The sequence below is a fragment of the Paraburkholderia sp. SEWSISQ10-3 4 genome (genome assembly GCF_030464785.1).
Classification (GTDB): domain Bacteria; phylum Pseudomonadota; class Gammaproteobacteria; order Burkholderiales; family Burkholderiaceae; genus Paraburkholderia; species Paraburkholderia aspalathi.
In genome coordinates, this window is sequence record NZ_JALPRI010000003.1 from 460859 (window position 1) to 517149 (window position 56291).

A 56291-nucleotide genomic window follows, 5' to 3' on the forward strand; every position below is an offset into this window, starting at 1 on the left:
CGCGACCTCGATCGACCCGCGGGACATCCCGCCTCTGATTATCATTTTTAGGAAGGTATAGCCATGCAAGTCAACTGGAAAGGTGTGTTCCCCGCTGTCACGACGAAGCTGAAGGACGACGGTTCTCTCGATCACGAAGCGATCAAGGCCGGTCTGAACCGCCTCATCGACAGCGGTGTCGGTGGCGTCGTCATGATGGGTATGGTCGGTGAGAGCGCCCAGCTCACGCCGGAAGAGAAGCGCACGGTAATCAAGCTTGCCGTTGAAACCGTGAACGGACGCGTGCCGGTCATTGCGGGCCTCGCCGAAGCCACGACGGCAAACGCAGTCCAGTACGCGAAGGACGCTGAAGCACTCGGCGTTCAGGGCCTGATGGTTTTTCCTGGTCTCACGTACAAGTCCGACGCCCGGGAAACGATTGCCTTCTACAGGACCATCGCTCAGGCGTCCACGCTCGCGATCCTGCTCTATAACAACCCGCGCGGATATGGCGTGGACCTGACGCCGGATGTGGTGGCGCAACTGCTGGAAGAGCCGACTATTGAAGCCATCAAGGAAGAGTCGTATGACACAACGCGCGTCACCGATCTGATCAGCCGTTTCGGCGACCGCCTTGCAGTCGTGTGCGGTGTCGACGATCTGGTGCTCGAGTCGGTTGCACTGGGTGTGACTTGCTGGGTCTCCGGCATGGCCAACGCAGTTCCGAAGGAATCGGTTGAATTGTTGAATCTGGCCGTTACTGGCGACTACGAACGAGCCCGCAAGCTGTACCGTGCACTGATCGACGTGTTCCATCTGGATACGCATGTGAAGCTCGTTCAGTACATCAAGCTGGCCGAAAACATCACGGCCGGATATTCGGAAACTGTGAAAGCTCCGCGACTGAAACTCGAAGGCGAAGAGCGCCAGAAGGTCGTCGCAATCGTAGAGAAGACGCTCGCCAATGTGCGTGCCCTGTCGAAGTAATGCGGATGGGTCTGACCTTTTTGCATGAAATTCTGGATGGAGCAGGGTTATGAAATCGACGTTCTTTTGCATCGACGGACATACGTGTGGCAATCCGGTCCGGGTCGTCGCAGGAGGCGCGCCGCGGCTGGAAGGCGCGAACATGATCGAGCGACGCGCACATTTTGAGCGCGAGTTTGACTGGATCCGGACATCGCTCATGTTCGAACCTCGCGGCCATGAAGTGATGTCGGGCAGCATTCTCTATCCGCCGACCCGTTCCGACTGTGACGTTGCCATCCTGTTTATTGAGGTTAGCGGCTGTCTGCCGATGTGTGGCCACGGCACCATTGGGACGGTAACAACAGCCATCGAGCACGGTCTGGTGCGCCCGCGTGAAGCTGGTGTGCTGCGTCTGGACACGCCCGCTGGTCTCGTGGTTGCGCGCTACAAGATGGACGGAGACAACGTCGACTCCGTGCAGCTCATCAATGTCCCGTCATTCCTTCACTCGACGGACCTGACGGTTGACGTTGAAGGGCTCGGCGAAATCCGCTTCGATGTCGCATACGGCGGAAACTTCTATGCGATAGTCGAGCCGCAGAAAAACTTCGGTGGTCTCCACACACTCAAGCCTTCGGATATCCAGCGTCTGAGTCCGATCCTGCGCCAGAAAGCGAACGAGAAGTATCAGTTCATTCACCCCGAGAAGGCAGAAATCCGTGGTCTGAGCCACGTGATGTGGACAGGCGAACCGACGGTCGAAGGTGCAAGCGCGCGCAATGCCGTGTTCTACGGTGACAAGGCCATCGACCGGTCGCCTTGCGGCACAGGGACGTCGGCCCGAATGGCACATCTGGTCGGCAAGGGCAAACTTAAGATCGGTGAACGTTTTGTTCACGAAAGCATTATTGGAACGCTCTTCAATGGTGTGCCTGAAGAAGCGACCAGGGTGGGTGAATTCGACGCGATTATTCCGAGCATTGAAGGGTGGGCGCGGGTGACGGGACACAACACGATCTTTGTCGATGACCGCGATCCGCTTGCCAAAGGCTTTTTGCTGAAGTGATCTGCCGCGGCCCGTGGGTCGCTCAAAAATCAGCTGGGGAATTGAAATGTTGATCCTGAAAAACGCACGCGTTCTGGACGTGAATCACGAAAACGACACGGCCCGCTATTCGATTGTCGTGGACGGAGAGATCATCAAGGACGTCACCCGCGAACCGGTGTCGATAGATGGCGCGCAGGTTATTGACGTTGGGGGCAAGACGGTCATGCCCGGCATGATCGATTGCCATGCGCACGTTATTGCATCGGTTGCGCACCTTGGGAACAACGGGCGTTTGCCGAACACCTTTGCCGTCTTGCGGGCAGTACCGATCCTGAGCGGTATGCTCAACCGGGGCTTCACAACCGTGCGCGACGCCGGCGGCGCCGACTACGCGCTCTCGCGTGCAATCGAGGAGGGCGTGATCGCCGGACCGCGCTTATTCGTGGCCGGTAAAGCGCTGTCGCAGACGGGCGGTCATGGCGACTTCCGCGAGCGCTTCGACAACTCCGATCCCGACCCCTGTGGTTGTCACCGCAATCTCGGGGCAATCGGGCGAATCGTCGATGGTGTGGACGACGTACGCAAGGCTGTCCGCGAAGAGATGCGCGCCGGCGCACACCACATCAAGATCATGGCGTCAGGCGGCGTTGCGTCGCCAACGGATCCGATTGGGAACCTGCAGTTTTCCGTCGACGAGGTCAAGGCGATCGTAGAAGAAGCAGCGTCGCACCAGACTTACGTCATGGCGCATGCTTACACAGGCAAAGCGATCGCTCGCGTCGTGAAGCTCGGGGTACGTACGATTGAGCACGGCAACCTGATCGATGACGAGGCGGCGGCTGTCATGGCCGAGTTTGGAGCGTTTGCGGTGCCGACGCTCGTTACCTACGACGCGATGAACAAGGTCGGTGCGAAGGCCGGCGTGGCAGAAAGTGCTCTTGCTAAAAACGAGAACGTTCGGATTCAAGGCCTGAAAGCACTTGAGCTACTCAAACGTAACGGGGTAAAAATGGGTCTCGGTACCGATCTGCTGGGCGACATGCACGAGTATCAAAGCGATGAACTGATGATCCGTTCAGAAATTCTTGGTGCTTTCGAGACAATCTGTCAGGCCACGGTGGTGGGTGCCGAAATCGTTGGACAGCAGGGCCGTCTGGGAGTCGTCGCCCCGGGAGCCTTCGCTGACCTGCTCGTTGTTGACGGTGATCCGCTAAGAGATATCAGTGTTCTTACCGGGCAGGGTGAGCGCATCGCCGGTGTGATGAAAAACGGCGCGTGGGTAAGGAAAGCGTTGCAGTGACGCAGCGCCGGCCATTGGATTTTGTATCCGAAAGCCGATGCCGTGGTAGCATGCTCACAGTATCCTGAATCCTTTACTGAAACTGATCATGCCCCCGGTAGCCGCCAAACGTCGTACCAAAGAAGCGTCCACGATGAGCGAAGTTATCGCGGACGAAAGCACGCGCAAGATTGTCCGCCCAACTACAGTCGAACTCGTCACAACGGCGGTTCGGCAGCGAATCCTGAGCGGCGACCTGGCTCCGGGTGAGCCATTGCGGCAGGAAGCGCTCGCCGAGGAACTCGGCGTCAGCCGCGTTCCTATCCGTGAGGCCATCACCCGTTTGACGGCAGAGGGATTGCTGACCAATGTCCCCCACAAAGGCGCCTACGTCTCCGAACTGTCGATAGACGAAGTGAAGGAGACGTTCGACATCAGGCTACGTCTTGAGCCGTGGATCTTTTCCGAAGCTATTCCGCGCATTAGCGAGGCCGAGATGGGCAAGGCGGAACGGCTTGTCAAGGAAATGGACAAGGCGGACTCGGGCGTATGGGGGCAGTTGAACTGGCGTTTGCACGAAACGCTTTATCTGCCTGCGCAGCGGGATATCACGCTGCAGATGTTGCGGGTCTTGCATGACCGCTGCGACCGTTATTTCCGTTTTCAGGCCGTGCAGGTGCCGATCCGCGAACAGTCGCACGACGAGCACATGGCCTTGGTCCAGGCATGCAGGAAGCGCGACGCGAAGCTTGGGGCCAAACTGCTGGAGCAGCACGTCAAGACGGCCGCGCAGCAGATCATGTCGGTTGTTGACGCGGTGGTAACGCGCTGATTGCGCTAGCCATCGTCTGTCATTCTTCATCCCGTCTACCCTTTGGCAAGCTGAGAGCGCACATAAATTACAGAACGCGCTCTCTTCTTTCGTGCGAGTTATGGTTAGCTATCCATATTGAAAATGACTCGCAGTTCAGGCTTGCGTTTTGACGTCCATGCGTCGTAAACGCGGTGTATCGTCCAGGGTAAACCTCTAGAATCCTCGGCTTTGTTTCGTGCTTTAATTCTGCACATTGGATCCAGGATACTAAATAACTTCTCTTAAATACTGCAGGTGTCGCAGCATTTTTTGAGTGTCTTCTTTGGATCCAATATACACATTATGCGCGAGGCGTCACGGACCCTCGGCTTTAGAGAAGGAATGGATCATGGCTATCAATTGGCAAGGCGTCTTCCCCGCAGTTACCACCAAACTGAAATCCGACTTCACGCTCGACATCGAGGCTATCCGCGCTGGGCTTGAACGCCTGATCGCGAATGGTGTCAGCGGCGTGGTGATGATGGGCATGGTGGGCGAGAACGCACAACTCACACCGGAAGAAAAACTGACGGTCCTGCGTACGGCGAAAGAGGTGATCAAGGGCCGCGTGCCCATCATTTCGGGCCTGGCTGAAACGAACACCGGGAGCGCCGTGGCGTATGCCAAGGAAGCCGAAAAGATCGGCATCGATGGCTTGATGGTCTTCCCGGGCTTGACCTACAAGTCGGATGTTCGTGAAACGGTGGCTTTTTACAAGACCGTTGCGCAGGCATCCAGCCTTGATACCCTGCTGTACAACAATCCGCGTGGCTATGGGGTGGACCTGACGCCTGACGTCGTCGAGCAACTGCTCGAGGAACCCACCATTGTGGCAATCAAGGAAGAGTCGTACGAAACTACGCGCGTGACCGATCTGATCAGCCGGTTCGACGGTCGCCTTGCTGTGGTCTGCGGTGTTGACGATCTGATTCTTGAAAGTGCCGCACTGGGCGTAACGGCATGGGTCTCAGGGATGGCGAACGCGCTGCCCAAGGAATCGGTCAACCTTCTGAATCTCGCAGTCAAGGGTGATTTCGTGTCAGCACGCAAACTGTATGCCGCCCTGACTCCTCTGTTCCACCTCGACACCGTAGTGAAACTGGTCCAGCACATCAAGCTCGCTGAGCACATCATCACGGGTTCGGCGGAAACCGTGAAACCACCGCGCCTCGATCTGGTAGGCGAAGAGCGCGAGACCACCATCGCCATCACGCGCAAGACGCTGGAAGACCTCAAGGCACTCGGTTATTAAGGAAGGCCTCGGTCCTTTTTTGAGGATATCGACATGACCATTACTGGCGACATGCTTATCGGCTTTTCGGCGGTGCGTGGCACCGAAGGCAGCCAGCGCGCGTTCAATCCCGCAAGCAACTCGGAGATTTCGGAGCCATCCTTCGGTATGGGTGGTGCCGCGGAAGTGGAGCGCGCAGCCTCTCTGGCGGCTCAGGCCTTCGACGTTTTCCGGAACGTCACGCTAGCGAAACGTGCCGCATTTCTGGACGCAATTGCCGACAATATCCTCGGCATCGGAGATGAGCTGATCGAACGGGCACATGCGGAGACCGGCCTCCCGATTACGCGTTTGCAGGGTGAGCGCGGCCGGACTGTCGGTCAGCTACGCCTTTTTGCGAAGGTCGTCCGCGATGGGCATTTTCTCGGTTCGACGATCGATCACGCACAGCCTGAGCGGCAACCGCTCCCTCGTGCGGACTTGCGCCTCGCGAAAGTGCCGGTTGGTCCCGTCGCGGTGTTTGGCGCGAGTAACTTTCCACTTGCGTTCTCAGTTGCGGGAGGCGACACCGCTTCGGCACTCGCAGCGGGCGCACCGGTAATCGTGAAAGCACACGGCGCGCATCTTGGAACGTCAGAACTGGTAGGGCGCGCAATCCAGAAAGCAGTCAGGGAGCATGGATTGCCGGAGGGCGTGTTTTCGCTGCTTTTTGGCGCTGGCCGCAAACTCGGGGAAGCGTTGGTCGCGCATCCGGTCATCAAGGCAGTTGGGTTCACGGGTTCCCGTCAGGGCGGCCTCGCGCTTGTGCGAATCGCGAACGCTAGAGCCGAACCTATTCCTGTCTACGCCGAAATGAGCAGTATCAACCCGGTGTTTCTGTTCCCCGGTGCACTCGCGAGCCGCGCCGAGGCGATCGGGAAGGCCTTCGCGGATTCGTTGACGCTGGGTGCTGGGCAGTTCTGCACGAATCCAGGCCTGGTCCTGGCGATTGACGGTCCGGACCTTGATCGATTCATCAAGGCTGCAGGTGAATCGTTGGCGGCAAAACCGGCACAGACGATGTTGACACCCGGAATCTTCGATGCCTTCCGCAGTGGAGCGCAGAAGGTCGATGGGGTTCAGGGCGTGACGAAGGTGGCACAGGGCGTGTCGGCGGGCGAACTTCCGAATGCCGCGCAGGCTGCCCTGTATGTGACCGATGCTCAACGCCTGCTGGCTACGCCCGAGCTCGAAGCAGAGATGTTTGGCCCGGCGTCTGTGGTGATTCGTGCACGCGACTTTGATGAACTGCTTTCGGTCGCGGAACACGTGGAAGGGCAGCTTACCGTCACTCTGCAGATCGACGCTGTGGACTATGCAGACGCGCAGCGCCTGTTGCCGATTCTTGAGCGCAAGGCCGGCCGTATCCTCGCCAACGGTTTCCCGACGGGGGTGGAAGTCTGCAATGCGATGGTTCATGGCGGCCCCTTTCCGTCCACATCGAATCCGATGTTCACGTCGGTGGGCGCGACGGCGATCGACCGGTTCCTGCGACCTGTGTGCTATCAGGATCTGCCGGATGCATTGCTGCCGGCTGCGGTAAGGGAGGGCAATCCATTGGCCGTCTGGCGTCTGGTTGACGGAGAACTGACAGGTGGAGCACGTGACAACGGAGACTCCGTGGTAGGTCCAAGCGACAGTGGTAGCAAGCCGCAGTTCCTGATCGTCTATCCGCGCAACGAGGAGAGCTACTGGCAACCGGTGCCGGCAAATGGCTATGCAGCCGTTCACGTTGCGCCCCACCTTGTATCGATGCAACGCCCGTTTTCGGCTGGCACGCAGACCGTGCCGCCGGGTGGCTTTGTTCGTCTGCACGCGCACGCCGAGTCTGAAGAGGTGCTTCACTTCATCCGAGGCAAGGGCAAGGCGGTTGTGGAAGGGCGCGATTACCTGATCGAGCCAGGTATGACAATTTTCCTAGGTCCACAGCAATCGCATACGTTGATAAACGACGGAGCCGAAGATTTGCACTGGGTGTGGTTCTTCCTGCCATCAGGTCTCGAGACCTTTTTCAAGGCCATCGGACGGCAGCGTAGTCCCGGCGACGACGCTCCTGATGCGTTCGAGAGACCTGAGAACGTCAGCACGATTGAAGCGAGCACAGGATTTTCGCCGGTGACCCAGAAGCGCCTGGGGTAGGGTGCTCGCGACGACAGTTTTCTCTTGCTTCTCGGGTACAACTAGTTTCGTTTATACGACCGAGCCGCATGCCGGAATCACTATGGCTTGCGGTTCCCATCACGTTCACTGTCGGTGACGTAAATTCTCGCGGGGCGCGACGTATCGCCGGCGTCAATCTCCAGTGTTGCGGTGACAGACGCAATTTGCGCAAACACGTCTTCGCCAACACTCACGACGGGTACGTTCAGGGCATAGAGTTCGTTGGCGGCAATAACGCCGATGGCAAGAATCAGGTCGCGTTCTGCCAGTACGATGCCGCTGGGGCCAGTGCGGTTGCGCAATGCTTCAGCCAGCACGCTGCTGCTGGAGCTGGACCCGCGCGCCCGCGGCATCACAAGTATCCGATCTTTCAGGCTTTGTCCGTAGCCCGCATGTGTCTTGTCGATGATCATCCCGTTTTCAGCGTCGTAGCCGCCCCAGAAGCTCAGCGGGGGCAGCGCGATTGCGAGGCCGCTTGCTCGCCCCGGCACGAGGACCTGGCCGTCAAGCTCGAGAGTGGGCGGGATCATGGTTGTAGCTTTAGCAGGCCAGTTCATCAATGCAAACTCTCCCTTCGAAGGCGGAGCGAACACATTCGGCCATGCTCCCGAACGCGACTGTGACGCCGATGTTCGCAGGGGCATAGTGAGCCCACTTCCCTGAGTTGGTCATTACCAGTCCGTTGATCTGTTTCATCACGGGAGTGATGTAGGTACATGTGTCCACCACAATCTGAACGCCACGCGAGGCCAGTCGTTGGGCGAGTCCTTCCTCTTCGATCTGCCAGAGAACATAACGACTCGTATTGACATAGAAGCCGCATCGGAGCGGCCCTGTGTGTGATTCGAACAGTTTGGCGAGCCGGTGGAACTCGTCGACCGAAAAATGTGGTGTTCCCAGGCTGATCGCGGCGAGTGGCCCACTGGAGCGAGCATCGTTCCACTTACGATGGATCGCAGCAAGGTCAGCCTCGCTGACAATAATCGTCTGCTCCGGCTCGCCGCCCTGTAGCGCGGCGTCAAGCGTCGGAGCTTCTGGGGTAATTCCTACTGCGTGAAAGAGCGCCACTGAGCCGCTGGATGCAGCCGCGGCGCCAAGAGATTTCAATTCGTCTTCTGTCGTGTCCGCAGGTAATCCGGTGATCGCGGCTACCGTCGCTCCAGCTTTAAGGCCGAGAAGAAAGCCGAGAGCGGCGAAATAGGCGTCGCGCCGCGGTGAATCACTGAGGTTGGGCGTTGCGAACACAACATGGGCGGCCCGGTTTTCGGTGACATGCAGTCCGGCATACGGGACGCGGCCAGTAATTGCTGCCGCGAGATCGAGAAAATCGCCGTAGCGGCTCGTCCGGGCGCCCAAAACTGAGTTGGCGAAAACGATCGCATTCGATTCAGCCCAGGCGATCTGATCGCCCAGGTGTGGGCGGTGCTTGAGCTGGTACGGTGCGCACGTGAAGGTCGCCTCGCATCCGAGTTCCAGATGTGCCTCCATAAGGCGCTTTGCTGCGTTCGCAGTTGCCGGTTTGCCGCGATACAACTCCGGGTGTATGAGGTCGAGCGATCCGACATTGAGCGTGGTCGGAACGGCGACCCGCGTTCCGGATGCGACAAAGCGCTCGACGAAATCGAGACTCACGGATCCGTGGTACAGACACCCGTCGATATGAGCGGAGGAAATGTCGACAAGTCTTTGAGCGTTCATCACATGCGCCGTGGCGACGACGATACGCATCGCAAGCGCTGCACCATCACCCAATTCGCCGCTCAGCATCGCTTTGTCACGAACTGATAGTTCAAGCACTGTCGCCTCTTTGTTGTGGTTACTCGCAACAGGAATCAGGATACCCCACGTTCGCATTGACGAGCGCGTATGGCCACATAGGTGTTCACCGAATTTGGTGCCGCGCATCGAACTTCCGGGTTCGGCGAGGAGCGTACACTCCTTGGCGGTTCCATGCGACAACTCGAACGGCCGAGATGCTCAAAAAAGCGGATTGCGGTGGACGAAGATGTCAGCCCTGCTGCAACGAGCGAGTGGCCAGCTTTCTCAAGAGTTGATGCAGCGTATCCCGCTCGGTTTTCCCAAGAGAATCGAGTATTGCGTCATCTACCTGTTGGGCGATTGCTGTCGCTTGCTGCAGCATTGCCGCGCCTTTTTCTGTAAGTTCGATCGCGTATCGACGCCGGTCCGTTTCATCCGCGATCCGATTGATTGCGCCGAGTGCTTCCAGATCGTCGATCATTGTGACGATCGCGCTCGGCACGAGGTTCAAAGCCTGCCCGAGCGCCAGTTGCGATGTCATCGGCATGCTGCGGATTGCGGCGAGCAGGCCGCAATGCTTCGGACGAATCCCTATCGAACGCAACCGTTGGGCGAACTGCTCGGTCACTGCCTGTCCGAGCTTGCTTAACATGTATCCCGAAGTATCGGTCAGATGGCTTGACGGTTTCATCTGTGCATATTACATTGCCCATATAATTCACAGAGAGAACGATTCTTTATGAGCACAAAATTCGCGTTCTATGTTTGCGCAACCATTACCAGTATCAACGCGCTGGTCAGCGCAGCGTTCTCGCTGGCAATGGTCATCGGGCAACCGGCGGTTCACATTGCAGCAATGTACGGCGTCGCCCGTAGCGTACCTCTTGCTATTGCAGCGCTGATTGCGTTTGCCATGCGCTCTCGCTCAGGTGTCACCGTTCTGGCGCTGCTGTTGGGATCCATACAAGCCTGTGATGCTCTAGTCGGATGGTTTTCACATGACGTCATGAAAACGATCGGGCCGGTGACGCTCGCGGCGTTGACCATCTTGTCAGTGATATTTCTCGTTCGCACGATCCGGCAGAATTCCACCGTGCCGCGGTGAGACCCGCGAATCTGCCTGGACCTGGAAAGGGATAGGGTGATTGGATTTCGCGGACTCCGTTCGGAGTGCCATCAATTTCATAACGCTGGATCGGTGTTTTGGCTCATGAAAGAGCTACCATATTCACCACCGCGCTTTCAGTCGAGTACTTGCGAAACATGACAATGCATCCCGATCCCCGCCTCGCCATTCTTGCCGACCTTGAAGCTGTCGAGGAAATCGTTCGACAGGCCTACTCGCCTTATATCTCTCGTATCGGTTATGCCAAAACGCACCGGGCGGAGGAGAAAGGTTTAAAGCGGGTATTCATGGTTAAGCAACTGGCCTGACCATTGATGATGTCGGTCCCACGTGAGTACTTCTCACGCCGGTGAGCGGGTGGCCCAGCCCGCCAATCAAGGGTTTCTCCGCATCTGCCAAAGCCAACTAAAGTATTGACAGGGATGGCAATTATGCTAGCCTTGCATTAATTGATTGACTATCAATTAATGCGGGACGTAGGGGATCTCACACGCTCCGCGGATCACGAAGCCGGATTCGCCAAGGTCACGTCAATTATAAATAGTATGACTAACAAAATTGGAGATGCAGATGAAGAGCTGTTGCCTGGCATTGCCGCTTGCGCTTACCTGTCTGGCTGCGCACGGACAAAGCAGCGTGACCCTCTATGGGATCATCGATCTAGGTTTGACCTATACAAATAGCGCACAGACCGGGAAGGTGGCCGGGCGCCCTGTCGGTGCAAGTCAGTTCGCCTTAACGGATGCGCACGCCACAGGTCTTAGCGGCAGCCGGTGGGGCTTGCGCGGAACGGAGGATCTGGGCGGCGGGCTAAAAGCGATTTTCGTGCTTGAAAACGGTTTCTTCGCCAACAACGGAACGCTGGCGCAAGGCGGCGCCGAGTTCGGCAGGCAGAGCTGGGTTGGGTTGTCGTCGCCGTATGGCACCGTGACCATCGGACGACAATACGATCCCTACATCGAATTCCTGCAACCGCTTGCAGCCTCCGGGACTTTCGCAGGCTACATGGGCTCCCACCCGGACGATCTCGACAATCTCACCAACACGAACCGCACCAATAACTCGATCAAATTCACGACGGTGAAATACGGCGGCTTCAGTGCGGGCGGCCTTTACAGCCTTGGTGGTGTGGCAGGGAATGCAACGCAGAACCAGATCTGGTCACTCGGTGCCGGCTATTCAAATGGCCCTGTTTCGATCGCAGCGGGTTACTTCAACGCACGCGACCCGAACGTGTCCCTTTACGGCAATACACCGAACAAGGGCGTTGCGACGGTAAACAATATTGGCTCGTTTGGCTCCGCGACGAGCGCAGAGTCTATGCCCGTCTACGCCGGTTACGCGTCGGCCAAGACGACCCAATTCGCCGGTGCGGCGCTTGCGTATACCGTGGCGAGCACGACAATCGGCATCGTCGTTACCAATACACGCTTCGAGAATCTGGGCTCGACTATCGGGCCGAATCCTCTTAAATACACCGGCAACGCAAGCTTCACGAACGCGGAGCTTAGCGTACGCACTTACGTCACGCCGGCTTTGCTCCTCGGCACCGCATTCGATTACACCAAACGCAATTCGGTCAACGGCGACGGCGGCGCCAAATATCTGCAACTCGATTTCGGCGCTATCTACAGTCTCTCGAAGCGCACTGATCTTTATGCTCTGACGGTCCTGCAACGCGCGACGGGAGTGGACTCGCTGGGACAGGCATCGGTTGCGAGTATCAGTGGATTCACGCCGTCAGCCACCAACAGCCAGATCGGCGCGCGGCTTGGCATCCGGCACAAGTTCTAGGCGCTTGCGGATAAGGCGGCTTGCCGCCTTATCTTGCCTTTTTCTTGCTGGCTGGACGCACGGATGCGGTCTTCAGGGTATTCGTATTCGCCCATTGCTCGAAACCGTCGAGCAACAGCCGCAAGCCCTCCTGGAAAGCCTTGTCGGAGTCGAGCGATGCAAACGCGGGACCCACCGCAGTGGCCGCCGGGTAGCGCTCTCGCGAAACGCTGGCGAACTTGTCGAGAATGAAACCCTTGTGTTCGGCTGGTGCCTGTCGGCCGGCCACGGCGACGCTGCTCGCGAGCAGGAACTGGGCTAGCAGGTGATAGGCGAGTGCCGCTGAATCGGTCGTGAATCCGCCCTGCAGGAATGCTGAAACGATGTGATCGAACAGCACCATGCCGTAGTCGGTCTCGCCGGCGGGCACCTCCTGAAACAGGCGAAAGCGGTTATGCGACACCACGTACAGGCTGATACCAGGCCATTCTGTCGCGAGCGAAAACGTGACGTTGGAGATACCCACGACGTCAGCTCGCCAGTCCCCCGTCAGTGGGGCGAGCCTTTCCACGCGCTCCCGATAGTACTTGTTCAGCACCCCGGAGATGAGATCGTCGCGGCTGCCCAGGTAGTAGTGGATCAGGCCCGGGGCGACGCCGAATTCCTTGGCGAGCTGGACCATCGATATCTGGTCGAGTGACATGCGCTTCGCCATTTCGGCGGCGCGGTCGATCAACACGTTGCGCGAGAGCATCGGCTCGGCGCCGATCGGAGATTCGACGCGTGGAGGGCGCCCTCGCCGACGCGGCGTTGCTTCCGTTTGCAAGACTGGTTTTGCTTTTCTTTCCATGCTGTTGTGCGAGCGTTCACGCGGGAGATTCAGTGTCGTGCAAGCTTACACGCAATATTTAATTGACACTATATCAAATAAAGCCTAACCTAATTGATAGGGGTGTCATTTAAAGGAGATGGGCGTGGAACAGGCAGTTCTTCCTCAGGTCACCGCGGGCCTACGCGGTGCAAACTGGGATCCGGCGCTGATGCGCCGGCCCTACACAGTGGTCCCGTATTCGCTTCAAACCGCCGACGGTCAGGCGACACTCGGCTTTCTCTTCACGAGAACGGGCAAGGAGACGTGCGTGGTCTCGATCATGCATCCGCGGGAAATGTCGGTAACGCACTACCTTGTGCCGACGATTCTCGACGCGGGTTGCGCATGCTGGGTGCAAGGCCCGCGCTCGATCGGAAACGACCTGCGCCTCGAACATGAGATCGCGCTGTTCGATGTCGCGGCCGGGATGTCGCATCTTCGCCAGTCGGGGTATGAGTCAGTCGTCATGCTGGGCAATTCCGGCGGTGCGGCGCTCTATGCCTTTTATCATCAGCAGGCGATGCTTCCCCCAGAGCAACGGATCGCAAAAACGCCGGGGGGCCGGCCGACCGGCCTGGACAAGCTCCCCATGCAAAGTGCCGATGGATTCGTATTCGTTTCGCCCCATCCGGGCCAGGGCGCGCTTCTGATGAGCGGTATCGATCCCAGCGTTATCGACGAAAGCGATCCGATGGCGATTGATGAGTCACTGGACCCGTTCTCGGAAGCCAATGGATATGATCCGCGAACCCGCCAGGCGCAATATTCCCCGCAGTTCGTGAGTCGCTATCGGGCGGCGCAGCGTCAGCGCGTAGAGCGTATCGACGGCATCGCCCGCGCACTGATCGAGCGGAAGCAGCAGGCACGCACGCGCGTGAAAACCGGTTCCGCAACCATGACCGATAGGCGCCTTGCTGCCTATGCTCCGATTTTCCAGGTCTGGCGAACGGATGCGGATCTTCGGTCGTGGGACATCAGCATGGATCCGTCCGATCGCGTGACCGGTTCGCTTTGGGGTAGCGATCCCTTTACTTCGAATTGGGGAAGCGTGGCTTTCGCTCGCACGGTGACGCCGGAATCATGGCTTTCGACATGGTCCGGTATCTCGTCGAATGCGTCGCTCGAGAAATGCGCGCCCTCCATCAACCGCCCGATTTTGCTGATTGAATATACGGGCGATCAATGCACCTTTCCCGCGGACATCGACGCGATTTACGCATTGCTCGGCAACGACGACAAGCAGCGCGTCCGGGTGAAAGGAAATCATCACGGCATGGCGCTGGCGCCCGACGAGGAATCGGGGCGTGTGGTCGCCGGACGCGTTATCACGGCCTGGTTGAAGAAGCGTTTCGACCCAACACAAAACAACGCATAGGCCGCGGAGGAAACATGGAGGAAGTCATGCAAAGGAAAATGTATCGGCCACGCACCGCGCTTGAAGGCGTACGTTACCAGGACCCGGCGACGCTCGAGCGCTACGTAACCCAAGGTGTGTTGCCCGAGCAAAGTCTCGCCGCGGCGCTGCGCGAAGCATTTGAAAAGCACGCTGACCGGATGGCGCTGCTCAGCCCGGAGGGAAACATCAGCTATCGTGAGCTGGATGATCTGACCGACCGGTTCGGTGCTTCGCTGCTGAAGATGAGCGCGCGGCCACTCGATCGCGTCGTCATGCAATGCGGCAACTGCAACGAGTTGCTGATCGCATTTTTCGGCTGCCTGAAAGCGGATCTGATCCCGATATGCGCGCTACAGGCATTCCGCCGTCATGAGATCTCGTATCTGGCCAATTTGGCCGCTGCGCGGATTCATCTGGTCCAGGGCGATGATCCGAAATTCGACGACGTCGCGTTCGCCGAGGAAATGCAGTCGGTAGCGCCCGGTCTTTCCATCGTCGTTCAGGCACGAGGCGAACAGCGCGGCATCGCGCAGACGCTCTGGTCCATGATAGCCGGTATGCCACGCGATGAAGCTCGTACGTATCTGTGGGGCGTCGACCACGACCCCTATCAGGCGGCTGTTTTCCAGTTGTCCGGCGGCACCACGGGCGTGCCAAAAATCATTCCCCGCTTTCAGAACGAATATCTGCTGAACATGCGACTGGTGGGTGCGTGGAATCGGTACACCCAGGACGATGTCCTTTTCATGCCAACACCGCTGATGCACAACATGAATATGGTGTGCTTCTTCGGCCCCATCCTGCTCACGGGAGGCGCCGTGGTCGTTTGTCCCGACATCGCGGAGCCTACGTTGAGGCAAGCGATCCGTGACTATGATCCGACCTGGTATGGTCTCGCCGGCCCGATTTACTCGCGCATTGCCGAAGAACTCGTGGCCGCGAGGCCGGACGTGAAACTCAAACGCAAACTGACTGCGCCGAAGAATGCCTCGGGTCTGTCGACGGCTTTGGGCTCGCCGTGCTATCACATCTTCGGCATGACCGAGGGGGTGATCATGTTCGCTCGTGAGGGCGATCCGCGCTACGTACTCGATGAGTCCGTCGGCCGGCCGGTTTGCGAATGGGACGAAGTGAAGATCGTCGAGCCTGGCACTGAAGACGAAGTCCCGGATGGCGAAGTCGGCGAGGCGTTGTTTCGCGGCCCGTACACGATTCGCGGCTACTACCGGTCCGAAGAGCAGGACGTCCATCGATTTACCGCCGACGGGTTCTATCGCTCGGGTGACCTGATGAAGGCCGAGGTCATAGAAGGCCAGCGCTACTTCTTCTTCCGCGGCCGCACCAAGGACGTGGTCGATCGCGGCGGCGAGAAGATCAACGCCGAGGAACTCGAGAACCTCATCAACCGTCACCCTGCAGTGCTGGCCTCAGCCGTGGTCGGCATGCCTGACCCGGTGTACGGCGAGCGCGTCTGTGCGTTCGTCGTGCCGCGCCTGACGGGTGCCACGATCGGGTTGTCCGCTCTCACAGCCTTCCTGGAACAGGAAGGCGTCGCAAAGTTCAAGTGGCCCGAGCGCATCGAGAACGTTTCTGAGTTTCCGGTCACCGCATCCGGAAAGCTCAGCAAGGTGCTGCTTCGTAACGGACTGATCGAGCGGCTTCAGGCCGAACAGTCCGCCAGCAACGTTTCCAACGGATAAATGTCATGACCCAAAGCTCCTTGAGTAGTCTTGCGCAACCGGTGCTGCGCGGCGTCCATCACACTGCTCGCCCGACCTGGAAGCTCGAAGAGACCGTGCATTTCTATCGCGACCTGCTCGGCCTTCCGTTGTTGCATGCCATCTCGGCACGAGGCTGGGGGCCGGTGGATCACGCCGACTTCCTGCACTTCTTTTTCGATAGCGGTAACGGCAGCACGATTGCGTTCTTCTACTACATCGGCACCGAGCAACCTGCACATCTCGAACCGTCCGAGCACTATCAGAGCCGTGCGACGCACACGGCATGGCAGGTCAAGGATGATGCGGAATTGAAGGCTTGGCGCGACCGGGTCGAGGCCGTCGGCATACCGCTGCGGTATCAGGTGCGTCATGAAGTGATCGAGTCGATCTACTTCAACGATCCCAACGGTTATCCGATCGAAATCACGTACCAAACCCGGCCGTTCGACGCGGCCGACGCCAATGACGCAACCCGTACGATCGAAGCCGCGATCGATCAGGAACGTGCGGCTGCAGCAGGCGAAGCGTTCCCTTCGATCGATGCAGTATGGCAACGGAAGGGCGGTGCGCTCGACGCATCGGCCGCGGCGACAGATGTCGCGTCGATTTTTGTGCTCGACGTGCCTGAGTTTCGCCCGCTTGTCGATGTCGCGTCCAAAGACGCGAGATACCGGACGTCGGCAGTCGACGGCAATTACATCCGCATCGATGGCAATCCCGCCTTGCAATTCTCGCGCAAGGAACTCGGTTTCAAGCCGGCCGTCTGGTACGGCGCATTGACCGGGGGCTTACGCGGGCACATCGAGCGTTTCGATGCTGACCTACTGGTCATCGAACCGTCGGAGCGGCCATGAAAATCGATATCGTGGGCGGAGGCCCGGCGGGCCTGTTCCTTGCCATTCTTGTCGCCCGCAAAGTGCCCGGCGCGCAGTTGCGCATCTACGAACAGAACCCGCGTGAGGCGACCTTCGGCTTCGGTGTGGTACTGGCCGACGCAGGGCTGGCAAAGCTCAACGACGCGGCCCCGGATGTCTGCGCCGACCTGGTCGCCGAGATGACGTTCAGCGCGCGCCAGACAATCGTATCGAGCGAGACGCCGATCACCGTGCAACGTCCGGGGCAGGGCGGCGGCGCCATCCCCCGCATCGCCTTGCTGTCGGTCTTGCAGCGATACGTGGAGGACCTCGGAATCGAGATCGAGTACTGCTCGCGAGTCGATGATATCGACGCACTGGACGGCGATCTGATCGTCGGTGCCGATGGTGTGAACTCACGCGTGCGAAGCGTCGCTGAGGAAAGTTTCGGGACTTCCCGCTATTCGCTCGCGAATCACTTTGCGTGGTACGGCGTGTGGCGTGCGTTCGAGTGTCCGGCGCTGATATTCCGCAAACATGCCGGCGGATACTTCGTCGCGCACTACTACCCGTATTCGGATTCGATGAGCACGTTCGTCGCCGAGTGCGATCACCGCACATGGATCGATCTCGGCATGCAGGCGATGACCGACGATGCCCGCAAAGCGCTGTTCGAGGAAGTATTTGCAAACGAACTATCAGGCGATCCGCTTATCTCGAACAATTCCAACTGGCGCCAGTTTCCGGTGATACGCAACGCGAACTGGCACGCGGGCAACCGGGTGCTGATCGGCGACGCACTCGCGAGCGCGCATTTCTCGATAGGCTCGGGCACGCGCATCGCGATGGAAGACGCCATCGCGCTCGCCGAGGGCATTGCGCTCCATCCCGACAATGTTGCGTCAGCGCTGGCGTCCTATGTCGATCTGCGGGAACCTCGCAAGCGCTTGTTGATCGAGGCGTCCAAGGCATCGTTCGAGTGGTATGAACGCATTCGCGAGTGGATGGACAGCTATTGCCCGCACGAATTTATCTATCAGTTCATGACACGGACGGGACGTGTGGATGGATTGAGGCTTCGCGACCAGTACCCCGAACTGTTCAAGGAGCTGGAAAACGCCGGCGTCGCGGTTGAGGTGGAGCGCCTGCCATGATCCACAGCAGCGAATACGTATTGAGCGATGAGCCCTTTGTGATCCGGCGGACCGTACGCTGGAGCGATTGCGATCCCGCGGGCGTCGTCTATACCGGCCAGTTCTCGACGTATGTGCTCTCAGCCGTCAGCCTGTTCAGCGATCACATGGCGGGTCGTGCCGGCAAGTCGCTTGGACAGGCACACGGGGTGGGAACGCCTTGCCGGGGCATGTCGCTCGACTTCATCAAGACGCTTTGGCCGGGCGACGAGATCGATATCGAATGTTGGATCGGCGAGATCCGCACGCGCTCGTACGACATCCACTGTCACGCTTGCACGCTGAATGGCGAACCGGTTTTCGACGCACGTTTTTCCCCCATTTGCGTGCGCACCGATGTGCGCGTGGCGACGGACATCCCCCCTTCTTTGCGTGCCGTTCTCAGCCGGCACGCCCGAATCACACCCGAATTCAAAGAAGCGCAGACATGAACCATCGCATTGCCGGGCGCGGGCGTTTATCCCGGCGATGACAGCGGGCTTTAATGCGTCACGGAGCGGCGCGTGCGCAAGACACGCGTCCAGACAAGAACTACGTGGAGACAGACAATGACACAGCACGCAACGGAAGCAGGCGGGCGGCAGATATATGTCGTGACCGTGATTGGCGTCGCGCTCGGCATGGCGTTCGGCTTTGCCGCCATCTTCATTTCGACCAACGGCGTGTTCATACCAGCCGTTGTGCGTGATTTTCACTGGGGACGTGCCCAGGCAGCAGAGTCTTACGCGGCATCCATGCTCGGACTTGCAATCGTCAGTCCTCTCGTGGGCACCCTGATGGACCGCTTCGGCGTGAGGCGTGTGGTGTTGGCATCAGCGTTCGTCTTCGCGTTGGCACTTGCGTGCATGGGCTTGCAGGATGGGCATCCGGTCTGGTGGATCGTGCTCTCGCTCGTGATCGGCATGTCGGGCGCCGCGACCTCCGTTCTCGGCTATCTCGCGATATTGCCGCAGTGGTTTGATCGGCGGCTGGGCCTTGCCATTGGCCTCGCAATGGTCGGACTAGGGATCGGGACCATCGTGATGCCTGCGCTGTCACAGTTCCTCATCACCGGCATTGGCTGGCGTGGAGCGTATCAGGTGCTCGCGGGCATGTCGCTCATGGGCGCACTGATGGCGTTCGCGCTGACGAAGGAGAAGAAGGGGGGCAGCACGACATCACGCGAGCACGCCAGGGACATGAATGTCGACGATGCCTCACCCCACGCCGGTACGAAGCTGTTGCGCATTGCTGTGATCTTTCTTTCGGCGTTTCTTGCTTCGACGGCGGTACTGTCGCTTGGCCCTCATCTTCCTGCTCTTCTGATCGATCGCGGCATATCGGCTCACGATGCGGCGCGCAGTGCCTCGCTCGTAGGATTCGGCATTCTCGTCGGTCGCCTTGTGTCCGGCATACTGGTGGATCGTGTGCACGCACCGATTGTCGCGTGCCTCTTCTTCGCAGCCGGCGCTACCGGATTTGTTCTGCTAAAGCAGTTCGACAGCTATCCCAGCGCACTGTGTGCCTCGGTGCTCGTCGGGCTTGCAGTCGGCGCAGAGGGCGACCTTTTCTCGTATATGGTTCGCTCGTATATCGGTCTGAAACGCTTCGGCCTGTTTTACGGGATCGCGTTTTCGGGCTACGCATTTGGCGCCGTGTTTGGACCGATCGCAGTCGGGCGGTATTTCGACTTGCGGCACAACTATGGACTACCGCTGCAAGTCGCGCCGTTTCTGCTGCTTGCCTCCGGCGTTCTGCTGCTGTCGCTTGGCAGTTATGTGAAGCCCGGCACACGGGTTGGCGGTGCCCTGAAACACGCGGTGGCCGACTGACCTGTTAATGCGGGAGCCCTGCGTACTGGAGGGCGTTGATGCGGGCTTGTGGGTCTCGGATTGATACAGGGCAGCACCTTTATACTCGACGCTCATGTGCGTGTCGGCCGATTGAGCAAGGTTCTGAGAGGCTATCCGTTAGATCCTCGCCCTGTGTCCATTGTGTATATGCCCAATCGAACCAGGCCAAAACGGGTCGACATTTTCATCGACTGGTTAGTCGATTTGTATTCGGTTCATCTCGACGACTAATTTCACCCAGTGATTTTTACGCCAAGTTAATGGCGATCCGGCTAACCTGATAGCAGATAACGCATAGGAGCCGCTATGACTCGCGCGCTGGTTGGTCTACGGACTCTTCTCGGACTGAGTAAAACGCTGCCCCATGGCCGGTCGCGGGCCGCACCCGGCCGCAATGTGATGATGCGCGTCACCCTGGACGCCCAACACGCCACGCCGTTGCGCCAGGCGCTGATCCGCGATTGCGGCGATCAGCAATGGACCATTCGCGTTGCGCCGCTGCACGGAACGGGCCGCGTGCGCCTATCGCTCTACTTGCCCGAGGAGGCAGTCAACAGCGCAATGCAACGCCTCGCGCATCTGGCGCCGGCCGCCGAGGTGGGGCAACTGCTTGAAATTCCCGATGCGCCCACGGAGGCCTGGCGGGATTTGATGGATGGCGGGCCGCTGCCGCGCGCCGACTCGCCCGCCGATGACGCTGAAGCAGCCGAAAAAGGTGACACCCTTGCGCAACTGCTTTCGCCACATCATGTTCTGCTTGGTCTGAACGTGGCTGATCGGGAAACACTGTTTGCCCAGTTCGGCCGTTTCTTCGAACAGCACTATGGACTACCGGCAACGTCCGTGACTGCGGGGCTCACTGCACGTGAGGCGCTAGGCTCGACTGGCCTCGGTCAGGGTATTGCCGTTCCGCACGGTCAAATACGAACGCTGCGCCAGGCCATGGCATTTTACGTCCGGCCCGTGGCGCCGATTCCGTTCGATGCTCCAGACGGCAAGCCGGTGAGCGACGTGGTCGTGCTGCTCGTCCCGGAATGGGCGAACAGCACGCATCTGCGGCTGCTGGCCGATGTCGCGCAGCGCTTTTGCGATCACCGATTCCGCGAGCTGCTGCATGGCTGTCTCGAGCCGCGGGCTGTGTGCCAGTTGTTCGCAAGCTATGAGGAGGCGGATAGTGCGGAGCGCGCTACTCCGCACGGTGATCCTGCCCGTCATGCCGGTGCAGTGGGCAAGGGGGGCCGCGCGCACAGCTAGGATCGCTCTCAGGACCGCTTAAGCAGCGCTTGCTCAAAGCCAGGTGCCACCCTGCCGTTCACTCGGCTCTTCTGTGAGCGCATCGAAATCGTGAATCCAGTCCAGGTGGTTCAGCACGCTGTCGCGCGCGCCGAGGCGGGCGTTGCGGGCCTGCGCGGCCGGCCCGTCGGGCAAATGCAGCACATCCGCCGTGGTGATCGACGCGTACTGCACCTTGCGCGTGCGGCCCCGGCGCAAGCGCTCGTAGGCTTCCTGCGCCTCGCGCCAATTGCCTGGACCCGCAGAGCCCAATTGAGCGGCCAGCACCACGGCATCTTCAATCGACTGATTAGCGCCCTGGCCGTGATGCGGCACAAGCGCATGCGCGGCATCGCCGATCAGCGTCACGCGGCCTTTGCTCCAACGGCCGAGCGGAGGACGGTGGAACAATCCCCAACGCTGACTGATTGGCACTGCCGTAATCATCTGCACGACGGCCGGATGCCAGTCCTTGAAGAGGCGCAGTTGTTCGCCTTCGCTGGCGGGCATGACCCACTCGCGTGACGGCCACGGCGATGGATGACGCTCGACCAGCAGGAAATTCTGGTCGCCTTTGTCGCCGATGGGATAGTGCAGCAGATGGCCGCCGGGTCCGACCCAGAACTGGATGGTCTCGGGATCGGGCAGCAGGTCCATGCGTTCAGCCGGCACCACGCCGCGAAAGCCCGAGCAACCCGAATACAGTGCGTCGTCATAGCCAAGCATCCAGCGTCGCGTGATCGAGCGCGCCCCGTCGGCGCCGATCACGAGGTCGGCGTCGACATGCTGACCGTTATCGAACGCCAGACTCACGCGATCCGGGTGCTGCACGAGATCGACCAGCCGATGGCTGAGCTTGATGCGCTCAAGGCCGACAGCTCTCGACAGCACAGCCTGCAGATCAGCACGATGAATGCCCCAGTACGAGCCGCCGAACAGCTCGCGAGAGCTGGGCGTGCCACGATGATGACCGATGACCGCGCCGCTGCGTCCGTCGCGATAGACGAGGCCCGGCACCTCCGCGCACACCTTCTCGAAGTCCGCACGCAATCCCATGCGTTCGTAGAAGCGCGTCGCGTTGGCCGAGAGCGCGACGGCCGCGCCCACTTCGCGCAGCTCGTCGGTCTGCTCGTAGAGTTGCGCATCGATTCCGCGCTCGCGCAGCGCGAGCGCAAGCGTAAGGCCGCCGACGCCGGCGCCGACGATCGCAATCTTCAGATCCATCTGCTTCATGACTGTGTCTCCAATATCCAGATTTATGGTGTGGGCCGCCATGGCATTTCCGGACGCCATGTCGAATGCGGGTGCCGTGTCAGTATTTTCAGCACTAGACCTTCATTCCTCAATAAGATGAAATGAATCTGCTTCATCACTGGATTGAATGAGACCTGGACATGCGTGAGTTATGGAACTGAGCGAAATCGACCTCAATCTGCTGCTGCTCTTCCAGCGGCTGATGCAGGAGCGGCGCGTGGCGACCGTCGCCGAGCAGATGAACATGAGCCAGCCCGGCGTCAGCAACGCGCTCGCCAAGCTGCGCCGCCGGCTTGGCGATCCCTTGTTCGTGCGCGGGCCGGGCGGCGTGGTGCCCACGCCGTTCGCGCTGCGTCTGGCGGAACCGGTCTCGCAGGCGCTCGCCACGCTGCACGCCGCACTCAATCCGGTGACGGGTTTCGATCCGCTGCGCGCGATGCGCACCATGACGATCGGCATGACCGATATCGGCGAAGTCGTTTTTCTGCCCGCGCTGCTCGAACGACTGTCGCGCGTCGCGCCGGGCGTCGCACTCAATACCGTGCGCGATACAAGCGTCAATCTGAGCAACGAGATGGCCGACGGCCGGGTCGATCTGGCGATTGGCTTGCTGCCGCAACTCAAGGGTGGCTTCTATCAGCGCCGCCTGTTCGATCAGCGCTATGTGTGCCTGTTCAGGCGCGGCCATCCGCTCGAGGACGCACCGCTCACGCTCGCTGCATGGCGCGAAGCTGAGCATCTCGTGGTCGTGGCGGCCGGCACCGGCCACGGGCAGGTGGACGAATGGCTGAAACGGCGCGGCGTACGGCGCCAGGTGCGGCTGACGGTGCCGCACTTCATGAGCGTGGGCTACATCCTGCAACGCACCGATCTGATCGCTACGGTGCCGGAGCGGCTTGCCCTGCAACTGGCAACCCCTTTCTCGCTTAGCCTGCGCGCGTTGCCCATGACGCTGCCCGCCGCGCCGATCCATCTGCTCTGGCACACGCGAGTCCAGCAGGACGAGGGCAATCGGTGGCTGCGCGAGGTCGTGATCGATCTTTTTGCGGACACGACAACGCCTGTCCGCAAAGCAGGGGGCAGCAAAAGAAATAGCACGCGCGGCTGAGGCCGCGCGAGCAGTCCCTATCCCTTGAAAGGCAGCGTACTGGAGAACGCGTCTATTTCCATCGCGCGCGCGGCCAATCGGGCAAGCTTGGGAAAAGCAGCCGGATGCACGACGTCGGGCATAAACGCCAATGATGCGGATTGCCAGGTAATCACGACCATCACATCGGCTTGAGACAGCGCATCGCCCACCAGCCAGCCATTACCGGCTCTCGACTCGAGCATCTGAAATCCCGCCAACGCCTGCTCGCGCAGCGATGCGACGATTGTGGCGATCTGATGCTCTTGCGGGCGGATCGACTCGTCATACATATCGCTGAGCTTTCCGTAGATCGCGGATGCGATACCGATGAACTGCAAGGCGTCGCGCCGATTCACGCCGGAGGGCGCAAGCAATGCGCGCTCTGCTCCAACTTCTTCATGCAGATATTCGATGATGCCTGTGCTGTCGTAGAGAACCGCGCCGTCATCGAGCGCAAGCGCCGGCACCTTCACCATCGGGCTGTAAGGGCGGATAAGATCCTGCTGCTCGTAGGCGTGATAAGGCAGATGCTCGAACGGTATGCCAAGCAGCTTCAGCGTGATGCCGACCCGGCGGGTATAGCCGGAAAACCATGGACCGATAAGTTTCATCATTGACTCCTCGAAATGGACTGCGTTGGGGTTCGCGCTCGTTTAGAACGCTTCTTTGAAGGGGCGCAGATCGAGTTCGTGCGTCCACGCGGAACGGTGCTGGCGGTGAAGCGACCAGAAGGCATCGGCGATGGCGTCGATATCGAGCAGTCCATCGGGGCCTTTCTGTTGGACATGCTCAGTGAAGCGCGTATGCACGCGTTCTCCATCGATGCCGCCGTCGATCACGACATGGGCAACGTGCAGCCCGAGCGGGCCGAATTCGCGCGCCATGCTTTGAGCGAGCATGCGCAAGCCGGCCTTGCTTGACGCGAAGTGGGCGAAGTTTGGTAAGCCTCGAAGTGCACCCGTCGCCCCGCTGAAAAGAATCGACCCTCGGCCCAGGGGTACAAAGCGCCGTGCGGCTTCGCGACCCACGAGAAAGCCGCCAAAACAGTTGAGCCGCCAGAACGATTCGAAGACGTCCGCTTCCATCGTCCGCAGATCCAGAGGCTGGTTGTTGCCTGCGTTGTAGGCAATGAGGTCGGCACTGCCGCCACGCTCGTCTGCTCGCATGGCGACGTCGAACAAGCGGATCACATCCGCTTCGTTCGTCACGTCCATGACGACCGTGCTTGCCGAGCCGCCTGCCTCGACAATGCTTTCGCGCACCCGTTCGATTTTCGCTTCGGTGCGTCCCGCGATGACGACATGACGCCCCTCGGCGGCGAATCGACGAGACAGGCCCGCGCCGAGCCCTTGCTCCGGCCCGACTCCGATAACCACCGCCTTTGGGCGGTTCGAGGCATGCGTTTCTCTAGCGATAGACATGAATATTTCCCTGTTCAAGATGAACTTCGGCGCAGCTGCGAAAGCAGGTCGAACGATCTGGTCCGTTCGAGGCGCCGTTGAAATTCGTGTGGCGATGGGTGAACGATACCGAGAACGCGCAGGCGGATAAATCGCTGCTACGATTCCACATTGTTTCTTCAGTGAAACAATCAGGCAGGCGGGGATAGGACAGCGAGGAGTCGTACCGTGGACAAGTTTCACGCCATGCAGGCGTTCATTCGAGTGGTCGAAAGCGGCACCTTCACCAAGGCTGCGCAGGTGCTCGACTTACCGAAGACGGCCGTCAGCCGTCTGATTGCGTCGCTCGAAGTCGAACTGGGCACAAAGCTGCTCAACCGCACGACGCGCAAGGTCTCGACAACAGCGGATGGCGCCGCGTACTACGAGCGCGCGCTGCAGTTGATGAGCGATCTCGCGGAGCTCGAGGGCACGATGTCGCGCGCGAAGACCAACCCGCGAGGACGCTTGCGTGTCGATCTACCTGTGCCATTAGCTCTTTCGGTGATACTTCCCGCGTTACCGGCGTTCGTCGAGCGTTATCCGGACATCGAGATCGAGTTCGGGATCAGCGATCGTCCGGTCGACCTCATTGCAGAGAACGTCGACTGCGTCGTGCGCGCGGGGGAAATCTTCGATCAATCACTCGTCGCGCGGCAGATTGGCGCCGTTAAACAAATCCTGTGCGCGACGCCAGCGTACTGGGACAGGCACGGACGGCCTTCGCATCCATCTGACCTCGAGCATGGTCACGTCGTCATTCGAACCATTGCCTCGCGAACCAATCGACCCTTTCCGATCGTGGTGACGAAAGATCGTGAACGTGTAGAAGTGCAGAATCGGCGCGGACTGACCGCCAACGACATCATGGCGTGTTTGACCATTGGCCTTGCGGGTCTCGGTGTCGTCCATGCGCTGACGTTTTCCGCCACAGCACATCTTCAAAGCGGCGCACTCGAAGCAGTTCTGAGCGACTGGGTATCGGATCCCGTTCCTGTTTCTGTTGCCTATCAGCCCAATCGACACCTGAGCGCGAAAGCTCGCGTGTTCATCGATTGGCTTACCGAACTGTTTGCGAACAACGAATCGACCGCTAAGGGCAAGCGCGTCGCAAAGACGTAACGGATGTCACGCGTTGAAGAGATGCATCGCCGTAGCTACGTCGACGAGGGAAGACCGGGATCCGATGTGACTTCGCTTTGGCCTGCCGGGCGGCTCTTCACATGATCAATGAAGGCGCGCAGCTTCGGTGTCATCTGCCGGCGGCCTGGATAGTAGAGAAACACCCCCGGCATCACCGGCGCGAACGGCTCCAGCACGTGCACCAGTTTTCCCGTTCTCAATCCTTCAGCGGCCATCGGCTCAGGTAGCTGGGCAAGGCCCATACCTTCGACTGCCGCGCCAAGCATGGTGGAAAAATCGTTGGCTATGAGAGGGCCGGATACGGCGATCTCGATCGCGTGGCCGTTGTCGTTGAATGACCATAGCGCGAGCGCGCCGCTGGATCGTCGCCACCGCAAGCATGCGTGCTGGCGCAGATCGTCCGTGTGCCTGGGGCGGCTGCGCGCTGCGAAGTAAGCGGGGCTACCCACGACGATGAGACGAAACGGTGGCGTCAGCGGTACGGCGACCATGTCGGCGTCGACGAACTGACCGAGTCGGATACCGGCGTCGAACCCTTCCTCTGCAAGATCGATCAGCTCCTTGCTGGTGGCGATCTCCACTTCGACTTCGGGATAAGCCTGGCAGAAGGATGCGACAAGTGGTTCCAACAGGATCGGCACCACGGCACGCGGCACCGAAAGACGCAACAACCCGGCGGGCCGTTGACCCATTCCGCGCGCAACCTCGCTAGCGGCGACAAGCTCGTCGAAGGCAGGCTTTGCGTGCGAAAGAAACCGTTCGCCCGCTTCGGTGAGGCCGACACTACGCGTGGTGCGTATGAAGAGCGCTGCGCCAATGCGCGCCTCAAGTACACGCACCGTCTGGCTGACGGCGGACGGTGTCACTCCGAGTTCCGCGGCTGCCCGGCGAAAACTGCGATGCTGGGCGACGCTCAGGAACACCTCCACGCCATCGAGCGCGCCTTGCCTGACTGTGAAGTTCTGCTTCATAGCCCGTCAACATTGTGATGAATAGTCGCTCGCGAGAGGCCATGGTACACCTACGCCTGCAGACGAGGGGGCATGCCGATGTCGACTCGCAAGCCCTGAACAATCTGCTAAGACCGTGGAGGAACTCTGCAATGACTGATGCACTTGATGGCGTGCGAGATCACTATCGCGCGACCGGCCTGACCGAGCGGCTGAAGATGGCGCTCACGGTCTTTGGGCCGGAAGATCAGCGGCTCACACCGCAGCAACTGGGCGCTCTCGACCAGTTTCACACACGTGGGCTTGCTGCCACCACCGAGCTTGCCAACTTGGCCGGGATCACCGCCGATATGTCGGTGCTGGACGTCGGTTCGGGCATTGGCGGGCCGGCCCGTTTTCTGGCTGCATCCTATGGCTGCCGGGTGACGGGCATCGACCTCAGCGAACCATTCGTGGATGCCGCGCGCTATCTCACCCGGCGCACAGGGCAGCGCGAACAGGTTTCGTTCCATACCGCCAGCGCGCTGGAACTTCCCTTCGAAGGCCGCCGTTTCGACGCCGTATTGCTGCAGCACGTGGCGATGAACATCTCCGAGCGCGCGCGTCTTTACCGCGAGATCGAACGCGTGCTGAAGCCATGCGGCAGGTTTGCGACGTTCGACGTCGTCGCAAACGGCAGCGAACCGTACTACCCCGTTCCCTGGGCGCGAACGCCGACAACAAGCTTTCTTCTGACGGCCGATGCGACGCGCGAAGCGATCGAACAAGCCGGTTTTCGCACGCTGGCATGGCAAGACGACACCGAGACCGCAAAGGCCTGGTTTACCCAGCAGCGCGCGTCAGGCCCGCCGCCCTCGCCAAATCTCGGTGTAGTGATGGGGCCGGACTTCGCAGAGCTGTTCACCAACCTGGCGCGAAATCTCCTGGACGGCCGACTCGGCATTCTCACCGCGGTGTTCGAGGCCGCATCCACGAAGCCCTGAATTCACCTGGAGAACCGCTGATCTCCTTCCTATCCTTCAACGCGCCCGACAACACCTGACTGGAGGCAACATGTCACCGGAACTTATCTTCCAAACGCAGCTTGTACTGGGCTATGTCGCCTGGCTGCTTTGCTTTCGCGTATACGTCTGGCCCAGGCTCAAGTCGATGGATCCATTCGAAGCGCAACGCGCCATCGCCACCTTGCATAGCTTCCGTTTCTTCGGGCTGGTCTTCATTCTGCCGGGTGTCGTCAGTCCCGATCTGCCCGCCAGCTTCGCCGCGTTCGCCGCATACGGTGACTTCGCAACTGGCGTTCTGGCAATGCTGGCACTACTCGCAGCAGGAAGACGGCCGCTCTTCTGGTTATTCGTCGTGGCCTTCAATCTCGTGGGAACGACCGACCTCATCGTCGACTACTTCCACGCTATCCAGGCCGATCTTCCTGCGCGTGCGGGAGAATTTGGCACTACGTACGCGATTCCGATCATCTACGTGCCTCTGCTGATGATTACGCACGTTGCCGCCTTCTATCTGCTGCTGCGCTCCCGGCCTAAGGCGGCGCTGAGCTATTGGTCTTTCCGTAAGTCATGAACTTGGTCCCTTGCCTGGTCGCTTATCTGGTTGCTTATTTGGTCGTATAACCGCCGTTGATCAGAATGGTCTGCCCCGTAATCCACCACCCATCGCTGACCAGATGGCGGACGAAGGGCACCACATCCCCCGGATCGGTCAGCCCAGTCGTGGAGAACGGTGAAAGTGCGGCGGCGGTCTTGTGATAAGCCACCGCGTCCGCGCCTTCGGCGGGATAGAAGAACGGCGTGTCCATGGGTCCGGGTCCGATGGCTGTCACCGAGATGCCCCGCGCGCCGAATTCCTTGGCCGCCGCGCGCGTGAAATGTTCGACCGGCGCCTTGGTGCCTGCATAGGCCGCGTAAAACGGCGTGAACGCGCCAAGCAGCGACGTGACGAGCGTCACGATCTTGCCGTTGTCATTGACGTGCTTGCCGGCTTCTTTAAGGAAGAAGAACGCAGACTTGGAATTGACCGCCGTCATTTCATCGTACTCAGCCTCGGTGATGTCCACGAATGGTTTCTTCAACACCTTGCCCACCGTATTGATCGCAATATCGGGGCGGCCGACGGCAGCGACGACATCCGCGAACAGCTTCTCAATCGCGCCGGCCGATGTCAGGTCGGCCTGGAATGCGACCGCCTTCGCGCCCGCTGCTTCGATCGCGGCCAGTGTCTCGTCTGCCGAAGCTTTCGAGCTCGCGCTGTTGTAGTGGATCGCCACTGCCTTGGCGCCCTGTGCCGCGAGATCCCGCGCAATCAGTCCACCGAGATTCTTCGCCCCGCCCGCAATCACGACGGTTTTGCCTTTGATGCTGTGGTTTGCCATGGTCCATCCCCAGTACCGAAGCCGCCCGATGCAGCCTCTCACCCTGCTGGATGATATATTCCAGGAAAATCATTTAAACCTACTGTTTCTGACATCACTGGTCAGAAAAGTCGAACAGTGGAAAAGGGCCCGTGGATCGTATTGACCTGTTTCGCGTGTTTGCACGCGTTGTCGAATGCGCGAATTTCACGCGCGCGGCGGACACGCTCGGCCTGCCTCGCTCGTCGGTATCCGCGGCGATTCAGGAGCTGGAAGGGCGGATCGGCGCCCGGCTGCTGCATCGGACAACGCGCAAGGTGTCGCCGACCCAGGACGGCGCCGCGCTCTATGAGCGCTGCCTGCGTCTGATCGCCGATGTCGAGGAGACCGAGAACCTGTTCCGGCAGACATCGGTAGGACCGAGCGGCGTGCTGCGCGTCGACGTGCCGGGCCGTATCGGCCGGCTGATCATCGCCCCCGCGCTGGCGGAGTTCCTCGTCGCGTTTCCGAACATCGATATCGAACTCGGCCTGACCGATCGGGCGATCGACCTTGTCGAAGAGCGCGTCGATTGCGCGCTTCGCGTTGGCAAGCTGCAAGATTCCGGCACGATTGCGCGGCCCATCGGCAATCTGCCGTTGATCAATGTTGCGAGCCCACTCTATTTGTCTCAGCGCGGTACGCCTCGTACGCCCGGCGATCTGGCGAGCCACCAGGCCGTTCACTATGCGTCGCCATCGAGTGGACGTATCGCGCCATGGGAATGGCTCGATGGCGAAACCGTGAGGACGTTGACCACGCAAGGCCGCGTGAGCGTCAACAGCGCCGAGGCGTATATCGCGTGCTGCCTTGCGGGACTCGGTCTGATCCAGATTCCTGCCTACGATGTGCAGCAGCATCTACGTGTCGGCGAACTGATTGAGGTGATGCCCGAATACCGGGCTGCGCCGATGCCGATGACCTTGCTCTATCCGCACCGGCAGCATTTATCGCGCAGAGTTCAGGTGTTCGCCGACTGGCTCGAGGCGCTGTTGAAAGGGCAACTCATTGGCGATTCATGCGGAAGAAAATGAAGCAGCCCGCGATAGCGGGCTGCGGCGCAAGACATTCATCCTCGGAAGGATAAGCGTTACGTGTCAGATGGATGGAGGCGTCTTGACGGGCAAGCCAGAGGTCGGATCGAGGTAGAGCTTGCTCTCCCGGTGCTCATCGTGGCGGCGGTTGAAATCGAACATGCCGGTGATGCTGCCCGCTTTCGCGTCGAACGAGCCGCCTCCGATGCGGTTGCCATCAAGCCAGTTGTCTTCGATGAAACGCACTACTGACGACTGATCGATCGGCGTATGGTCGACGTAGTTCTGTTTCGCCCATGGCGAAATCACAACAAACGGGATGCGAGTACCGGGACCGCACCGGCCGTTCACCGGTTTGCCATTCAACCCGTCGGGTCCGGTGCCTGAGCCGCAAATTCCCGGACCGGTCAACTGATCCGCGACCGAATCGAACGAAGCGCTCGTCGGCAGCGCGTATGCGTGGTCGTACCAGCCGTCGGAGTCATCCCATGCCAGGATAACGGCCGTGTCACGCCAATCCGGTTGCTGTTGCAGGAAGTTGACGACCTTCGTAACGAACGCCTGCTCGTCAAGCGGGTCCGAGTACCCGGCGTGACCGTCTTCATAGGCAGGCGCCTTCAGGAAGCTCACCGCAGGGAAATTGCCAGCTTGAACAGCACGATAGAAATCGTCGATATCGTACTGGTGATTCGCGGGATCGACGCTCGAGCGATGTGCCCCGTAGGTATGCCCAATGGCCGACACCGAACTGGGCCGCAAATGCTGAGGGTTTGACGTCGACGCGTAGTACTGGAACCAGTTGTGGTGCGGAATGTAGTCGGCCGTGGCGGCGCCGACCACTTGCGACGTCGTGCTGCGTTTGCATCCTGTCGTTCCGTTGCTGTTCGTGGTGGACAGATTGAAGCCACCCATGAAGCCGCCCCACGAAATGTTGCGCGCGTTGAGCAGGTCGCCGATGTTCTTACCAGTCATCTGCGCGGTATCGGTGGTACTCGAGCACAGGTCGTTGGCGGGATCGACGTCGTTGATCATCGTGAATCCGCCTTGGCCGTCGTTGACGTAATACGAGCCGGCCGTCGAGGGCTGCTTCGAGGTCAAGACGACTTTCATGCCGTTGGTCTGTCCCGAGACGACTTCGAGCGCACCTGGCGTCGACGGACCGTATGTCGCTGTATAGGCGTTATCGCTCATCGCGAAGTTCTGCGCGTAGTTCCAGAGCGCCGTGACCGTATTGCCGTCGTAGTAACCCATCACCTGGCCGGCCGTGCCGAACGCACCGGCGCCGCCTGTGGTGCCGTTGCCCGTGTATTTCGGAAATAGGTCGACCTTGCCGTTGTCGTATGCCTGCTGCTCAGCCGTGTACGCATGGTTCTGGTCGGCTGTGGCCGCCTGCGTGCGATCGAGACGGAACGGGTTGGCAGCGCCCGCGCCATTGGCGGCGTTCGTATAGTTCGGGTTGGCCGTCAACAACGTGCCCGATAAGCCGTTCACCTCTGGCGTGCCGGCTTGCGCTGCAAACGCAGGCTCTCCAGACGGATTTGCCGCATGCGGGTAGGTCGCGAAGTAGTGATCGAACGACACGTTCTCCCCATAGATCACTACCAGATGCTTGATGGGTGTGGCTGTATGGACTTCATCCCGCCGGGAGCCATGCTGGTCCCCGTCGTGGTCTTCGCTGGCGCTCCATGCAGCCGTCGTCGCAAGAGCGACAGCCGTGAGCGAGATAACGGTAATCCGACGCCAAAGCATTGTGTGGCTCCCAGTAGTGTTACCCAAAGATAATCGCGGTGCCGGGACGGCTTATCTAACCTGCTTCACAACGCTGATCCGATCTGACAACAGGGGGCCACGCGGAGGTTGCATTACAACAAGCGCCAACCATTCAATCACGCACGTATGAATGATTGGCGTCAGGAAGCTTTCATGTTGTTTCGATTCGCGATCTGCGTATCGGGGAGCCAACTCGAATCTCGAGAAGGCTCGGGCATCAAAGGGTGGAAAACTCGCGCCCAGGTTCGGGCTTGGCTTCCCTCATGAAAGCTAGTCCTCTGGCTGTCAGACCGCAAAGTCGATGCGGCGTCCTATTACCGCGCGAGCGGTTTCAGTCCTTCGACCCGTTGCCGCCGTTCCACTCGTCAAACGCGAAGGAGACAAGTGAACACGCCGCCGCCGACCGAGCTATCTGGCGATGGCGCAGCACGTACGCGTGGGACATGATTGAGCCAGGGACACGCGTGTCCAGATCCGGAAGGAACCTCTTTCCGTCGTCTTACGCGCCGTTCGCGGCAGCCTGCTCCTCGCGCGCATACTGGGTAGGTGGCCGGCCGACGTGCCGCGTGAAGGCGACGCTAAAGGTACTGGCGGAGCTGTAGCCAACGCGCTGCGCAATCTCGGCGACACGCCCTTCGTTGCGGCGCAGCAGGTTCTTCGCCAATGCCATGCGCCACGTGAGCAGGTATTCCATCGGCGCGACGCCGACCGCGCGGCTGAAGCGCTCGAAAAAAGTCGAGCGCGAGAGCGCGGCCTCCTTTGCGAGCTCTGCAACGGTCCACGCGTGCGTTGGGTGTTCGTGCATCTCTCGGATCGCGGCGGCGAGGCGGCCGTCGGCGAGTCCGCGCACCAGGCCCGGTGACGCGCTCGTTCCTGCTGTGGACCGCAGCGCCTCGATCAGCAGTACTTCCAGCAGTCGTGAAAGCACGACCTCGCGCGCGGGCCGCTGCTCGCGCGTTTCCTCTCGCACAAGTTGTACGAGCGTGGCTAGCCGCTGTTCGCCGCGAACATGCACGAGTTGCGGCAGCAGCGAGACCAGTAGGGTCGCATCCGGTGAACCGAAGCTGCAGTGGCCCGCCACCATTCGTAAGTCGATCGGGCTGCCCGGAGCGCCGATTCTGAATTCACCGTTGCCCAGCGCGATGGGCGCCGCCGTTTCGACGCCCGGCGGTGGCAGCTCGAGACTGGACATCGCGACGCCGTACGCCGCAGGAATCAGGACGAAGTCACCCGGAAGCAGCTCGATTGGCTCGTGTCCGTCGATCGCGAGGCGGCACCCGCCCTCGAGGATCACGCAATAGAACGGCTGGCCGGCATCCGAGCGACTGATGCGCCACGGGCTGGCGCCGTGAACAAGTTTGGAAAACCGGGCATTCGGCTGCAGCAGCGTCACCACCTCGGCTAACGGATCGATCATCGCCGGACTCCTGCAAATGAAATTCGGATTATTGATTGTAGCAAGTACGACATCGGCGATCTATCGTATGGGCACACACAGACCAACACACAGGAATTTCCATGAAAACCGTTCTGATCACCGGCTGCTCTTCCGGATTCGGCCTCGAGATCGCCCGCTTCTTTCTGGCACGCGACTGGCAGGTCATCGCCACGATGCGCACGCCGCGTGCCGACGTGCTGCCGCCTTCAGACCGCTTGCGTGTGCTGGCGCTCGACGTCACGAATCCAGAGAGCATTCGCGAGGCTGTCGAGGCGGCAGGCCCGATCGATGTTCTCGTCAACAACGCGGGCTTCGGTGCGGCTTCGCCGGGTGAACTCGTCCCACTCGCGACGGTGCGCGAGCTTTTCGAGACCAACACCATTGGCACGATCGCATTGACGCAAGCGGTGTTGCCGCAGTTTCGGCAGCGCAAGGCGGGCGTCGTCGTGAACGTTACGTCGAGCGTGACGCTGAAGGCACTCCCCCTGATCGCCGCGTATCGCGCGAGCAAAGCGGCGGTGAACGCGTTCACCGAGTCGATTGCGCTGGAGCTCGAGCAGTTCGGCGTGCGGGCGCGCCTGGTGCTGCCGGGTCGGGCGCCCGAGACCCGCTTCGGAGACAACGCGCGTACCCGCATGCACGGCTTCGACCACGAAGCCTATGCCAATCTCGTCAAGAGCGTTCTCGCGAGGTTGACGGACACGTCGTCCCCGGTCACCCGGGCACAGGACGTCGCCGAAGCTGTATGGCGCGCGGCGACCGACCCGTCATCCCCGATGCGCATCCCGGCCGGCGCTGACGCTGAAGCATGGGCTGCCGAGGCTCGCTGAACGACTGGCGCCACCGCTCTGAATTTCTGCGCGCTACTGCGCACTACGACAAGGAAATTGCCATGCAGGACAAACCCGTCGCCCTGGTCACCGGGGCTAATCAAGGCATTGGTCTTCAGATTGCAAAGGATCTCGCGGGACACGGCTTCACTTTACTGGTCGGGTCGCGCGATCTCGAACGCGGCGAGGCAGCGGCCAGGGAGGTTGGGCCGGACGCCCACGCGCTCCAGCTCGACGTGACGGATCAGGCTTCGATCACAGCCGCAGCGGAGCGCGTGGGCAACGAGTTTGGCCGCCTCGACGTGCTTATCCAGAACGCAGCCATTTCGAATACGAAAAAGCTTCCCGGTCAGTCCGTCGAGGAATATGCGAAGACGACCCGCCCGAGCAACGTGTCCATCGATGAAATGCGTGCGGTGTGGGACACCAACGTGTTCGGCGTTCTTGCCTTCTACCAGGCGATGCTGCCGCTTCTGCGCAAGACGCCGGGCGCACGCATCGTCAACGTGTCGAGCGGCGTTGGGTCGCTAGCGACGAACTCGAACCCGGCCTTCCCCTACCGCTCGATCTTCGGCCCCGTCTACCCTGCGTCCAAAACAGCGCTCAACGCTTTGACGGTCGCCATGGCAATCGAGCTGGAGCCGGAGGGGATCAAGGTCAATGCCGTCTCGCCGGGCTTTACCAGGACGAACCTCAACGGATATGCGGGCACGGAAACTGTCGAGGAGGGCGCTCGTGAGGCGGTGCGCGTAGCACTGCTGGGCCCGGACAGCCCGACAGGAACGTTCACGCGGTGGGAAAACGAAACGATCCCGTGGTGATGTAGTCTCGTGCGCGTGATCGAAGGGATCGATGGATTGGGCCAGGCAAATGCAAATTGGCCGTTCGCTTGAACCATCGGTCACTTCGTCGCGTTTAGCAGACTTGCAGAGGAGCGCGCGGCCGACTAGGGCGAATCGCGTTGATCACGTTGGATTGAACCAGCGGTGAGCAACACCAAAGAATATCTCGTCTGTTTCGCTGGCTGAGAAGCCAGCCACCAATTGCGCAAATCTATCGTAAAGCTCAGCAAATCCCGTTGACAGCTTCGCAACAGGCATGTGGCTACCGAACATGCATCGCGATACGCCGAAGATGTCGATTGCGGTCAACACCCAGGGGGCTGCCTCACTAACGGACCACTGCATGCCAAAGATACATTCCAGCGCAGAGATGTCGACGCAAATGTTTTCACAACCGGCAAGCTGTACAAGATCCCGTTTCCACCGGTCAAAGCCGGTTTTGCTCAGGTCGAGCGGCCACCCCATCAATGCGATGGTGAAACCGATATTCGGATGATTTTGTATGGTGCGAGTCAAGTCGGGCATTTGATGGGCGAATATTTCGAGCCCACACTTGAAGTTGTACTTGCCCAATAAAGCCAGCGATTTGCTCCATGTTGAATCCGTCAGCAAATCCGGCCGTTTGGCGAATCGCTTCAAAGGGTTGTCATCGTCCCAAACAAGATGTTCCCGAACCGATGTGAGATTGGAAAGCGCACTGTATTGCTCCAGCTTGCGTTCCAACTCGGGATCGAGGAAGTCAACGAATGCGACTAGCGCATGACGTATCGCGCTTCGGGCTGCCGCCTGTTGCGCCCAAGCCGCCTCCTTGAAGGGGTCGGACGAAAGGAACTCGTGCCACACGACGGCCTCGACGTTATAACCATCGCTGTCGGCAAGATAGTCGTCCAGCAGGTAACGCCTGGGCAGCGCATCGTAATTGCCGACAAACGCCTCGTAGTTGGGATCGACCTCATCCAGAAATGTGTGCCGGTTTCGTTTGTGATCGTAGAAGTGAAGGTGTGAATCGACGACTCTGGCGACGGGGCTGAATTTTTTCATGGCTAACGAAGGCGACCTCGCGCCGGCAGCACGGAAATATGGGCATCTACGGCAAGATGCATCGTCACTCAGCTCACTCAGCTCAATCAGAGCGATGAAGGCAGAACGCTCGACCAGTCAGGCAAGGCATCAAGATCCGGCCGCATTGTGACGCTTTCCTGTTCGTTGGGATCGGTTCGGGCGATTACCGCGACACAAGGCTCATCCGCGCTCGCGTTGTACGGAACATGCGGCATCCCTGCCGGGATGTAGAAGAAATCTCCGGCCCGAACCACCGCATGGCGCTCCAATCGTTCGCCATACCAGCATCCCGAGATGCCGCTCAGCTGATAGATGGCCGTCTCATGCTCCGCATGGAGATGGGCTTTGGCCCGGGCAGCCGGCGGAATTGTTGCTAGCTGAAGATGCACATGCTTCGATCCCACACTTTCAGATGAGATACCTACCGCATAGGTCAGCCCTTGCTTCCCCTCGAACTGTGGGCCAGCTTGCACCAGTTGACAGGTGGGAGTGTCAGGTTTGTTTGCGCTGATGTTCATCGCTTCTCCAAACAATGAGCGCCGACGTCGGCGAAATAGCGTGCATACGACCGCAGATTACACCCGTTCATTGTTTGAAAACGGTCGTTCTTTATCGGCAGATGCCGGGCCAATTCCATACGTTCATCATCGGGAGAGCGGAGACGTTCGAACGGCTGACCGCTGAGCCTGGAAAAGGACAAAAAACCGGCATCCCAGTTTTGCCGGTCTGCTGTATTGAGTTGGCCAGGAAAAAGGACGAATGATGCTCAGGTTCCTCAAGCGCCTGTTCAGCAACAGCAAGCGGAATCGGTTGGGACCGTCGCAGACAGACCGGGCACTCGAGACTCGGCGAACGTTCAGAGGTCGGGCGCCGCGTTCCATTTTGGTTTCATTTCTTTCCCCCACTTCTGCGGATCTTGTTTGTGCATCTTTTCCATTTCCTTCGCGACATCCGGATGCTTTTCCATGACGTGTTTCGTCATGACTTTTACCATTTCATCCCATGATTCAGCCGATAACTCCTGATCACATTGGCCGCCGAGCTCCTTGCACGTCATGGTTTTCATTTGGAATCTCCTTCTAACTTCTACCAGTAATATGGGCGCGAGATAACACTTACAGACACGCGACGGCACATGTCGCCAGAGCCGGCGACGCATGCTGGATGCGAGGTTCAAATCGCGCGCAATTACTGGACCTGCCGTCATGAATTTAGGGCAGGTGAACCGCGCCGGAAGGCCAGACAGTGACCCGACGTCAGGTGCACACAAACTCCGGTCATTCAGATCACGCAGCCGAAGGACCGCTCCAGGTCGACAGGAGAAATTCGAGCCGAGGCCGATCTGGTGACTGACGGGGGCTGGCCGAACTTCCAGATCGGCCATTTTCAGTCGTTCGCTCGCGCCCGCGGATGGACACTCAAATGTCGGCTCCAGAGACAGTAGCGGCCCCTCACACATCTAGCTGATCAGTCGCATCTCGGCCTTTGTATTTTTATCGCTGACCTGCGCAAACGACAATTTGCGGTTTGGTTTTGGTACGGATCTACGCATCTGCGGGTAGTTCGGAATCTCGAGGCCCTTACTGATCTCAGCGCCCTCGTCACACCATAGGGAATCGCTTCGTCGATCCCAACGGTCGTAGATATTGAACATCTCGCCATTCAGATAAGCAGGGACGATATCGACACCTCCAGGCGCTTCGCATTGCGGGGCACCTACGCAGCAGCCCGTCGATGCGTCGCTAGCAATGCCGCCAGCCGAATCGAGCGTGGTGTCCCTCGGGCTGCGCAAGAACCAGAAAAACTTGACAATGCGAGCACATGCTCCTATTCTTGCCTCAAGAGAGCATATGCTCTTACTTTCAAATGGAGCGAAGCGATGAACGAGGCTGAGATTCTTGTGAGCGGTGCGACCGGGCGGACCGGAGGTATTGCCATTGACGAACTGCTCAAGATGGACAAACGCGTGCGGGCATATGTGCGCACAGATGACGATCGAGCGGCCGCCCTGAGGCAGCGCGGTGTCGATATCGCGGTCGGGGACTTCACCGACATCAACGACATTCGGGCAGCGATGGAAGGAATCCGATCGGCCTATTTCCTTCATCCAATCGCGCCCGGAATCATCGGGGCCGCGGCCTATTTCGCGCAGGCAGCAAAGGAAGCGGGCGTCACGTCGATCGTCAACATGTCGCAGATTTCCGCACGCCGGGAGTCGACGAGCCACGCAGCACAGGACCACTGGGTTTCCGAGCAGGTCTTTGATTGGTCAGGTGTCGCGACTACGCATTTGCGCCCCACCTTCTTTGCCGATTGGCTCGTCTATCCGCATTTTGCAAGGGAGATCTGGGCCACGAGGAAGATTGAATTTCCCTTTGGCAACGGCCGTCACGCGCCCATCGCCACCGATGATCAGGGACGCGTCATCGCCCATATCCTCGCCAACCCCGAAGGCCACGAGGGCAAGACCTACACGCTCCACGGCCCCGTCGAGATGAACCATGTCGAGATCGCAGCCGCGATGAGCGAGGTTCTCGGTGCCCGGATCGAATACGCGCCGACTTCTATCGAGGAATTCCGAATCAAGATGGAAACCCTTTACAAGTTTCCGCCGTTCCTCACGCAGCATCTGGTCGAAGTCGCGCAGAACTACCGCGACGGCATCTTCTCAGGCACCAACGATGCCGTCGAGAAGATCACCGGAAAGCCGCCGCTTTCGGTCCAGAATTTCGTCGCCAAAAATCGGGCCGCATTCGTGTGAACACGTCCTTAAAGCGAATCGAGGTTTGAAAATGTCACTCACCCAAGATGAACGTCACCCGTTTCTCGATGATCTGACGGCTGACGCGGAGCTGGTCAGCTCAGTGTTGCGCAGTCCCGTAGTCGGGCGCGACGACATCCGCCTCGCCGTCGACGCCGTCGGAACCTTCTACGTCTCACAGACGCCCACGTTTCTTCATACCGTCGGCTCGCGGCTTTTTCTTGAATACGAGGCTGTTCTGACGAGCGGCGAGAAGTTGAGCGCGGCCGTTGTCGTCGATCGCAACTCCGACGGATCGGTGCCGCGTGTCAGTGTGCGGATGAGCCCGCTTGGCGCTGTACTGACTCTCGCCACCCATCTGCGGGAGGCGCTTTCGAAGCAGTTGCCGGAAAACATCTTTCTTTGAACCAAACACCCGCAGGCTAGTGGCGGGAGTTGACTCTCCCGCCGTATGCGGCTTTTGAAAGAGGAGCTTGTCATGGATATCAGGAACGCTACCGTCTTCATCACCGGTGCCAATCGTGGCTTGGGCCTGGCTTTTGCACGAGAGGCACGTCGGCGCGGCGCGGCGAAAGTATACGCAGGCATGCGCAACACGAGCGGTTTCGACGAGCCAGGCATTGTGCCGGTCAGGATCGATGTCACGGATACGGCGTCGATCGCCGAGGCCGCGAAACTGGCGGCAGATACGACTCTGCTGATCAACAACGCGGGCATTGCCGCTCTGATCGACGGGCCTTTGGCGGCCGACGTGGAAGCGCAATCCACCCGCATGTTCGATACCAACTACTACGGCGTAGTGCGCGTCACACAGGCCTTCGAGCAGATATTGGCGGCCCAGCCGCATGCTGCCATCATCAACGTGCTTTCCGACATCGTGTGGCTTCCGCGGCCTTATCTGACACCGTATGCCGCGTCGAAGGCCGCAGCCTGGAGTTACACAAACCAGCTTCGCTTTCACCTGCACGAGCGTGGCATCCAGGTTCTGGGCCTGCACGTCGGGTTCGTGGATACCGATCTGACCAACGGCATTGACGTGCCGAAAGCCAGTCCCGAGGACGTCGTGCGACAGACCTACGACGCTCTCGCCGCCGGCAAGAGCGAGGTTATGGCCGACGAGGGGACAGCGGTGCTGAAGAGCACGCTTGCGGCCGAGATACCCGGCTACATCACACCGCCTGCAGGGCTTTGAACACCGAGATGACGCCGGTCGGTTTCAGCAGCGAGACATGAGGTGCGCAGTTCGCCGTACGCCAGCGCTGTCGCTCCCGGCTTTCATCGAAACATACCGCCGTACCTTCGCGCGACGCGCGCGCAGCGTTAGCCCAATTAACCGAAATCAGGAGTGAAACAGATGTTGCCGGTCAACCAGCCGCTTGGAATCGATCAATGCAACTGCTTCGCCGTGAGGAAAGCGAGCAGGCAGATCTCCCGACTCTACGACAGCCATCTCGAGCCCGCGGGTCTGCGCATCACGCAATTCCTCACCCTGGCCGCCCTAAACGAGGTGGGAAGTACCCCGGTCAATGCCCTTGCCGAACGGCTCGATATCGAACGAACGGCGATGGGGAAAATGGTTGGCTTCCTGGAACGCGACGGCTTCGTCACGATCAAGCCCTCGCCCACGGACGGCCGAAGCCGCCTTGTCGAACTCACCGAAGAAGGACGGCGTCTGCACGAAAGGGCGGCCCCTCTCTGGCAGGAAGCGCAGCGGAAGTTCGAGCAACTGAACGGTGTAGACAATGTTACGGCGTTGCGGGAGGGGTTGAGAGGGGTGGTCGTCGGCGACGTGTCGATGCATTCGTCGGAAGACTAAGCCTCCAGATGCATTGCGACAACAACATGATTCGTCAAACCAGTAATCATTCGAGGAAGGGCTATGAAAGGCAATTGCAGCGTTCGGTCATGGTGCTGCATTGCAGGGCGCGATTGTGGCGGCGAGCGATGCGTGGGCATTGCGCCGCTTGCCGCCCGGACACTCGCCGTTGCGGGAGGTTGAGCCCGCGTTGTAGTCCGGTGGCGCCCGTGTCCCGCTGCCGGCATTGTTTCTTTCGACGCGGAACAACACGCAGGACGCCGTCATGCGTGCGTCGGCCGATTGCGCACGGTTTGACCGAGCACAGCACAGGCAATCAACAGCGAACCCGTGACAAAGAACACAGCGTGCAGACCGAGATGGACGCCGATCACGCCACCGATCAGCGGTCCGACAACCTGACCGGCGAATTGCGCCGACTGAAGATACCCGAGCATCGTTCCCGACTGACTTTCCGTGGCCGTGTGCCGAACCAGCTTCGCGATCGACGGCAGCAGACCGGCCAGCGTCATCCCCATCAACCCGCGCAGAGCCGCCAGTTGCCACCAGTGCGTGACAAATGCTTGCGGCACCATCACGAGCCCGGTCAATACGAGGCAACCGATAATTACGTTCCAACTGCCGATCCGATCCGCCAGTGCGCCGAGCCGCGCAGCGGTCAGCATGCTGCCGAACGCAGAGCATGCCATCACGATGCCGGCAGTGCGGGCCAGATGGTCGGTCGGCACATTGAGGTGCGAGATATAGACGGTGATGATCGGCTCGATCGACATATTGGCGAGCAGCACCATCATCGCGGTGAGCAGCAGCGTAATCATCACGGTGCGGTTAGCCAGCTTCGGCGCTGTGGCGTGGCTCGAGGCGCGCGCTTTGGCGTCGGAGTCCGGGTGAAAATCCTCGCGTACGAACAGGATCGTCAGCAGCGCGGCGACTGCGATCATCGCGCCGCCTGCAAAGAACGTGCTGCGAATGCTGATCAACGAAGGCAGTACACCACCGACGAGCGGACCCACGAGACTACCGGCCAGCGAGCCGGTCGACAGGATGCCGAGCGCCCATCCCGCACGTTCGCGCGGCGCCTGGGTGCCGATCATCACAATCGACGCCGACGCATAGCCGCCGATCAATCCGGCCAGCAGCCGCAATATCACCAGTTCGGTCACGTTGTGCGCCATACCGATCAAGGACATCACGATCGCCATGCCGACCGCCGCCCTCACGAGCATTGGCTTGCGTCCGTAACGATCGGCCAGACGTCCCCAGAGCGGCGCCGTGACGGCCGTGCCGAGAAAGGTTGCACCGAACGCCACGCCTGACCACTGCACGATCGCAGCCTGCGAAGTCACGCCGAGTTGCTGCACGTACAGCGGCAGAAACGGCAGCAGCATGCTCAAACTAACCAGCGTGGTAAATGAGCCGAACACGCAAATGAACAGGTTGCGGCGCCAGTAGAGCGTGTTTCGTGCGGCGTAGCTGGTGGTGTTGTTTGTAAAGCCGATCCCAACCTCACCGGCCGCGGCGTTAGCTGGCTGATTCATAACGCCCCCCGTGATCCGGCGCGCAACCGCGCACTGGCGATGAGCACCACGTTCTGTTCCGAGTCCATTGCCTGCTCCATGCGTTTGGCGTTGCAGCCAGGTTTGGCTGCAGCTGTTACCCATGGCGAGCAGTTTACGAACAAACACGCAGCGAGAGAATCGCCGCCGCGCGGCAGCTATTCTTCCGCGCGGCGGTTCAATCCGCGTCGGTGATCGCCTTGAGCGTGCTGAAATGGGCGCGCAGACGCGGGACCGCGAAGTCGACGAAAGCCCGGACTTTCGGCACCGCGAGACGGCCTTGCGGCGTGAGCAGATGAACAGGAAGCGGCGCCTGCTCGTGCCCGGTCAGCACGATCTTCAACGAAGCGTCGCGAACCTGTTCGGCGACGTGATACGAAAAGAGCCGCGTGACGCCGTGCCCGTCGACGGCGGAGGCCACCGCGCCCTGCACGCTGTTGACGATCAGCCGTGGCGTGAAGTGCACCGTCTGCGGCGCGGCGGAATTGTTCGACGACGGAAAGCTCCATGAATCGACGCCGAAATGCGTCATCGAAATAATCCGGTGCTGGGCGAGATCGGCGGGTTCCTTGAGGCGCGGGTGTTTGGCGAGATAGCGAGGGGCGGCAACCACCACGCGGCGTACTTCGCCGACCGGCATCGCGATCAGCGTCGAATCGGCCAGGTGGGCAATGCGCAGCGCGACGTCGATCCCTTCGTCGATTAGGTTGGCGGGGCGGTCGAGCAGGTAGAGGCGCGCGGTGACTTCCGGATACTGGTCCACAAACTCGTCGAGCAGCGGACGCAGAAAGTCCTGACCGGCGGCCACGGGCGCGGTCAGCGTCAGCGTGCCGCGCGGCGCCGCGCGTTCGCCGGCAATCATCAGATCGGCTTCTTCGAGGTCGGTCAGGATTCGCCGGCACGAGGCGGCGTAACGCTCGCCGGCTTCGCTCAGCTTGATCGTGCGCGTGGTGCGATGCAGTAGCGCCATGCCGACGTGCGCTTCGAGAAACGCGATGGCCCGGCTCACGGCGGCGGGCGAGCGGCCGAGGCGCCGGCCTGCCGCGGCAAGGCTGCCTTCGTCGAGGGCGCAGACGAACACCTTCATCGCATCGATTCGATCCATCGCCGGTCAGCCTTCAGGGGAGGGTCGAGGTGGCGTCGTCGTGCCGGGCGGAGCCGAGCGTCTCGACAAGAAAATCGACGAAGCGCCGTACTCGCAACGACACATGGCGCTTGTGGGGATACAGCAGCACGAACGGCCGCGAGGCGCCGCCGAACGCCGGCAAGACTTCCACCAGACCGCCCGCCGCCAGGTCCCGCTCAACCACGAAACGATACGTCTGGAACAGTCCCGCGCCGCAGCGCGCCAACGTCACGCCACCGAGTACGTCGCCCGCGCTCGAATAACCGCCGTCCGTGAAATGCTCCTGCATGTGCTCCCCGTCTTTGAACAGCCAGGGAATTTTGCGGCCACTGCTCGGCAGGTCGAACTGGATGCAATCGTGGTGCGTGAGGTCGTCGACCGACCTGGGCATTCCGGCTCGCGACAGATAAGCGGGACTGGCTACCACGACCAGTTCCGCGTCCTCGAGCTTGCGGGCAATCAGATTTGATTCACCCGGCGCGCTGCCGCGAATCGCCAGATCGAAGCCTTCTTCGGCGAAGTCGATGTTGCGATTGCTGATGTGGACGTCGACGTGCACTTGCGGATGTTGTTCGCGGAACGCCGGCAGGATGGGCAGCACGCGATAGTGCGCGTAGGGTGTCGGCATGCTGATGCGCAACACGCCGGCGGCGGCGGACTGCTGGCCGGTCGCTTCGCGTTCAGCGTCGAGAAGTTGTCCGAGCGCCTCGCGGCAACGCTCGTAGTATGTTCTGCCCGCGTCGGTCAGCCGGATACGGCGCGTGGTTCTGACGAAGAGCCGCACCTCCAGGCGCTCCTCGAGCCGCGACACCGAGCGGCTCACCGCCGCCGGCGTGACGCCGGCTGCGGTGGCGGCGTCCGTAAAGCTCTCCAGTTCCGCCGCGAGACAGAACAGCTCGATGCTGCCGAGCATCAAGTCGTCGAATTGACGCTTACTGGTTCGTTCGACGATTCGCGGGCTATTCATTACCTGGCGTATCAAATGAATTTGACATGAGCGTATTTATCGACGCGAGTGGCATAAGTATAGTGACTTACGTGGGAGCGGGACAGACATCGGGACGCCCCGCGGTGCCTGTGGATGGCGGACCGACTGCCGGCCGCTGGCAATCCCCCGTCGAACCTGGGGCAACTGAAAGGAGTGCATCATGCCGTACATCAAGATCGAGGTGACGCGCGAAGGTATCACGCGTGAACAGAAGAACGAGTTGATCAAGGGCGCCACCGATCTTATGGTGCGCGTGTTGCACAAGGACCCTGCAGCCACTTTTGTCGTAATCGAGGAAGTCGATACGGACAATTGGGGCTGGGGCGGTGAATCGATCACAGACATCCGAGCACGGCAGCGCTGAGCGCGTTGCGATTTCAAGGGGCTGAGGACATGAAGGACTCTCCGAATCTGCTCGCCCGGTTGGGCGTTGCCTTGCCGATCATCCAGGCCCCGATGGCGGGCGTGGGCACGCCGGCGCTAGCGGCGGCCGTATCGAACGCGGGCGCACTGGGCTCGCTCGGTGTCGGTGCGATGAACGCGCAGAGCGCGCGGGCGGCGATCCACGAAATTCGTGCGTTGAGCAGTAAGCCGTTCAACGTCAATCTGTTTACCCATGCGCCGGCCGTTGCCGATCCCGTTCGTGAGGCGCGTTGGCTCGAGTATCTGGCGCCGCACTTCGCGCGCTTCGGTGCGAAACCGCTTGCGGCGCTGCGCGAGATCTACACGAGTTTTGTCGAAGATGACGCGATGTTCGAGATGCTCCTCGACGAGCATCCGGCGATGGTCAGCTTTCACTTCGGCTTGCCGTCGGCTGCGAAAATCGCAGCGTTGCGCGAAGCCGGAATCGTGCTGGTGGCGAGTGCCACGAACCTCGACGAAGCCGCTCAGATCCATGCGGCCGGACTGGACGGCATCGTTGCGCAGGGCGCCGAGGCGGGCGGTCATCGGGGCAATTTCGACCCCTCAGTACCGGACGAATTGCTTGGCACCATGGCGCTCGTGCGGCTGATTGTTCGCGAGATTCCGCTGCCTGTGATTGCGGCCGGCGGCATCATGGACGGCGCGGGCATCGCGGCTGCGTTGGCGCTGGGCGCACAGGCTGCGCAACTCGGCACTGCATTCGTGGCATCGCCCGAATCGGTTGCGGATGCTGCGTATCGTGCCGCGCTGCTGAGTCCCGACAGCCGCACGACGTTCATTAGCGCGATTTCTGGACGGGCGGCGCGCGGCATCGAGAACCGCTTCAGTGAGTTGGGCGATGATCCAGCGCGCCCCGCGCTGCCTGACTATCCGATTACTTACGACGCCGGCAAGGCCTTGCATGCGGCCGCGAAAGCGCAAGGAAGCGCTGAGTATGCGGCTCAATGGGCAGGACAAGCCGTGCGGCTTTCACGTGCGATGCCGGCGGCGGAACTGGTTGAGACGCTAGTTCGTGAGATCCGTGAAGCGCAAACGAAGGGGTGATGCCGAGCGTTCAATCCGCAGTCGCGTCCACGACCGCTCGCTCACCAATTGTCCCGCATAGGAATCGAGTCAATCGAGCCAGTCGCCAGCGCAAGCGCCGCCGCTGCGGATAACGAACTGCTGTAACTATCGGCGTCCGCGTTCTTCGCTGCCAGCAATTGATTCTGCGCGAGCAACGCGTCGGTGACCGAGCCGACGCCGTGCCGATAGGCATCGAACGCGGCGTCATACGTCGTTTGCGCGGCGGCAAGCAACTCTTTCGACGCAGCCTGTGCGGCGAGACTCGTCTGCAGCGTATTCTGCGCGGCGACGATTTGCCGAACCGCTTCTTCGCGGCTTCGGGTGAGACGGGTCGACGCGCTGTCGGCATCGTTGCGCGCTTGCGCGAGCACGGCCGATCTCAGGCCGCCGTCATACAGCGGAATCGTCACGCCGACGATCACGCTGCCGCCGTAACGACCGCCGCTCAGGTTCACCGTCGGCAGTTGCTGGCCGATGGCCGGCACCGCCGAAATCGATGAACTGCCGGTGTTGTACGCGCCATTCGCCGAGAGGAATACCTTCGGCATGAAGTCCGACTCGGCCGCTTTCACTTTCGCCAGATTGACCCGCTCGGCTGCATAGGCGCTCAACACGTCCGGGCGTCGAGCGATGGCGGACGACACGATCCGGTCGATCGAGTCGTTCGTGATCGCCGGGAGCGTGTGCGCCGGCATCTCGGCGATCCTGGGTTTCGACAGCGGAGAAATCCCCATCGCGGCAATCAACGCGAGATAGCTGTTGCTTTCGGCGCCCTGCGCCTGGACGAGCGCGAGCCTGGCTTGCGCACGATTCTGATTGGCCTGTGCGACTTCGATGACCGTGCCGACGCCATGTTTGTAGCGCGACTGTGCGGCAGTGAGGATCGCTTCGGCGTTGTCGAGGCCCTGTTGTGTCGTGACGATGCGAGCGCGCGCGGCTTGATACGTGTAGAACGCGACGCTGACGTCGAAGATCACCTGTTGGTGAACCGCGGTGAAGGCGATGTTCGCCATCACCGAGGCCTGCGACGCGGCCTCGACACGCGCGGCGCGTCCGCCGAAATCGAACAGCAGCCATTGCAACGCGACCACCGAAGTCATGCCGTGCCCTGTTGCGGTCGACGATGAATCGCCAAGTACGGACGTCTCCGAATTATGAAAGCCGGCGTATTGCCCCATCGCCGCGACCGACAGTTGCGGAAGGTATGCGCTCTTCGCGATGCCGGCCGCGAGCGCTACGTTGCGCGCGTCGTTCCAGGCGATGCGCGTTAGCGGATTCGCCGACTCCGCAAGGTCGATCAGTTCGGGTAGGTCGTATGCATGCGCCTGCTCGAGTGCCGGCGGAGGTGGCACGGCAGCGAGTGCGGGATTGGCGGGGAGCTGGTAGCTGTGTGCAGCGGTAGTCGAGGGCGCTGAGCTAGCCGATGCAGCTGAAGCAGCCGAAGCCGAAGCCGAAGCCGAAGCCGAAGCCGAAGCCGAAGCCGAAGCCGAAGCCGGTCCCGGCACGATGGCGCCCGCCGCATCCGTCTGCGGTTGCCACGGACGATCGGGACTATCCGGCGCCATGTCCAGCGATGACGTGGCGCATCCAGCCAAACCCGCTGCGGCCAGGATCGCCAGTGCGAATGAAGGGTTAAGCCGGCGCATGAGTCGCGAGTCCCTTCGCTGCATCGTCCGACGCAGCGTGTTCGAGTTGAGTGAGGCGTGCATCGCTAAGGCGTAGCAAAGCGCTGCGTGTGTCGTCGTTGGCTGTGGCTTCCGGTAAAGCCGCATCTGGAGCGACGGGTAAAGGTGTGACCTTGGCGCCGGTTTCAGCCGCTGGCATCGGAAGCCCGTCCATGGCCCGCTTGATCCAGCCTTCAATCGCGGCATCGCCTGGTCGACGTTCCGCAAGCAGGAACATTGGCCCCTCCAGCGCATCGAGCTTAGCCAACGCGCTGCGGCGTTCGGCGATCCACTGCGCTTCGGGGCGAACCCACGACGGCTCGTAATGCATCAGCGCGATGTCCTGTTCCAGCGCGCCGCATTGAGCCATGGCGCTCGCGGCCTGCGCCCGGCGCGTGACGGCATCCGGCAGTGCCGTCAGTCGTTCCCATTGCTGCCGCAGCGCGGCGAGCCCGGTGTCGATGCGCGCGGCCACGGTGACCGGCCACACGCGCGTGAAAACCAGATAGACGACCACGTTGCCAATCAGGATCCCGATCGTGCGATCTCGAGCGACCGTCAGATCGTAGCCAGGCGCCGCGCCTTGCAACACGCACATGAAGAACACCAGGGCGATCTGGAAGCCGGCGTACGCCATCCGTGGCGAACCGAACGCGATCCACGCCGACAGCCATGCACCGACCAGCACGAGCGTCATCAACCCGGCGACGGACGTCAGCACGGGCGTGACGAACACGATCGCCGCGATACCCAGGAGCGCGCCCACCAGACACCCGGCGATCCGCAGTGTCATCTTCTCGACGGTTTCAGCGGTGGTGCCAAGCGACACCATGTAGACCGTGATGAAGCAGGTGTGAATACCGGGCCAGTTGATCTGCGAATAGAGCAGATAGCAGAACATGGCCGCCACGGTGGTTTTCAGCGCGTAGCGGACGTGTTCGGGATTGGTGAATGCATCCGGCAGGAAGAACCCGCCGCCCTTGGCGGCGGGGGGCGGCGTGGTCTTGACTTCGACTTGAGCTTGGGGTTGTACTTCGGTTCGCGCGGCGGTTTCGACTCTGCCTTCGGCATCAGTTTGCGCTTGGGTTCGCGCATCGGTCCGTCCATCGGTTTCGGTTTTGCCATCGCCTCCGACATCAGCTTGCGCCTCGACCACGGCGAAGCGCGTGATCGCATCGTGCAGATCCTCGACGACGAGCCGCGCGAGCGGCGTCAGTTCGGCCCCACTGGGCAGCTTGAGTTCGATGTCGATTGGATACCCACCTGCTTCAAGCATCTGCGCCATGTTCTCCAGCGTCTCGGCAACAGGCGCGGCGAACGATGCCGGCAGTCGTCCCGAAGCTTCGCGCACGGCAAGATCGGCCGCAACCAGAATCGCCAGCGTCGACGACACGGCTTGCCGAAGCGGCCCGACATCGTCACGCACCGACGACCCGTCGACGATCGAGAGCTTGAGCCACGTGCCGATTTCCGCGTCGCCGTCGCGCAGGCATGCGCTGAGTTCGTCGGCCGTCGCCTCGGGTTCGACCAGGCTCTGCGCCGCGACTCGCAGACGCTTCGCGAGCGCGCGGCCGACCAGCTTCCGTGGCGACGGCGCGATCAACAGGTTGACGCCAATCGAGATCCCAACCGGAATCGCGACCATCAGCCAGACGTAGAGCAGGGCGCGCGTCGCCACTTCACCGAACGGTACGCTGCCGAGTTCGTCGAGCGCAAAGCCGACGATCATCGCGAGGATCGCGCCCACCGGTCGCAGCTTGCTCGCCGAGGTGACGAACAGCAGACCGAAGGATAGCCCCGTGATGCAGGCAACTCGCCACATGGGATCGTCGAGCGCGAACATGGCTACCACCGTGACCAGGCCGATCATCAGCGTGACCAGCACCAGCAGCGCCGAGCTCAGTATCACGCTCAGCACCCGGTCGGGCCGGTTCAGGAAGAACACGACATAGGCGGAGATCGCCGCTTCCGGCGTGCCGTATGCGCTCGTCACGAACGCCGTCAGCGCGCAGATCAGCGCGATGCGCGTCGCCATCGCCGCGCGCCCGGGATAGGGCGCCAGCAGCTTCAGGATGTCGGCGGGGCCCGGTCGGGCAAGATCACCGGCAGGCTGCGCCATGCCGGACCTCGACTATCGCGCTCGCACCGATCCGCACCAGCCGGGCGGCCGGCTCGTCGAGCCGCACACGCACGGGGAAGCGCTGGGCGACGCGTACCCAATTGACGGACTGCTGCACGATCGGCAAGGTGCGTGGCAGATTGATACGGTCGGAATCGGCAACGCCCGCGCCGATGCCGACCACCTTGCCGTGGATCGCCTGGCTGCGGTCGATCATCGAATAGACGGTCGCACAATCGCCTGGCTCGATCCGAGCGAGCGCGCCTTCCCGGAAGTTGGCGACGGCAAACCATTCGTCCGCATGGACGAGCGTGAAGATCGACTGATGCGGCGCGATCGTCTCGCCCGCCAGCACCGACAGCCCCGTGACGAAGCCATTCTGCGGCGCGCGCACGACGGTGTCCTCGAGACCGCGCTGCGCAAGCGCGAGGGCGGCTTCGCGCGCGTGCACCGAGGCGATGGCGCCCGCTTCGTCGCCGATCGTCTGCGCCGTGGCCTGCTTCTGCTCCTGCGCCTGTTTGAGCGACAACGCCGCGTCACGCTGCGCGACTTGCGCCTGATCCAGTTGCTGAACCGGGACATAGCCCTTCGCCACGAGCGGCGTGAGCCGCTCCACGGTGCGGGTTGCCAGTTCGTAGTTGTGTGCCGCTTTGCCGGTCTGGTCGCCGGCGATGACCGCCGTGGCGCGCTCGCCGACAATCGACCGGCGTCGCGTGTCGAGCGACGCGCGGGCCAGTTCGAGGTCGGCCTGCGCTTGCGCGACTGCGAGCCGATAAGGCACAGGATCGATCTCGAAGAGCACGTCGCCCTTTGCAACCCGCTGGTTTTCTTCCACCGGCAGCCTGATGATCCGGCCGCCGACCGGCGACGCGACGTGGACGACGTCGGCATCGATCGTCGCGTCGTCCGTGGATGGAAACCGGGTGGTCCGGTCATAGCCGTACCAGGCTGCCGCGAGGCCGACTACGACGATTACGCCCGCGATTGCGCGGCCCTTGATGGAGGCTTTCCGCTTGCCGGCGATTTTCATAGAAGTTGCCCTGTTCCCGAAAGCCAGCAGAGCACGCCGACCGTCAAACCGATCGCCAGGCAGACGGAGAGTTGAAGCGGAACGATCTGCGCCCACCCCGTGGACACGAAGATCCGATGGGCGACCAGTGCGCCGATGAGTCCGACCACCGCGCTCAACAGCCAGAGCGGAAAGTAGGCGCCGAAGATTTCATACGACGGCGCACCGCGCAGCGTGCACCCCTGCAAGGACAGGCTAAGGGCAGCGACGGCCGGAAGATACCGCGTGCGGAGCACGGCCGGATCGCAGGCGCTTCTTTGATTTGGCTTGAACGGCATTGCGGCGTCGCGAGGTGAGTGAATCCATGTTGGAAGCAACCAAATTACCGGCACTTTACCAGCGCTGCAGTGTCGTTTCGATGTTTTCCGCTCTCGCACGCGTTTATCTGTTCCGGATCGTCGAAATCGATGCGCCGGGCTCGCGCACTAGCATTGCAATGCAGGTTTCCGGGCCTGGCGTCGCAAATAGATATTGTTGAAGATTAGCGCGGCGCCAGTCATGCACGCGCCTGCGATTTGCCAATGTCCCGGAACCACACCGGTCAACGAAGACACCACGAAGGTCGTGACGGGCAACACGTCCATGAACAGAACGCCGTTGAGCGGGGTGAGAATCTTGTACCCGTGTTCCAGAACAGGATCGCGATGAAGCCGGCGATCGGGCCCATATAGAGAAGGTGAGGGACGATCGCATGCAATGCCGTTGCAGATGGCACCGGTACAACGTGAAGCGCGAACAGCATTACGTTGAGGCCGATGATCGTGGTGAGTCCGAGCCAGGTGGTCATCGTCGTGTATTTGAGTGCGGACCAGCGCTTGAAGTGGGACACGCTAAAGGTATATATCACCCAGCACAGCGCGCCGAGGACGATCAAGGCGTTCGCCGAATAGTGCTGCGGTTCGCGCAGAACGGCCGCGACATCCCCTTTTGTCACCACAAGCGAGACGCCGGCGAATGACATCAGAATGAACAGAAACGAATAGAACGGCGGGCGGTGTTTGCGCACGATCGAGTTCACGAGCAGGCCCATCATGGGCTGCGTTGCCATCATGATCGATGCAGTCAGTGCACCCTCGCGCCCCGCCAGTTGCTGTCCCAGAAAGACGAACGATCCGAATCCGCAAAAGCCGACTGACCCGAGCAGCCACGCCAGGGCGAACGATTCCCCATTCGCCTTCAGCGCCCCCTTTCCTTCCTTTATCAGCAACAGGGTGAGAAACGCCGCGCCGGCGATCAGGTACCTGAGCGACGTAAACGTGAATGGATCGACATACACAAGGGCGCTCGTCATCACTGGAAACATGATGCCCATCAAGATCGTTGCCACCACGCAAAACGCAACGCCCTTCCAGTAGCTACCGCGGATCGACTGCGCAACCAGACCGGCAGACGGGCTACCCCGACCCGACACTGGCGTGACAGAAAATTCGATGGGTTTATTCATGAATGATCGTTCCAGAAATAGGAAAAATTTTTTAGACCAGCGCTCGCATAGTCATGTCTACGATCGACACCAGTTCGTTCCTGCTCACATTCACTTTCCCCAGCACGCGCAAGCCCTGAACCATGCAGAGCAGAAAGTTGCCGACAGATTGCTCGTCGAGTTCGGCGTTGAATTCCCCCGCTTGTTGGCCGCGAACCACTGCAGCTACCAGATGTGAGGCAATACGTCTCAAGGTGGTCTCGATGTGAGGGCGCAAAGCCTCGTCAGCCGGCAACATTTCGATGGCTGCGTTTGTGATGAGGCATCCGTGGCGCCCCGACAGCTTGCTGGCGACCTGCGTGTAGTGAAGCAAAGCCTCACGAAGTGCTTCTCGCGGCGGCAGATCGACGGCGAGTCGCTCTTTCAGGCGAGCAATGGCGCCTTCTGCGTAGCGGTCGAATGCGGCGACCAGAAGCCCGTGTTTATCGCCGAACGTACTGTAGAGGCTGGCACGGAAAAGGCCCGTTGACTGGCATAAGGATTCAATCGACGTTGCATGGTAGCCCTGTTCCCAGAAGACTTTGCCGGCAATGCCGGTTACTTCGTCAAGATCGAATTCACGTGGCCGCCCGCGCTCGGGCGACGGGACGGAAGGGCTGGTGGAAGGAGGGTGTCGTCTCATGGTGAAACAATATTAAGACTGATCGTTCTGAAATTCAAGTGTGTTCGAGGTCACCCGGTACAGCCAGCGCTGACGTGCTGCGGCAATTGCACGTGCAACATCGCGTTTCAGGCGAAGGCGACATAAGCCGCCACGAGGATCATGCAGATACCGAACACACGTCCCTGAATCCGCAACGCACGTGCGGATCGAAACCGGCGAAGAATCAACTGGCCGCCATAGATCCATGGAAAATGGCAGACCATGCACACCACGAGAAACGCTGCCGCGAACTGAAAGACTTGTCCCGGGAGCGGTTTTGCCGAGTCGAGAAACTGCGAAAACATTACCAGAATCATCGAGTGAATCTTGGGGTTGAGGATCACGGATAGAAATCCGTCGCCGGTATTCAGGCGTGAATGATCCTGCTCGCTGCTGTTTGCGGATTGGGCCGACCAACGAAAAAATCCCCAGGCAAGATAGAGCAGATAGACGGTGCCCGCCCACTTGAGCACCATCTGGATTTCGGGGTGGCCGTGCAGCACCTTGCCGAGACCCAGTCCGTAGACGAGGCACAACACGAGATTGGCTATTTCGAAGCCGGCCCAGAATGGAATCGAGCCGGCCACGCCGTAGCGGCCGCCGGCGGTCGCGAGGACCGTGTTACCGGGACCGGGGCTGACGACCATCGGTACGGTGTAGCCAAGAAACAGGATCCAGATGTTCCATGCAATCATCGATTGACCTCATGTCGATAAGGAGCCGGGACATCACGTTTGCCCGCGCAGTGTGTGATTAGAAGCGACTTCCTCCTGCGTCACAAACGGGTTATCTTCATGCTCTCGATAAACCAAACTAATCGACCAGTCCATGCGACGCCTGCCTCCGCTAGGTGCGCTGCGCGCCTTTGAAGCCGCGGCCCAGCATCTGAGCTTTACCCGTGCTGCTGCCGAACTGTATGTGACGCAGGCGGCCATCAGTCATCAGATCCGCCAGCTCGAGGATTGGTTGGGCTTTCGTTTGTTCGAGCGTCGCGGGCATGCGCTGAAGCTCACCGCAAAGGGCGAAGCCTATCTTCCGGAACTGGCCGGCGCGCTCGATCGCATCGCGGCGGCAACGCTGCGTCTGATGGAGCCCGATGCGCGGCCGCTGCGCATCACGGTTCTGCCGTCGTTCGCTTCGCGATGGCTGGTGCCGCGTCTTGAAGCGTTTCGCGTCTTGCATCCGGACATCGACGTGCGCCTCGATAGTTCGGCTGATGTGTGGACATTCGCAACGGAGCGCTTCGATCTCGGCATTCGCTCAGGACTCGGGAAATGGACCGGTGTGAAAGCTGACCTGATTGCTCGTGAAACGCTGAGTCCGGTCTGCAGTCCGACGCTCGCCGATGGGCCGCCTGCCATTCGTGTTCCGGCCGACTTGCGCCATGTCCGCTGTTGTACGACACGCCGCGCGAGGCGTGGCGGCACTGGTGCGACGAGGCGGGAATAGCGGGACTCGACATGGATGCTGGCGCGTCGTTTAACGACACGAGCCTCGCATTGCAAGCCGCGGTGGAGGGGCAGGGAGTGGCATTAGGCCGGCTGATGCTCGCCGCGGACGATCTGCGTACCGGTCGACTGGTACAGCCTTTCGACGTCGTGCTGCCCAACGATTACAGCTACTGGCTTGTGTATCCGGCTGCGGCGCTGGAGCGCGCCAACGTCGTGGCTTTCCGGAACTGGCTGCTTTCTGAGGCGAAGCAGAGTGCGGAGCCGATTTCCATCGTCTAGGGTCTGTGGCTACCCATTGGCTTTGCGCGGCCATCTTCGCCACCTAACGACGCCCGCTGCGGCCCCACACGTAACGCACCCAACGCTGCCACCTGCTCCGTTGCGGAGCGATAGCGTTGCGTGATGCCTGCTCTTCGCGGTCGCGCTCGACGCTCTTTTGCACCTGATTGTGGATCTGGCGCAGCGTCAAACCACCGGGGCCTTTCAGTTTGTCGGGATCGGAATCGGAGTCAGAGTCAGAGTCGTCTTTCATGGGAATAGCCTGGTCCGGATGAGTCGGCTTGATCTTGATACAGATGGCCAGTCGCGGCAAGCACGTGAAAGAGGCTTTTACGTGAACCGCCTTCGAATCCACAGGACTGGCACAATCGGGGTGACCTCCGATTCACCAGGGAATTTCCATGTCAGACGCTGTTCCGTCTTCGCCGCCTGCATCCGCTTCACGACGTATCGGCCCTCTGTTTGCCCTGTTGCCCTTCCTGCGTCCCTATGCGGGCCGCTGGGCGCTCGCGTTCCTCGCGCTGGTGACCTCGGCCGGCGCCACGCTGGTGTTGCCGGTGGCTTTCAAATACCTGATCGATCGTGGCTTTGCGGGGGGCGACCGGGCGCACATCGATCGCTATTTCTTCGCGCTGTTCATCGTTTCGCTGGTACTGGCCGCCGCGACGGCGCTGCGCTTCTACCTCGTATCGTGGCTGGGCGAGCGGGTCACGGCCGACTTGCGGCGGGCTGTCTACGACCACGTGCTGGGGATGAGTCCGCAGTTCTTCGAGACCACGCAAACCGGCGAAGTGCTGTCACGACTCACCGCCGACACCACCCTGATCCAGGCGGTGGTGGGCACGAGCCTGTCGCTGGGATTGCGCAACTTCTTCCTGTTGACCGGCGGTGTGGCGATGCTGGCTGTGACGAGTCCGGTGCTCTCTGGCTACATCATCGCGACGCTGGTCGTGGTGGTCGCGCCTATCGTGATCTTCGGCCGGCGCGTGCGGCGCCTTTCGCGCGCGAGCCAGGACAAGATTGCTAACACGAGCGCGTTGGCAGGCGAGGTGCTCAATGCCATGCCGACCGTGCAGTCGTATACGCAGGAACCCTTCGAGGTGCGGCGCTTTGCCGGCGCGGTGGAAGCAGCCTTTGATACGGCGCTCACGCGCATTCGTGCACGCGCCTGGTTGACCGCCGTGGTGATCGTGCTGGTGTTC

General features: G+C 60.6%; 55 protein-coding genes and 2 pseudogenes (1 of these 57 cut by a window edge). 32 read left to right on the forward strand and 25 right to left on the reverse strand.

Translation table 11 applies throughout. From position 1 onward, the window contains the following. Positions 1–63: 63 nt before the first annotated feature. The 7 genes and pseudogenes from M0D68_RS10620 (at position 64) to M0D68_RS10650 (ending at position 7537) form a co-directional block, all read left to right on the forward strand. The gene (locus M0D68_RS10620; protein ID WP_200619874.1) at positions 64–966 is read left to right on the forward strand and encodes a dihydrodipicolinate synthase family protein; all 903 of its coding nucleotides are present in this window, start codon (positions 64–66) and stop codon (positions 964–966) included. A gap of 49 nt (positions 967–1015) precedes the next feature. Next, entirely contained in the window at positions 1016–2014 is a 999-nt protein-coding gene (locus M0D68_RS10625; protein WP_093633128.1) for a 4-hydroxyproline epimerase, read from the forward strand. Between the two features lie 46 nt (positions 2015–2060). After that, entirely contained in the window at positions 2061–3296 is a 1236-nt protein-coding gene (locus tag M0D68_RS10630) for an amidohydrolase family protein (protein ID WP_200619875.1), read from the forward strand. A 133-nt stretch (positions 3297–3429) separates the two neighbouring features. Beyond that, positions 3430–4107 carry a GntR family transcriptional regulator gene (locus M0D68_RS10635; RefSeq protein WP_234486766.1) on the forward strand — a complete coding sequence of 226 codons (678 nt, stop codon included), beginning with the start codon at positions 3430–3432 and terminating at the stop codon, positions 4105–4107. A gap of 370 nt (positions 4108–4477) precedes the next feature. Then, positions 4478–5380: a dihydrodipicolinate synthase family protein gene (locus M0D68_RS10640; protein WP_200619876.1), complete on the forward strand. Its 903-nt coding sequence runs from the start codon at positions 4478–4480 to the stop codon at positions 5378–5380. 33 nt (positions 5381–5413) lie between these two features. Further along, a pseudogene (locus M0D68_RS10645) lies at positions 5414–6982 on the forward strand (aldehyde dehydrogenase (NADP(+))); the annotation flags it as partial. A 168-nt stretch (positions 6983–7150) separates the two neighbouring features. Then, positions 7151–7537: a cupin domain-containing protein gene (locus tag M0D68_RS10650; RefSeq protein WP_234486772.1), complete on the forward strand. Its 387-nt coding sequence runs from the start codon at positions 7151–7153 to the stop codon at positions 7535–7537. 80 nt (positions 7538–7617) lie between these two features. Here the strand turns inward: M0D68_RS10650 and M0D68_RS10655 are convergent, their stop codons facing one another. The 3 genes from M0D68_RS10655 to M0D68_RS10665 all read right to left on the reverse strand — a co-directional run bounded on the left by M0D68_RS10655 (position 7618) and on the right by M0D68_RS10665 (position 10007). Beyond that, positions 7618–8115 (reverse strand): DUF126 domain-containing protein, encoded by a 498-nt coding sequence (locus M0D68_RS10655; protein ID WP_234486767.1) that lies wholly within the window; start codon positions 8113–8115, stop codon positions 7618–7620. Continuing rightward, positions 8099–9355, reverse strand: a complete 1257-nt coding sequence (locus M0D68_RS10660; RefSeq protein ID WP_093633262.1) for an aconitase X catalytic domain-containing protein — start codon at positions 9353–9355, stop codon at positions 8099–8101. Before M0D68_RS10660 ends, M0D68_RS10655 begins: the two co-directional genes overlap by 17 nt. A 211-nt stretch (positions 9356–9566) precedes the next feature. After that, a complete protein-coding gene (locus M0D68_RS10665) occupies positions 9567–10007 on the reverse strand; it encodes a MarR family winged helix-turn-helix transcriptional regulator (protein WP_093633122.1) in 441 nt (146 codons plus the stop codon). A gap of 48 nt (positions 10008–10055) precedes the next feature. Here M0D68_RS10665 and M0D68_RS10670 point away from each other — a divergent pair, with 48 nt between their 5' ends. The 3 genes from M0D68_RS10670 to M0D68_RS10680 all read left to right on the forward strand — a co-directional run bounded on the left by M0D68_RS10670 (position 10056) and on the right by M0D68_RS10680 (position 12236). Beyond that, a complete protein-coding gene (locus M0D68_RS10670) occupies positions 10056–10421 on the forward strand; it encodes a hypothetical protein (RefSeq protein WP_093633121.1) in 366 nt (121 codons plus the stop codon). A gap of 158 nt (positions 10422–10579) precedes the next feature. Continuing rightward, positions 10580–10750, forward strand: coding sequence for a hypothetical protein (locus M0D68_RS10675; RefSeq protein ID WP_200619879.1), 171 nt, complete (start codon positions 10580–10582; stop codon positions 10748–10750). 262 nt (positions 10751–11012) lie between these two features. After that, positions 11013–12236 (forward strand): porin, encoded by a 1224-nt coding sequence (locus M0D68_RS10680; RefSeq protein WP_200619880.1) that lies wholly within the window; start codon positions 11013–11015, stop codon positions 12234–12236. 28 nt (positions 12237–12264) lie between these two features. Here the strand turns inward: M0D68_RS10680 and M0D68_RS10685 are convergent, their stop codons facing one another. Beyond that, the gene (locus tag M0D68_RS10685; protein ID WP_200619881.1) at positions 12265–12969 is read right to left on the reverse strand and encodes a TetR/AcrR family transcriptional regulator; all 705 of its coding nucleotides are present in this window, start codon (positions 12967–12969) and stop codon (positions 12265–12267) included. Between the two features lie 220 nt (positions 12970–13189). Between M0D68_RS10685 and M0D68_RS10690 the strand changes: the two genes are divergently transcribed. The 7 genes from M0D68_RS10690 (at position 13190) to M0D68_RS10720 (ending at position 21336) form a co-directional block, all read left to right on the forward strand. Continuing rightward, positions 13190–14461 (forward strand): alpha/beta hydrolase, encoded by a 1272-nt coding sequence (locus M0D68_RS10690; RefSeq protein ID WP_308187581.1) that lies wholly within the window; start codon positions 13190–13192, stop codon positions 14459–14461. 26 nt (positions 14462–14487) lie between these two features. Then, the gene (locus M0D68_RS10695) at positions 14488–16182 is read left to right on the forward strand and encodes an AMP-binding protein (RefSeq protein WP_200619882.1); all 1695 of its coding nucleotides are present in this window, start codon (positions 14488–14490) and stop codon (positions 16180–16182) included. 5 nt (positions 16183–16187) lie between these two features. After that, positions 16188–17057, forward strand: coding sequence for a VOC family protein (locus tag M0D68_RS10700; protein ID WP_200619883.1), 870 nt, complete (start codon positions 16188–16190; stop codon positions 17055–17057). After that, positions 17054–18211, forward strand: coding sequence for an FAD-dependent monooxygenase (locus tag M0D68_RS10705; RefSeq protein ID WP_200619884.1), 1158 nt, complete (start codon positions 17054–17056; stop codon positions 18209–18211). The genes M0D68_RS10700 and M0D68_RS10705 overlap by 4 nt, the downstream gene beginning before the upstream one ends. Next, positions 18208–18681: a thioesterase family protein gene (locus M0D68_RS10710; protein WP_093633115.1), complete on the forward strand. Its 474-nt coding sequence runs from the start codon at positions 18208–18210 to the stop codon at positions 18679–18681. Before M0D68_RS10705 ends, M0D68_RS10710 begins: the two co-directional genes overlap by 4 nt. A 117-nt stretch (positions 18682–18798) precedes the next feature. Next, positions 18799–20061 carry an MFS transporter gene (locus M0D68_RS10715; RefSeq protein WP_266224226.1) on the forward strand — a complete coding sequence of 421 codons (1263 nt, stop codon included), beginning with the start codon at positions 18799–18801 and terminating at the stop codon, positions 20059–20061. A 420-nt stretch (positions 20062–20481) separates the two neighbouring features. Beyond that, a complete protein-coding gene (locus M0D68_RS10720; protein WP_266224227.1) occupies positions 20482–21336 on the forward strand; it encodes a PTS sugar transporter subunit IIA in 855 nt (284 codons plus the stop codon). Between the two features lie 33 nt (positions 21337–21369). Here M0D68_RS10720 and M0D68_RS10725 read toward each other — a convergent pair whose 3' ends face one another. Beyond that, entirely contained in the window at positions 21370–22587 is a 1218-nt protein-coding gene (locus tag M0D68_RS10725) for an FAD-dependent monooxygenase (protein WP_200619887.1), read from the reverse strand. 172 nt (positions 22588–22759) lie between these two features. Between M0D68_RS10725 and M0D68_RS10730 the strand changes: the two genes are divergently transcribed. Then, positions 22760–23716, forward strand: coding sequence for a LysR family transcriptional regulator (locus M0D68_RS10730; protein ID WP_200619888.1), 957 nt, complete (start codon positions 22760–22762; stop codon positions 23714–23716). A gap of 17 nt (positions 23717–23733) precedes the next feature. On the opposite strand, the gene M0D68_RS10735 is transcribed toward M0D68_RS10730, so the two are convergent. Continuing rightward, a complete protein-coding gene (locus tag M0D68_RS10735; protein WP_234486768.1) occupies positions 23734–24351 on the reverse strand; it encodes a glutathione S-transferase family protein in 618 nt (205 codons plus the stop codon). 39 nt (positions 24352–24390) lie between these two features. Continuing rightward, a complete protein-coding gene (locus M0D68_RS10740) occupies positions 24391–25158 on the reverse strand; it encodes an SDR family NAD(P)-dependent oxidoreductase (RefSeq protein ID WP_200619889.1) in 768 nt (255 codons plus the stop codon). A gap of 207 nt (positions 25159–25365) precedes the next feature. Between M0D68_RS10740 and M0D68_RS10745 the strand changes: the two genes are divergently transcribed. Continuing rightward, positions 25366–26298 (forward strand): LysR family transcriptional regulator, encoded by a 933-nt coding sequence (locus M0D68_RS10745; RefSeq protein ID WP_093633109.1) that lies wholly within the window; start codon positions 25366–25368, stop codon positions 26296–26298. 35 nt (positions 26299–26333) lie between these two features. On the opposite strand, the gene M0D68_RS10750 is transcribed toward M0D68_RS10745, so the two are convergent. After that, complete coding sequence (locus M0D68_RS10750; RefSeq protein ID WP_200619890.1) at positions 26334–27290, reverse strand: LysR family transcriptional regulator; 957 nt, start codon at positions 27288–27290, stop codon at positions 26334–26336. Positions 27291–27421: 131 nt separating this feature from the next. Here M0D68_RS10750 and M0D68_RS10755 point away from each other — a divergent pair, with 131 nt between their 5' ends. Both M0D68_RS10755 and M0D68_RS10760 read left to right on the forward strand, forming a co-directional pair. After that, entirely contained in the window at positions 27422–28252 is an 831-nt protein-coding gene (locus tag M0D68_RS10755; protein WP_200619891.1) for a class I SAM-dependent methyltransferase, read from the forward strand. 70 nt (positions 28253–28322) lie between these two features. Then, entirely contained in the window at positions 28323–28844 is a 522-nt protein-coding gene (locus tag M0D68_RS10760; protein WP_200619892.1) for a hypothetical protein, read from the forward strand. Positions 28845–28878: 34 nt separating this feature from the next. Here the strand turns inward: M0D68_RS10760 and M0D68_RS10765 are convergent, their stop codons facing one another. Next, positions 28879–29652: an SDR family oxidoreductase gene (locus tag M0D68_RS10765; RefSeq protein ID WP_093633105.1), complete on the reverse strand. Its 774-nt coding sequence runs from the start codon at positions 29650–29652 to the stop codon at positions 28879–28881. A 131-nt stretch (positions 29653–29783) separates the two neighbouring features. On the opposite strand from M0D68_RS10765, the gene M0D68_RS10770 reads away from it, so the two are divergent. After that, entirely contained in the window at positions 29784–30704 is a 921-nt protein-coding gene (locus M0D68_RS10770) for a LysR family transcriptional regulator (RefSeq protein ID WP_200619893.1), read from the forward strand. Positions 30705–30767: 63 nt separating this feature from the next. Here M0D68_RS10770 and M0D68_RS10775 read toward each other — a convergent pair whose 3' ends face one another. Then, positions 30768–32453: a phospholipase C gene (locus tag M0D68_RS10775; protein ID WP_266210596.1), complete on the reverse strand. Its 1686-nt coding sequence runs from the start codon at positions 32451–32453 to the stop codon at positions 30768–30770. Between the two features lie 520 nt (positions 32454–32973). After that, positions 32974–33891, reverse strand: coding sequence for an AraC family transcriptional regulator (locus M0D68_RS10780; protein ID WP_200652236.1), 918 nt, complete (start codon positions 33889–33891; stop codon positions 32974–32976). Positions 33892–33992: 101 nt separating this feature from the next. Between M0D68_RS10780 and M0D68_RS10785 the strand changes: the two genes are divergently transcribed. Together M0D68_RS10785 and M0D68_RS10790 are read left to right on the forward strand one after the other, a co-directional pair. Then, positions 33993–34742 (forward strand): SDR family oxidoreductase, encoded by a 750-nt coding sequence (locus M0D68_RS10785; RefSeq protein WP_200620488.1) that lies wholly within the window; start codon positions 33993–33995, stop codon positions 34740–34742. Between the two features lie 62 nt (positions 34743–34804). Beyond that, positions 34805–35563: an SDR family oxidoreductase gene (locus tag M0D68_RS10790; RefSeq protein ID WP_200620487.1), complete on the forward strand. Its 759-nt coding sequence runs from the start codon at positions 34805–34807 to the stop codon at positions 35561–35563. Positions 35564–35707: 144 nt separating this feature from the next. On the opposite strand, the gene M0D68_RS10795 is transcribed toward M0D68_RS10790, so the two are convergent. From M0D68_RS10795 to M0D68_RS10805, 3 genes are all read right to left on the reverse strand, one after another. Continuing rightward, positions 35708–36625, reverse strand: a complete 918-nt coding sequence (locus tag M0D68_RS10795; protein ID WP_200620486.1) for an amidohydrolase — start codon at positions 36623–36625, stop codon at positions 35708–35710. An 86-nt stretch (positions 36626–36711) separates the two neighbouring features. Beyond that, complete coding sequence (locus M0D68_RS10800) at positions 36712–37164, reverse strand: cupin domain-containing protein (RefSeq protein ID WP_200620485.1); 453 nt, start codon at positions 37162–37164, stop codon at positions 36712–36714. A 338-nt stretch (positions 37165–37502) separates the two neighbouring features. Then, positions 37503–37712: a DUF1059 domain-containing protein gene (locus M0D68_RS10805; protein ID WP_093633095.1), complete on the reverse strand. Its 210-nt coding sequence runs from the start codon at positions 37710–37712 to the stop codon at positions 37503–37505. An 813-nt stretch (positions 37713–38525) separates the two neighbouring features. Between M0D68_RS10805 and M0D68_RS10810 the strand changes: the two genes are divergently transcribed. From M0D68_RS10810 to M0D68_RS10825, 4 genes are all read left to right on the forward strand, one after another. Further along, a complete protein-coding gene (locus tag M0D68_RS10810) occupies positions 38526–39407 on the forward strand; it encodes an NmrA family NAD(P)-binding protein (RefSeq protein WP_200620483.1) in 882 nt (293 codons plus the stop codon). 31 nt (positions 39408–39438) lie between these two features. Next, positions 39439–39813, forward strand: coding sequence for a hypothetical protein (locus M0D68_RS10815; protein ID WP_093633092.1), 375 nt, complete (start codon positions 39439–39441; stop codon positions 39811–39813). 72 nt (positions 39814–39885) lie between these two features. Then, positions 39886–40599 carry an SDR family oxidoreductase gene (locus M0D68_RS10820; protein ID WP_200620482.1) on the forward strand — a complete coding sequence of 238 codons (714 nt, stop codon included), beginning with the start codon at positions 39886–39888 and terminating at the stop codon, positions 40597–40599. A 162-nt stretch (positions 40600–40761) separates the two neighbouring features. After that, positions 40762–41223 (forward strand): MarR family winged helix-turn-helix transcriptional regulator, encoded by a 462-nt coding sequence (locus M0D68_RS10825; RefSeq protein WP_266224228.1) that lies wholly within the window; start codon positions 40762–40764, stop codon positions 41221–41223. Positions 41224–41486: 263 nt separating this feature from the next. Here M0D68_RS10825 and M0D68_RS10830 read toward each other — a convergent pair whose 3' ends face one another. The 3 genes from M0D68_RS10830 to M0D68_RS10840 form a co-directional block, all read right to left on the reverse strand. Beyond that, complete coding sequence (locus M0D68_RS10830; protein WP_200620480.1) at positions 41487–42761, reverse strand: MFS transporter; 1275 nt, start codon at positions 42759–42761, stop codon at positions 41487–41489. Positions 42762–42957: 196 nt separating this feature from the next. Next, positions 42958–43884, reverse strand: coding sequence for a LysR family transcriptional regulator (locus M0D68_RS10835; protein WP_093633088.1), 927 nt, complete (start codon positions 43882–43884; stop codon positions 42958–42960). Between the two features lie 13 nt (positions 43885–43897). Then, the gene (locus M0D68_RS10840) at positions 43898–44872 is read right to left on the reverse strand and encodes a LysR family transcriptional regulator (protein WP_200620479.1); all 975 of its coding nucleotides are present in this window, start codon (positions 44870–44872) and stop codon (positions 43898–43900) included. Between the two features lie 181 nt (positions 44873–45053). On the opposite strand from M0D68_RS10840, the gene M0D68_RS10845 reads away from it, so the two are divergent. Then, a complete protein-coding gene (locus M0D68_RS10845) occupies positions 45054–45257 on the forward strand; it encodes a 4-oxalocrotonate tautomerase family protein (protein WP_200620478.1) in 204 nt (67 codons plus the stop codon). A 29-nt stretch (positions 45258–45286) separates the two neighbouring features. Further along, positions 45287–46360, forward strand: coding sequence for a nitronate monooxygenase family protein (locus M0D68_RS10850; protein WP_200620477.1), 1074 nt, complete (start codon positions 45287–45289; stop codon positions 46358–46360). Between the two features lie 41 nt (positions 46361–46401). On the opposite strand, the gene M0D68_RS10855 is transcribed toward M0D68_RS10850, so the two are convergent. From M0D68_RS10855 to M0D68_RS10885, 7 genes are all read right to left on the reverse strand, one after another. After that, on the reverse strand, positions 46402–48027 hold the full coding sequence (locus tag M0D68_RS10855) for a TolC family protein (protein WP_266224229.1): 1626 nt from the start codon (positions 48025–48027) through the stop codon (positions 46402–46404). Beyond that, complete coding sequence (locus tag M0D68_RS10860) at positions 48014–50164, reverse strand: FUSC family protein (protein ID WP_266224230.1); 2151 nt, start codon at positions 50162–50164, stop codon at positions 48014–48016. Before M0D68_RS10860 ends, M0D68_RS10855 begins: the two co-directional genes overlap by 14 nt. Beyond that, a complete protein-coding gene (gene mdtN / locus M0D68_RS10865) occupies positions 50145–51194 on the reverse strand; it encodes a multidrug transporter subunit MdtN (RefSeq protein ID WP_200620474.1) in 1050 nt (349 codons plus the stop codon). The genes M0D68_RS10860 and mdtN overlap by 20 nt, the downstream gene beginning before the upstream one ends. Beyond that, positions 51191–51469 (reverse strand): hypothetical protein, encoded by a 279-nt coding sequence (locus tag M0D68_RS10870; protein WP_200620473.1) that lies wholly within the window; start codon positions 51467–51469, stop codon positions 51191–51193. Before M0D68_RS10870 ends, mdtN begins: the two co-directional genes overlap by 4 nt. A 305-nt stretch (positions 51470–51774) precedes the next feature. Beyond that, entirely contained in the window at positions 51775–52677 is a 903-nt protein-coding gene (locus tag M0D68_RS10875) for a DMT family transporter (RefSeq protein WP_266224231.1), read from the reverse strand. Between the two features lie 31 nt (positions 52678–52708). Then, the gene (locus tag M0D68_RS10880; RefSeq protein WP_200620472.1) at positions 52709–53338 is read right to left on the reverse strand and encodes a TetR/AcrR family transcriptional regulator; all 630 of its coding nucleotides are present in this window, start codon (positions 53336–53338) and stop codon (positions 52709–52711) included. A gap of 107 nt (positions 53339–53445) precedes the next feature. Next, positions 53446–54054, reverse strand: coding sequence for a LysE family translocator (locus M0D68_RS10885; protein ID WP_200620471.1), 609 nt, complete (start codon positions 54052–54054; stop codon positions 53446–53448). Positions 54055–54187: 133 nt separating this feature from the next. On the opposite strand from M0D68_RS10885, the pseudogene M0D68_RS10890 reads away from it, so the two are divergent. Then, positions 54188–55089, forward strand: a pseudogene (locus M0D68_RS10890) (transcriptional regulator GcvA). A 43-nt stretch (positions 55090–55132) separates the two neighbouring features. Here M0D68_RS10890 and M0D68_RS10895 read toward each other — a convergent pair. Continuing rightward, positions 55133–55342, reverse strand: coding sequence for a hypothetical protein (locus M0D68_RS10895; RefSeq protein WP_266224232.1), 210 nt, complete (start codon positions 55340–55342; stop codon positions 55133–55135). 148 nt (positions 55343–55490) lie between these two features. Here M0D68_RS10895 and M0D68_RS10900 point away from each other — a divergent pair, with 148 nt between their 5' ends. Next, a protein-coding gene (locus M0D68_RS10900) for an ABC transporter transmembrane domain-containing protein (protein WP_200620469.1) crosses the window boundary here: on the forward strand, positions 55491–56291 show its start. 1029 nt of this gene lie beyond the right edge of the window; only the first 801 of its 1830 coding nucleotides appear in the window; the start codon lies at positions 55491–55493; its stop codon lies off the right edge, out of view.

Bases quoted from the DNA above. Each gene is read 5' to 3' on its own strand.
- M0D68_RS10620 (WP_200619874.1), top strand. From the start codon at position 64: ATGCAAGTCAACTGGAAAGGTGTGTTCCCCGCTGTCACGACGAAGCTG.
- M0D68_RS10625 (WP_093633128.1), top strand. From the start codon at position 1,016: ATGAAATCGACGTTCTTTTGCATCGACGGACATACGTGTGGCAATCCG.
- M0D68_RS10630 (WP_200619875.1), top strand. From the start codon at position 2,061: ATGTTGATCCTGAAAAACGCACGCGTTCTGGACGTGAATCACGAAAAC.
- M0D68_RS10635 (WP_234486766.1), top strand. From the start codon at position 3,430: ATGAGCGAAGTTATCGCGGACGAAAGCACGCGCAAGATTGTCCGCCCA.
- M0D68_RS10640 (WP_200619876.1), top strand. From the start codon at position 4,478: ATGGCTATCAATTGGCAAGGCGTCTTCCCCGCAGTTACCACCAAACTG.
- M0D68_RS10650 (WP_234486772.1), top strand. From the start codon at position 7,151: ATGCAACGCCCGTTTTCGGCTGGCACGCAGACCGTGCCGCCGGGTGGC.
- M0D68_RS10655 (WP_234486767.1), bottom strand. From the start codon at position 8,115: ATGAACTGGCCTGCTAAAGCTACAACCATGATCCCGCCCACTCTCGAG.
- M0D68_RS10665 (WP_093633122.1), bottom strand. From the start codon at position 10,007: ATGAAACCGTCAAGCCATCTGACCGATACTTCGGGATACATGTTAAGC.
- M0D68_RS10670 (WP_093633121.1), top strand. From the start codon at position 10,056: ATGAGCACAAAATTCGCGTTCTATGTTTGCGCAACCATTACCAGTATC.
- M0D68_RS10675 (WP_200619879.1), top strand. From the start codon at position 10,580: ATGACAATGCATCCCGATCCCCGCCTCGCCATTCTTGCCGACCTTGAA.
- M0D68_RS10680 (WP_200619880.1), top strand. From the start codon at position 11,013: ATGAAGAGCTGTTGCCTGGCATTGCCGCTTGCGCTTACCTGTCTGGCT.
- M0D68_RS10685 (WP_200619881.1), bottom strand. From the start codon at position 12,969: ATGCTCTCGCGCAACGTGTTGATCGACCGCGCCGCCGAAATGGCGAAG.
- M0D68_RS10695 (WP_200619882.1), top strand. From the start codon at position 14,488: ATGCAAAGGAAAATGTATCGGCCACGCACCGCGCTTGAAGGCGTACGT.
- M0D68_RS10700 (WP_200619883.1), top strand. From the start codon at position 16,188: ATGACCCAAAGCTCCTTGAGTAGTCTTGCGCAACCGGTGCTGCGCGGC.
- M0D68_RS10705 (WP_200619884.1), top strand. From the start codon at position 17,054: ATGAAAATCGATATCGTGGGCGGAGGCCCGGCGGGCCTGTTCCTTGCC.
- M0D68_RS10710 (WP_093633115.1), top strand. From the start codon at position 18,208: ATGATCCACAGCAGCGAATACGTATTGAGCGATGAGCCCTTTGTGATC.
- M0D68_RS10715 (WP_266224226.1), top strand. From the start codon at position 18,799: ATGACACAGCACGCAACGGAAGCAGGCGGGCGGCAGATATATGTCGTG.
- M0D68_RS10720 (WP_266224227.1), top strand. From the start codon at position 20,482: ATGATGCGCGTCACCCTGGACGCCCAACACGCCACGCCGTTGCGCCAG.
- M0D68_RS10725 (WP_200619887.1), bottom strand. From the start codon at position 22,587: ATGAAGCAGATGGATCTGAAGATTGCGATCGTCGGCGCCGGCGTCGGC.
- M0D68_RS10730 (WP_200619888.1), top strand. From the start codon at position 22,760: ATGGAACTGAGCGAAATCGACCTCAATCTGCTGCTGCTCTTCCAGCGG.
- M0D68_RS10735 (WP_234486768.1), bottom strand. From the start codon at position 24,351: ATGATGAAACTTATCGGTCCATGGTTTTCCGGCTATACCCGCCGGGTC.
- M0D68_RS10740 (WP_200619889.1), bottom strand. From the start codon at position 25,158: ATGTCTATCGCTAGAGAAACGCATGCCTCGAACCGCCCAAAGGCGGTG.
- M0D68_RS10750 (WP_200619890.1), bottom strand. From the start codon at position 27,290: ATGAAGCAGAACTTCACAGTCAGGCAAGGCGCGCTCGATGGCGTGGAG.
- M0D68_RS10755 (WP_200619891.1), top strand. From the start codon at position 27,422: ATGACTGATGCACTTGATGGCGTGCGAGATCACTATCGCGCGACCGGC.
- M0D68_RS10760 (WP_200619892.1), top strand. From the start codon at position 28,323: ATGTCACCGGAACTTATCTTCCAAACGCAGCTTGTACTGGGCTATGTC.
- M0D68_RS10765 (WP_093633105.1), bottom strand. From the start codon at position 29,652: ATGGCAAACCACAGCATCAAAGGCAAAACCGTCGTGATTGCGGGCGGG.
- M0D68_RS10775 (WP_266210596.1), bottom strand. From the start codon at position 32,453: ATGCTTTGGCGTCGGATTACCGTTATCTCGCTCACGGCTGTCGCTCTT.
- M0D68_RS10780 (WP_200652236.1), bottom strand. From the start codon at position 33,891: ATGATCGATCCGTTAGCCGAGGTGGTGACGCTGCTGCAGCCGAATGCC.
- M0D68_RS10785 (WP_200620488.1), top strand. From the start codon at position 33,993: ATGAAAACCGTTCTGATCACCGGCTGCTCTTCCGGATTCGGCCTCGAG.
- M0D68_RS10790 (WP_200620487.1), top strand. From the start codon at position 34,805: ATGCAGGACAAACCCGTCGCCCTGGTCACCGGGGCTAATCAAGGCATT.
- M0D68_RS10795 (WP_200620486.1), bottom strand. From the start codon at position 36,625: ATGAAAAAATTCAGCCCCGTCGCCAGAGTCGTCGATTCACACCTTCAC.
- M0D68_RS10800 (WP_200620485.1), bottom strand. From the start codon at position 37,164: ATGAACATCAGCGCAAACAAACCTGACACTCCCACCTGTCAACTGGTG.
- M0D68_RS10805 (WP_093633095.1), bottom strand. From the start codon at position 37,712: ATGAAAACCATGACGTGCAAGGAGCTCGGCGGCCAATGTGATCAGGAG.
- M0D68_RS10810 (WP_200620483.1), top strand. From the start codon at position 38,526: ATGAACGAGGCTGAGATTCTTGTGAGCGGTGCGACCGGGCGGACCGGA.
- M0D68_RS10815 (WP_093633092.1), top strand. From the start codon at position 39,439: ATGTCACTCACCCAAGATGAACGTCACCCGTTTCTCGATGATCTGACG.
- M0D68_RS10820 (WP_200620482.1), top strand. From the start codon at position 39,886: ATGGATATCAGGAACGCTACCGTCTTCATCACCGGTGCCAATCGTGGC.
- M0D68_RS10825 (WP_266224228.1), top strand. From the start codon at position 40,762: ATGTTGCCGGTCAACCAGCCGCTTGGAATCGATCAATGCAACTGCTTC.
- M0D68_RS10830 (WP_200620480.1), bottom strand. From the start codon at position 42,761: ATGAATCAGCCAGCTAACGCCGCGGCCGGTGAGGTTGGGATCGGCTTT.
- M0D68_RS10835 (WP_093633088.1), bottom strand. From the start codon at position 43,884: ATGGATCGAATCGATGCGATGAAGGTGTTCGTCTGCGCCCTCGACGAA.
- M0D68_RS10840 (WP_200620479.1), bottom strand. From the start codon at position 44,872: ATGAATAGCCCGCGAATCGTCGAACGAACCAGTAAGCGTCAATTCGAC.
- M0D68_RS10845 (WP_200620478.1), top strand. From the start codon at position 45,054: ATGCCGTACATCAAGATCGAGGTGACGCGCGAAGGTATCACGCGTGAA.
- M0D68_RS10850 (WP_200620477.1), top strand. From the start codon at position 45,287: ATGAAGGACTCTCCGAATCTGCTCGCCCGGTTGGGCGTTGCCTTGCCG.
- M0D68_RS10855 (WP_266224229.1), bottom strand. From the start codon at position 48,027: ATGCGCCGGCTTAACCCTTCATTCGCACTGGCGATCCTGGCCGCAGCG.
- M0D68_RS10860 (WP_266224230.1), bottom strand. From the start codon at position 50,164: ATGGCGCAGCCTGCCGGTGATCTTGCCCGACCGGGCCCCGCCGACATC.
- mdtN (WP_200620474.1), bottom strand. From the start codon at position 51,194: ATGAAAATCGCCGGCAAGCGGAAAGCCTCCATCAAGGGCCGCGCAATC.
- M0D68_RS10875 (WP_266224231.1), bottom strand. From the start codon at position 52,677: ATGAATAAACCCATCGAATTTTCTGTCACGCCAGTGTCGGGTCGGGGT.
- M0D68_RS10880 (WP_200620472.1), bottom strand. From the start codon at position 53,338: ATGAGACGACACCCTCCTTCCACCAGCCCTTCCGTCCCGTCGCCCGAG.
- M0D68_RS10885 (WP_200620471.1), bottom strand. From the start codon at position 54,054: ATGATTGCATGGAACATCTGGATCCTGTTTCTTGGCTACACCGTACCG.
- M0D68_RS10895 (WP_266224232.1), bottom strand. From the start codon at position 55,342: ATGAAAGACGACTCTGACTCTGACTCCGATTCCGATCCCGACAAACTG.